Below are 57,671 nucleotides of genomic sequence, written 5' to 3'. Positions count from 1 at the left end.
TCACCTCTTTCCTTTTTATTTTTATATTTTTCTTAATGCTGGTTGGCTATGCATGTGGGCAATGGCAATGCGACCATGTTGAAACTGCGAACTTGTTATTCGTTTGACAGAGGTGGCTGGTTACTGATCCTGGCCCGCCCCGTTATGGCGGCAACTATGACATATTGCATTTTCCCGGTCTTTTTACTCTCCAATCTAATATGTCCGCCAACGACTGGCTTACCCTTGCCGGAGAATCTAATGTAATCGAGCGGGAAATTTGAAAAAGCCAGATCTATTCCGTCGGGCAATTGTACAGTTGTTGAATTACTATTGCCTGACGGAGCCACAATTATATATTTATCTTCTATTAAACGCAGCCGGATATAGAAACTGTCGGAATCCTTAACCAGCGCTTCCTGTGCTACTGAACGAATATGCTGTTGTAACTGCATACACTCGGTTTGCAGTTGATAATTTGCTATATAGTTATTCATAATGGGCACAACTATGGCCATGATTATGCTCATAATCAGGATAACGATGGTTAGCTCAATTAATGAATATCCCTTATTCCTGGCGGGAAATGCTTTATAGTAATTCATATCAAACGCATTCTTTGAACTTTATTTTATATCAATTAATAAGGTATTTATATGTTTTTGTGCTGCTGAAAAAAGTTACAAAATTATGTAACATTTTAGAAATTTTTTTCTATTGAGGCAGGAAATTTCTGATAATTGTATAAATTTTATCATATAGGCAGATTGGTGGGCAATAGAATCATTAGCATTCAAACGTGGTTTCTTATGCGTTATCCGTTATCATGGAGGGGATGCTTTTGCTTACTAATAAGCGGGGATTTATCCTCATGGAAGTGATAAGCTCTGTATTAATATTGAGCATATGCGCTGTTGCCATATTATTTGCTGTTACCACTTCAACGTATCGGCTGGCGGGAGCTATGCAGCGCCTTAAAGCAGTAGAACTGGCTCATGGCAAGCTGGAGGAAATAATGGGTTTGGAATTTGAAAACATTGCATCAGTACCCAAAACAGACTATCCTGAATTTTTTGGCGAATATCAATATGCAGTAGACGTCCAAAATGATGTCGAATACAGTAAATTTTTAAAGAATATCAACGTTACGGTATATTTCACTGAACCGGTATCCGGTCTGGAGAAATCTATAACTATTGCCGGGGCCAGAGCCAAAAGGTGAGCATTATGTTAAAGGTGTCCAAAATTGGTGGTTCTACTTTGATTGGTTTGTTAGTGGCTATGCTTTTAATGGTTATTGTGCTGGCTACTGCAAACTCTTTATTTTCTTTTTGTGTAAGAGCCTGCTATTTGAACCTGAGTAGGCTGGAAGTGCAAGAAAACTTGCGGGTAGGTATAAACAGAGTTTCCCGTGAAGTTCGCCAGGCGGCTGAAATTACGTCTATTGATAATAGTGGAAGTGGTCGGCTTATTTTTATAGATCCACATGATAATGTGATTTCTTATCGGATAAGTAAAAGCGGTGATAATGAGGCAGCATATCAATTAATTCGTTCTATAAACGGGTATGGCCATAATCCGGTGGCTAGATATGTCACAGGGCTTGCTGTAGAAATTGTTAATATAGGTACGGACACCTGTACAGTTCAGCTGAAATTAACCGGTGAAAAGGACGATAGCGGTAAAATGGATGTAAGCACATCTGTTATGCTGAAAAATTATAAGAATCAGGTGCATGGACTGTGAAAAAGACTCTAGGTGAGGAAGACGGACAAACTTTAGTATTGGTGATAATGATAACCGCTGTACTTTTTATATTATCCTCTGCTTTGTGTACCATGACTATAGGGTGTTATATGAATGTTATTAGGGAGGAAGAGTATATCAAGGCACATTGTGCTGCTGAGGCCGGTGTCGAAAAAACCATTGCCGCTATTAAAGAGGACGACGGTTGGTTGAATAACTTACCCGCAGCTAATAGTAATGATGTTTTTACCCGGGTTTTCTTGGAAACACCGGTTAGTGACGATGTCACAAATTCAGTCGAGGCTATAAAACAAAGGCAATTTATTGGCAACTCTTTATTGATTAATTCCTTTGGACGGTATGAAAACGATGCCGGTGAATTGCTGGCCCAAAAAACATTGAGGTATACAGTTGCTGTGTATGGTATGGAAGATTTTTTAAAGGGACTTGCTGTCTTGCCCGCCCAACCGGCTTCTTTTGATATGTACAATAATATAACAGTAGATGGTAGTATGATCATAAACGGCAGTATTAACATACCTGACAATATGCTGGTCAATGGTGACATTTACGCTAGCGGTAATGTTACGGGTAATTGTGTTGGACAAATACATAGCAATTACGATTACATACCATCTTTTCCGGAACTGGATGAGAATTATTACTTAGAGAAGGCAACGGAAGATGATCATGTGTTTTATAACGATGTGGAATTTGGTGGCTGCGGGGTTATAACAGACTATAACGGTTTTTATTATGTGGAGGGTAACGTCAATGTTTCCGGTGATTACCAGGGGATAGCATTGATCTTTTCCACCGGCAATATTAATGTGATGGGAAATATGGAAACCGGGGTTTCCGGGGGAGAAAATACCGGTATAGGTAATGGAAGCTTAACACTGGTTGCTCTTGGAGATATAAATATACATAGCTTTAATGTATATGCCAATGTTATAGCCGGTGGTTCTTTATACGCTCAAGAGGGCGCATCGCTTTATGGAGCGGCTTGCGTTGGTGACCTGATATATGAACCTGTGGGGGTTGGGCTATTAAAAATATGCCATGTTCTCGGCCCTGAGCCGTTAGACGGTGCTTTAACGGTTAATATTAAAACAAAACTATGGGAGGAATCACGTGCCGTATTTTAATCACATACACAATGCAGCTGATTTATCTATCATACCAATTATCTCCATGGTATAATACTATTCGTGAGCAAAGTATAATAAAAATAATGCCTTGGAAGTAAAATAGAGGTTGTTAATAAGTAGCTACTATAATTAGCTTGTTTTTAGTCATAGGTTATTTTAGCATTTATTGCTGTTTATATTAAATTTGAACTGGACGGTGAACGGTATGCTGGATAAGGATACTTTAAGTGAGGTACTGGCTGTCGCATTAGCCAACGGCGGCGATTTTGCCGATGTGTTTGTGGAGTATAAAAAATTGACCGGTATCGGCTGTGAGGACGGCAAAATTGAGCGCATCCACTCGGGTATTGATTCCGGGGCGGGAATCAGGGTTTTACTTGGCGACATAACTTCTTATGCCTATACCAATGATTTAAGCCGGGAGGGCTTGCTTAAGGCGGCCACCATTGTCAGTCATGCCGTAGCCGGCCAGGGCGGTGAGAAAAAAACTTTTGTGCTGCAGCGGGTAGAATCGCCGGTAAAATTCGAGGTGTTGCAGCGGCCCGACCAGGTGAGTACCGAGCAGAAGGTTCATGCGGTGCGGGCTGCTGATGAAGCTGCCCGCATCGTCGACCGGTCCAGAATCAAGCAGGTGATGGTTGGTTACAGCGATATCGTTCAGCGGGTGACCATAGCCAATAGCCGGGGGTATTTTGCGGAAGACGAGAGGATTCGCACCCGGTTGATGGTGAATGCAGTGGCGTCAGAAGGCGCGGTGATCCAAACGGGCTATGAGGCGGTGGGCAGTCATAGCGGTTTTGAACTGCTGGAGCGATATAAACCGGAGGAGGTCGGTGCCGCTGCAGCCCGGCGGGCTGTGCAGATGTTGACGGCCAAACCGGCGCCGGCCGGAAAGATGCCGGTAGTGTTGGCCGGGGAGGCGGGCGGCACTATGGTGCACGAGGCCTGCGGCCATGGGCTGGAGGCCGACCTGGTGCAAAAAGGGCTTTCCGTATATGCTGGGAAAATAGGCCGGCAGGTGGCGGCGTCGTGTGTCACGGTGGTGGATGATGCCACGTTGCCCGACCGCTACGGTTCCTACAGCTTTGATGATGAGGGTGTACCGGCTCGTAAAGTGGTGTTAATTGAGAACGGAATTTTGAAAGATTTTCTATACGACCGGCTGACCGCTCACCGGGACGGGGTTGAGTCCAACGGTCACGGCCGCCGGGAATCATACCAGCATAAGCCTATTCCCCGCATGGGCAATACTTTTATCACGCCAGGTCAGGATGATCCGGCCCAGATTATCCGTGATGCCGGAAACGGGTTGCTGGTGAAAAAAATGGGCGGGGGGCAGGTTAATACCACCACCGGTGATTTTGTGTTTGATGTTGCTGAGGGCTATTTAATTGAAAACGGCGCTGTTGGACCCCTGGTGCGCGGTGCTACTTTGACCGGCAATGGCCCCGCGGTGCTACGGCTTATCGAAGCGGTGGGCAGCGACCTGGGCTTTACTATCGGCACTTGCGGCAAAGATGGTCAGGGTGTGCCGGTTAGCGATGCTCAGCCCACCATAAGGATTAAGGAACTAGTGGTTGGCGGTACCGGCCACGGGGAGTAAGAGTGAGCCTGTCTTTAACTAAAGGATACACCTGGAGAATGCGATGTATTTTGTTCAAGTGCTAGTGTTTATTATAGGTGCCTGCATCGGCAGCTTTCTTAATGTGTGTATATACCGGTTGCCGCGGGGACAGTCGGTAGTGTCTAACCCGTCTCACTGTCCCGGCTGCGGCAGGCGGCTCGGAGTGCCGGATTTGGTACCCCTGCTTAGCTATGTGCTGCTTAAAGGGCGTTGCCGTTATTGCGGTGAAAGAATATCCGCCCGGTATCCTCTGGTGGAATTGCTTACGGCGTTGCTATTTCTGGTTGCTTATCATTTTTGGGGCTTGCAGTGGCAGACTGTAGCTATGTGGTTATTCTTTGCCGTGCTGGTAACAGCTGCGTTTATCGATTTCCAGCATAAAATTATTCCGGATGAGCTTATTTTAGCGGGTGGTGTGCTGGGACTGCCTTTGGTTTTTTTATCCGGCCCCGGTAAATTAGTTGACGGGTTAATTGGTTTTCTATTTGCCGGGCTGTTATTTTTGTTCATTGCTGTTGTATCAAATGGAGGTATGGGGGGCGGTGATATCAAACTATCTGCGCTCATGGGTTTGTATCTGGGCTTCCCAAATATTATTGTTGCGCTCTTCAGTTCATTTTTATTGGGTGGTTTGTCGGGTATTGCACTCATGGCGCTGAGGGCAAAAAACAGAAAGGATTCCGTGCCCTTTGGCCCTTTCCTGGCTTTTGGTAGTGTACTGGCGGCCTTTTACTCAGGCCAAATCATAAGATGGTATTTGCACATTTCCGGGTTGTAGCATGAGCATTTGTAATTAAAGAAAAAGTAAAGCACCCCACTGGAGCGCTTTACATAACCGATTCTGCACTGCTTTGTTAATTACCGTTGTCGCAAGTACTACTGGTTTACCAGCTTGGTCATTAAACGGGCCAGGACTTGCCGCTCGTTTTGGTCGGCTACCTGCCACAGCTCTTTGATGGTTTGCTGTTCGGGGTTGGCAGGAGGCACACTTTGGGCCAGCAGATCGCCCACTTGATATGCCAGGGAATTGATTTTATCCTTGGGGATACCAAGTTCTTCGGCAAATTCCATGGCGTTTTTTAAATAGTTCTTCCAGGTTGGCCAGTCGGTGTTAAAATTCTGTCTGAAGTTAAAATCCATTATATTGCACCACCTTTTTAGTTTGAATAATTTATGTAGTTTAAATGTTGTTTATATTTTCGCCAGGGTTGTTAAAAATTATGTACTAGACATAAGTTAATTTTTGCTAAAGCAACCAATGTTACGCAATACAAGTAAGATCTGTTTTAGCACAACTGAAAATAAAAAGGCATATGTTGTAGCACAAGAGCATAAAATTCATGTTTGATATTATGATGCCACGATGCCTGGAATCGTATCCTGCTGGTGGTACTTCCATTGGGAGGTATTTTTTCATGAAAATAGGCGATATTGTAACCCGGAAGGTAGCCGGAAAGGAAGCCCAGTTTTGTGTAATAGGTTTTTATACAGATCAGCAGACTGAGCAGAGGGTAGCCATAGTGGCTATGCTGGATCCCAATCTAGTGGTTCAAGTATCCGTCCAGGAACTGGCGCCGGTTACATTTAAAGATTTAATTGCTTTGACTGCCAATTCGTGTTTTATGCATTAACTGCCTTAACGGCAGTTTTTTTTGCCCTGATCTACGTTGGGGCGAAATTTTGCGGCATGTTTAATATTGGCACTAAAAGGAATAGTTTGTTTTTCATTGAATTATAATAACTTAATTGAAAGGAGCGAGAAAACCATATGGATGTCAAATGCCAATCCATTGCGGAAAACGCGGTACATAAGGCGCTGCAGACAGGCGCTGCTATGGCCGAGGCATATATCAGCAGCAGCAAGGATTTAGAAATTGAAGTGCGCAACGACAGGGTGGAGACTCTGAAATTAGCTGAAGACCGGGGCATGGGCATCAGGGTTTTCCAGGACGGTAAAACGGGTTTTGCTTTTACTACAGATTTGGGTGATACAGCTGTGTGGGATGCGGTAACGCAAGCCCTGGCTAATGCCCGTCTGGCTGAGCCCGACCCGCACCGGTTGCTGTCCTGCCCGGCCCCGAGCTACCCGGATCTGGACTTATATGATCCGTCTATCCGGGCTACTACTGTAGAAGATAAAATCAACATGGCCCGTACCATGGAAAGCGCAGCCCGAGCCGCCGATACCCGGGTTAGTATCATCGAGAGCTCGGCTTATCAAGACGGTAGGGCCGAAGTTACCCTGGTGAATTCACAGGGCCTGACATTGTATTACGGGGGCGCTTATTGCGGTATGTACATTACTTTGGTAGCGGGCGAGGGAGAGGACAGCCAGACCGGTTTTGCCATGAAATTCAGCCTGCGCTTTGCCGATCTTGATCCGGTCGCTCTGGGCAAACAGGCTGCAAACCGGGCTACGCGTATGCTGGGAGCTAAGCCCGGGGTGACGCAGCAGGCACCAGTGGTGCTGGAACCCTACGTAGCCACCGGTGTTTTAGGGCTGCTGGCACCGTCATTATCTGCAGAAGCGATGCAAAAGGGGCGTTCTCTGTTGGCCGGTAAGGTCGGTCAGCAAGTGGCCTCTGAGCAAATTAATATTATCGATGACGGTACACTGCCCGGCGGGATTGCCTCGGCACCTTTTGATGGTGAAGGGGTGCCTACCTCAAGGACGGTGCTGGTGCAAAACGGCCGGCTGCAGGGCTTCTTGCATAACATCTATACTTCCGCCAAGGACGGGGTGTTGTCCACCGGCAACGGGGTGCGGGGTTCTTTTAAAGGAACGCCTGAGGTAGGAACCACCAACTTTTTTATTGAACCTGGCCGGCAAACCGCCGAGCAGATCATTAGCGATATAGACAGCGGTCTTTATGTCACTGAAGTAATGGGCTTGCACACTGCCAACCCTATTTCGGGCGACTTTTCCCTGGGGGCAAGCGGTTTATGGATTGAAAAGGGTAAGCTGGCTTACCCGGTGCGAGGCCTGGCGATTGCCGGCAATATCATGGAAATGCTGGGACAGGTGGATGCCGTGGGCAATGACCTGGAGTTTTTCGGCGGCCGGGGCGCTCCGACCATTAGAGTATCCCATATGAGCATCAGCGGTTAAGAGGTCAAGCTTTGATATTGTACGGCTATGCAAGTTAGGCCATTTATGTTAAAATAATCCCATCTTTTTGAGGTGATGCGGGTGAAAATACTTGTCCTACACGGTCCGAACCTCAATCTGCTGGGCAAGCGTGAACCAGGTTTATATGGTACCGGCTCATTAGAGGAAATAAACGCTTCGCTGCAGGAACTGGCCTGTGAGCTGGGAGTAGAAATTGGTTTCATGCAGTCTAATCATGAGGGTGTGCTGGTCGACAAGCTGCATACCGCCTCGGCTGAGTACGATGCGGTGGTTTTTAACCCGGGCGCCTTTACCCATTACAGTTATGCCCTGCGTGACGCGGTTGCCGCCATTGCTTTGCCGGTGGTGGAAGTACATATTACCAACATCCATGCCCGGGAGGAATTTCGCTGTCTTTCAGTGATTGCCCCGGTGGCGGCAGGGCAGATCACCGGGTTTGGGGCGTTGGGTTACCAGCTGGCTCTGCGGGCGGCGGTGGGTTTGGTGACTGGCCAATAAGTACCAGTCACACGTGTTCCAGTAACTGACATCTTGGCCGGTCGGGTTTTACCGGTGTGACGGAGGAATTATATGCAAACGCGTGTAAACAAAGTGGTCGCGGCCCTCCGGGATAAGGCTGTAGATGGGCTGATTGTTGTGCAGCCTGAAAACCGTTTTTACTTAAGCGGGTTCACCGGTGATGCCGGAGCGTTGTTGATTACATCCGGGCAATCTTTTATCATTACCGATTTTCGTTTTATTGAACAAGCACGGGAGCAAAGCCCGCACCTGGAAATAGTCAAGATTGAAACAACCCTGGCTGATGCGCTGGTGGATTTGGCCGGCAGGTTAAAATTGCCTGTTCTGGGCTTCGAAGGAGATTACATAACTTATCAATTTTATGCTACACTACAAAATAAGCTGGATAAACCGGGAGCAATGTCCTTGCGTTCAGTGGAGGGTGTGGTTGAGCTATTCCGGCGGGTTAAGGAGCCGGATGAGCTGGCTGCCATCCAAAAAGCTATGTCCCTTTTGGATGAAGGTTTTCAGCACATCTGTGGTTATATCAAGCCCGGGGTTAGCGAAAGGGCAGTGGCACTGGAATTGGAAACCTTTATGCGCCTCCGTGGTGCGGAGAAAACTGCTTTCCCCTTTATTGTAGCCTCCGGATACCGGGCTGCGCTGCCGCACGGCGAGGCCTCGGCTAAATCAATCAGTCCGGGTGAGGTCATCACGCTGGATTTTGGTGTAATGGTTGAGCATTATAACTCGGATATGACCAGGACCGTGTCACTGGGAGTACCAACCGTACAAATGAGAGAAATATATAGCATTGTTTTAGAGGCCCAGCTGGCCGGATTGGCAGCGGTACGAGCAGGTGTGCCGGCCAGTGCGGTGGACAAGGCTGCCCGGGAAATCATAACTGCACATGGGTATGGAGAATATTTTGGTCACGGCACCGGGCACGGTGTCGGCCTGGCGGTACACGAGGGACCAAGCCTTTCTGCCAGAGATGATACGGTTTTACAGGCAGGTATGGTGGTAACTGTAGAGCCCGGTATTTATTTGCCCGGCAGGGGTGGAGTGCGTATTGAGGACAGTGTACTGGTAGAGCAAAACGGCTGCCGTCTGCTGACCGGCTCACCCAAGGACAGACTTATCGAACTTTAACTCACCATAACACCCTGGCTGGTGGTGGAAATATGGCCAGGTTTGCCGGGTGTTTAAAAAATAAAAACAGTATAATTCGAGGAGGCGGAGTAGTTTGGTTTCAACTAATGATTTCAGAACCGGCCTGACCATAGAAATGGATGGCGATGTTTATCAGGTAGTAGAATTTCAACATGTTAAACCGGGTAAAGGGGCAGCTTTTGTGCGGTCTAAGCTTAGAAATTTACGTACCGGTGCCGTAGTTGACAAAACCTTTAACGCTGGTGAAAAAATACCTAAGGCTAGAATTGAACACCGGGAAACCCAGTACCTTTACAACGACGGTGAAGAATATAATTTTATGGACATGGAAACTTATGACCAGTTCAGTATGACTAAAGAGCAGTTGGCCGATGCTATTAAATTCCTCAAGGAAAATATGACTATAACCATTATGTCCTACCAGGGACGCTCCATTGGTGTGGAATTACCCAATGTGGTGGAACTGGAAGTGGTGGACACGGCACCGGGTATCAAGGGTGATACTGCTTCCGGCGGTTCTAAACCGGCTACCTTGGAAACCGGCTATGTGGTGCAGGTACCGTTCTTCATTAATGTCGGCGATGTGCTGCAGGTAGACACTCGCACGGGCCATTATATCAAAAGAGCTTAAAAAATCTTGTAAAGAAATAATCTGTTACCGTATTCAGGAAATATATGTTTAAAAACCCCCGCTTTGAGAGATACTATTTTTGATAGTAACTACAAAGGGGGTATTTTTATGTCTGATCTTAAATCAAAAGTGGCTTACCTGCAGGGGCTGGCCAACGGTATGAATGTTGAGGACGATAGTAAGGAAGGTAAGCTGCTGGGTGGTATTATTGATGTTTTAGATCAGTTTGCCGATTCATTTTCAGAACTTGAAGAATCTCAAGAACAACTGGAAGAATATATTGAAACCCTGGATGAAGACTTATATACGCTGGAAAATGACCTGCATGACGAGGACTTGGAAGAATATATGGAAGCGGATTGCCCCGGCTGCGGGGAGACAGTGCTCTTTCACCCGAGCGTCATAGATGATGAGGACACTATTGAGGTTACTTGTCCCAATTGCGATGAGGTGGTTTTCGTTAACGATGATGTTCATTCATCTGCAGATGAGCCGGAGATATTGCACAGCCGGAACTCGGTTATTGAGGAAGATATATAAACTACCAAATTATTCTGTTAAACCAAGCTGCTCCTTGCTTTGGCAAGGAGGCTTTTTTTTATTTCAAAGGGCATATTTTACCAATCTAGTAAATAAAGTATAATAACAAAACCTTGTCTGGGCTGGAGGTAGGTAAATTGAGCAAATATCTGATCACTAAACCGGTGTTGTATGACTCGGCCGAACCTATTCAACGCCCTGCCGGTGGGTGGTGGCAGATTGCAGCTATGTTGCCGTCCAATTTGGCGGAGTTGATCGCCCGGGTGCCGCCCCGCTATCTTAATGAGTTAGAGGAAATTAGGCTGCGCCGGGACAGGCCTTTGATGCTTGGCCTGGGGGGCAGTGATTACTTCCTGCGACAGGATGGGACGCCGGTATCTGTGCCGGATGGAGCATATCTGATTGACGCTGCCGATCTGGTAAAGGTATTGCATAATATCAGCAATTCTTCATTGTATGCCCTGGAGGAAGAGTTTAAAAACGGCTATGTCACATTGCCAGGCGGGCACAGAGTCGGGCTTACCGGCAAGGCCGTGCTGGAAAATGGACGTGTGAAAACACTAAAGTACCTGTCTGGATTAAACATTCGTGTGTGCCGGGAGATTAAAGGTGCGGCTAATGGATTGATTAAGCATTTGATTGAACACCAAGCGCAGAATGTTTATCATACAGTAATTTTTTCGCCTCCCCGCTGCGGTAAAACCACGCTTCTGCGGGACCTGGTGCGCCAGGTGAGCAATGGATTGCCGGGTATGCAATTGGCCGGGCGGACGGTGGGTGTGGTGGACGAGCGTTCGGAAATTGCCGGGTGTTACCGAGGGGTGCCACAAATGGATGTGGGGGTGAGGACGGATGTGTTGGATGGTTGCCCCAAGGCGCAGGGTATGATGATGCTCCTGCGGGCTATGTCCCCGGATGTGATTGTTACCGATGAAATCGGCAGCATGGAGGATATTCATGCGCTGGAAGAGGTGTTCAATGCGGGAGTGCGCGTCATCGTCACTATACATGGTTCATCGCTCAGGGAATTAGCTAATCGCCCGGCTCTCAAATACTTGCTGCAGCTTAATGTGATTGAAAGGTTTGTACTTCTGGGCCGTTCTCGGGGGGTGGGCACGGTGGAAAAAATATTCAGTGGTGCGGATCTGCCAAACTTGGGGGTGAAAATGTGTTAAAGCTGATTGGCGGACTGCTGGTAGTGGTAGCCGGAGGGCTGGCCGGCTGGCAGGTTTCCAGGTCTTATGCCGGCAGACCGGTGGAACTGCGCCAGTTTATTTCAGCACTGCAATTGCTGGAAACTGAAATCACTTACGCAGCCACACCATTGCCCGAGGCGCTAAGTGGGGTAGCTGAACAAGTAGGTGTACCGGCAGCTTCTTTTTTCCGTCAAGTGGCCGCTGAGCTGGGTGCCCACCGGGGCTGTTCCGCCAGGGAAGCCTGGCATGGTGCCCTTGAGGTTTATAGCCGGCGCAGTGCACTGGGGCCAGGTGATTTGAGTATCTTGCGAGGGTTAGGCAACAATCTGGGTATGTCGGACCGGGAAGATCAAAACAAGCACCTGCGCCTGGCTGCAGAACAGTTAAAAACTGCTATGGCGATAGCCGAAGAGGCGGCAGCTAAAAACGTAAAAATGTGGAATTATATGGGGTTGTTAGGCGGGCTGGTTATTGTTCTGGCGCTTTATTGAAGCAAGTTCTTAATTCAGGGGGAGATTTAGCTCCCCATGAATTTTAGAACTGCAAATGCATGACTTAATTGGCGTTGTACTCTCACTTAAGCGGTCAGGGGACACACCTTGGCAAGGAATGTCCCCAATTAATGCGGGAGACTTATGACAAGTAAGTCAAGTAAAAAAGGAGGAATGTTCATAATGGGTGCCAACATTGATTTAATCTTTAAAATTGCAGGTATTGGCATTTTAGTTGCCGTAGCTACAATGGTGCTGAAAAATTCTGGCAAAGAAGACTATGGTTTTGCAGTGACTCTAACGGGTATTGCAGTGGTGTTGATCATGGTGATCCAAATGCTGGGCACCCTTTTCGACGAGGTCAAAACAGTTTTTAAATTATTCTAGGCGGTGGTGGTATGGATATTTTACAGATATCCGGTATCGCTCTAACCGGCGCGGTGCTGGCCGTGGTGCTGAAACAAAAATCGCCGCCCATGGCAGTGCTGCTTAGTATTGCAGTAGGCGTAATCATATTCCTGCTGGTCCTGGGTAAAATTGGGGCTATTGTGGACATCCTGCAGCAGCTATCGGAAAGAGCCGACATCAGCACTATTTACCTGGGCACATTGCTTAAAATCATCGGTATTGCTTATATCGCAGATTTTATTGCCCAGATCTGCCGGGATGCCGATCAAGGCGCCTTTGCCACCAAAATTGAACTGGCTGCCAAAATTATGGTACTGGTGCTGGCGGTGCCCATTGTGGTAGCGGTGCTTCAGGCACTGTTGCGGCTGGTGCCATAAGGGGGGAAAAAAGCATGAGCTATAAAGCAACCTATCATAGCCGCATTTGGGGCTCGCTGTTGTTTTTAACCCTTTATATAGGATTAACTCTTGCCATGCCCCTGGCAGCCTGGGCGGCTCCCGAGAGCGCCGGGGAAGTGGACGAGCAGGTGGGTAAGTTGGATATGGGCGAAGTCCAGCGGTTTGTCAACCGTATGGATCATGATCTGCAAAGTGCCCTGCCGGAAACCGATTTTAAGGCGTTGGTCACCGGCCTGGCCACCGGTCGAATATCCATGCAGCCTACCGAGATATTTAACCAGTGCATTAATTATTTATTCCGTGAAGTGGTGGCCAACTCAGCATTGCTGGGGAAACTGGTTGTACTGGCGGTGATTTGTGCGGTACTGACCAATATTACAGGTGCCTTTGAAAAGGGAACCACCGGGCAGCTTACTCATATGGTGGCTTACCTGGTGCTGATAACCATTGCTGTCGGTTCCTTTGGTATGGCCATCCAGCTGGGCAGGGAAGTAGTGGAGCATATGGTCACCTTTATGCAGGCCTTGCTGCCGCTCTTGTTGACCCTGCTGGTTGCGGTAGGTGGAATTGCCTCGGCGGCAATATTTCATCCGATTATTTTTATCACCATTGCTGCCTTTGGTACGATTATTAATAATGTTATCCTCCCGCTGATATTTTTTGCTGCGGTACTGGAAATAGTGAGCGGGTTGTCTGAGCATTTTCAGGTGTCCAAACTGGCCGGCTTATTAAAAACCGTGGCTATGAGCGTAATGGGCCTGATGAGCACCATATTTTTGGGAGTTATGGCCTTGCAGGGGGTAGCCGGAGCGGTGGCGGACAGCTTAACTTTTCGCACGGCCAAGTTTGCCACAAATACCTTTATTCCCGTAGTGGGCGGTGTGTTCAGCGATGCTTTGGAGGCGGTAATCAGGTCGTCGCTGCTGATGAAAAACGCGGTAGGTATTGCAGGAGTGCTCATTATCATCATGCTGCTGGTGGTCCCTCTGGTAAAAATAGTGACTATTGCTTTTATTTATAAACTGGCCGGAGCGGTGATCCAGCCTGTAGGTGAAGATAAGATCAGCAATTGTTTAAACACGCTGGGTGGTAGTTTGCTTACAGTTTTTGGCGCTGTGGCGATGGTTGGTCTGTTGTTCTTTTTTTCTCTGGCCATTGTGGTGGGGTTGGGAAATATCACGGTGATGCTACATTAAGTTTGGGGGCGGTGGTATGGATGTACTCCGTGAACTGATTCAAACGATAATTGTAATTGTAGTGCTGGCCGTGCTGGTGGAAATGCTGCTGCCCAACGGGGATATGCGCCGCTATGTCAAAATGGTGATAGGTCTGTTAATTATTATGGCGGTATTGCAAGCAGCAGCCGGGGTGGTGAACAGCCAGTTTATGCAGGAAGTGCCTGCGGTGACCGTGTCCGATACCGGGGCGCCGCCGCTTGAGGATATCATGGCTGCAGGTGAGGAACTGTCGGCTATCAATCGGGACAAGGCCGAGCAGCAATACTGCGAAGGGCTGTCCGGGCAGGTGCTGGCTCTGGTTAACATGAATTCGGAGGTGCAAGCGGTGGATGCCCGGGTAAATGTTGATAGAGAAAACAGTGACATTAAAGAAATCACCATTGTATTTCTGGCGGGAGATAAAGAACCGGCAGGCGGAGCTAAGGAGGGCCTTAATTTCACCGATAACGAGAGCGGAGCTTTGGATGTGCAGCCGGTGGTGGTTGAGCTGGGTGAAAAAACCGATGTGCATGAGTTTAGCCGGGTTAACGAGGCTACGCCGGAGCAAAAAAAAATAGCTGCTGAGCTGACCGGGGTGATAGCCGAATTCTATAATCTTAAGCCTGATCAAGTTAAATATGAGTTTCAGTAATAACGGAGGTGAGAACATGAACGGTACAGATTTATTTAATCCCAAGAATAAGAAGTTCTGGTCGATAGGATTGCTGCTGCTCCTGGGTGTTATGTTAATGTTGTTAGGCAGCTGTGATAGCAGCGTATTCAGTACAAAATCCGAAAAAGCCCCGCTGGATAGCGAAATGACCGGCGGAACCAGTAAGCCCAGTGTCGTTTCAAATTCATTGATGACCAGGGAGGAAGAGGAATTAGCAATGGAATTGCGCCACATGCTGGAACAGGTGGCCGGAGCAGGTAAGGTGGAAGTTACCGTACAGCTGGCTTCTTCTACCAATAATGATTATGCCATTAATACCACCACGGGTCTTAAAACTACCCAGGAGAAGGATCAGGGGGGTGGTTCACGGCAGATCACCGAAAACACCGATTCCAGCACGGTAGTAATTGCCCGGGGTGATCAGGGGCTGGAAAAGCCGGTGGTGCAAAAGGAAGTTGCGCCAGATGTAGCGGGTATCATGGTGGTAGCCCAGGGGGCAGGTACACCCCGGGTAAAGGCAGATTTATTCCGGGCGGTACAGGTTGCCCTGGGTGTGGAACCGCATAGGATTATCGTACTGCCAATGAAGGAGGGTTTCTAGGGTTGATTACAGTGATAAAATTAGACCGTAAAAAAATATTCTTAGTTTTTCTGATAGTGATGGGTATTGCTTTTTGTGCTGTTGGGTTCGGCGGTTTAGCTCAAAAGGTGATTGGTTTGCAGGAAAACGCTTCTGCTCCTACCACGGTAACCCTAAATCAGTCAGAAAATGGTGAGGTCGATGCAGCAGGTGATGCCGGACAAGCATCGCTCAATGCTCCGGAGAATACTGCCGACGGTTCTTATTTTGTTGAGGCTCGTTTGAGCCTGGAGCAGGCTAGAGGCAAGGAAATGGAAACTTTGCGTGAAGTGCTGAACTCCGAGACAGATGAAGATGTGCGTAAAACTGCCCAGGAAAGGATGATGCAATTAAGCGGTCAAGTATCCCAGGAAATGGAGCTGGAAAATTTAATTCGGGCCAAGGGTTATCAAGATGCCGCTGTGTTTTTAGATAGTGATACCGTTACCGTGATTCTGCGTCCCGGTAAAAATATGGCATCCGAGACAGATAATTCGGCAATTGCCGAGTTGGTGGCAAAGACTACCGGCGTAGCCGAAGACGGTGTAATTGTCATTACCAGAGAGAACTAGAAAACTATAAAAATGTATGTAGTGCATAACCGGGAACTGATACGTATGTATTTATTCCCGGTTTACTTATAACGTCATACTATGTATTAAACTGGTTACCCACCCTGGCTATGTCTGCCGTGTGTGAAGATTGTAAATGTGTAGCATTTATGGTACTGTATATGGCAGGTATTTTTTTAATATATTGTATACTTGCTGTAAATCTATTTAATTTTTTTAAGCACAGATATATAATAAATTTGTTAACCAGGTTGTTAACTTCTAGCAGCCTGACTTTTTTATTAAGTTGATTTACTGGGTAATTGAGTATCTTATAACGATAAAACCATGAACTTTACACAGGGAGCCAGCGCCTATTAAGGACATTATCCCTGAAAGTATAAATGTAAATGTAATTAGGGAGGGTAATATTTTGGCAGAAACCAGGAAAGTCATGATTACAGATACCACTTTGAGAGATGGTCATCAGTCCTTACTGGCCACACGTATGAGGACAGAACATATGCTGCCTATCTTGGAAAAGGTGGATCAGGTTGGGTACAACTCCATAGAGATGTGGGGAGGCGCTACCTTCGATACTTGTATGCGCTTCCTCAATGAGGATCCCTGGGAAAGACTGAGGGCTATCAGGCGCCGGATGAAAAACACCAAACTGCAGATGTTGCTGCGTGCCCAAAACGTGGTAGGTTACAAGCATTACGCAGATGACGTGCTGGAAGAGTTTGTTAAAAGGGCCGTAGAAAACGGGATGGATATCTTCAGAATCTTTGATGCTTTAAATGATATCCGCAACATGGAGAAATCTATTGAGTATGTTAAGCGGGAAGGAGCTCATGCTCAGGCTACAGTGGTTTATACCATTAGTCCGGTACATGATTACGATTTTTATATGCGTACCGGTAAAGAACTTGTTGAGCTGGGCGTTGATTCGATCTGCTTAAAAGACATGGCGGGTATTTTGGCTCCGAAGCCTGCTTATGAAATTGTCAAGGGCTGGAAAGAAAATCTAGGTGTCATGGTGCAGCTGCACTGCCATTACTCCAGCGGCATGGCTGCGATGTCTTATTTAAAGGCTGCAGAAGCCGGCGTTGATGTAATTGACTGTGCCATTTCCACCATGTCCTCACAAAGCTCACAGCCTTGCACCGAAAGCATGGTCTGTGCGCTTCAGGAAACCCCTTATGATACCGGGCTAAATATTGAGCTACTTTCCGAAATTGCCGAGTACTTCAAGGGTGTTCGGGCGAATTATACGGAATTCGATCACGCCAGCTGCAGCCCTGATACCAATGTTTTAATTTATCAAATTCCTGGCGGCATGATTTCTAACTTCATCAACCAGCTTAAAGAACAAAATGCTCTGGATAAATTGCCTGAGGTGCTGGCCGAAGTACCCCGGGTGCGTGAAGACTTTGGCTTCCCGCCGCTAGTCACTCCCACCAGTCAAATTGTGGGCTCTCAGGCGGCCTTCAACGTAATCTTCGGGCAGCGTTATTTAATGGCTACAAGCGAATCCAAACAGTACATGCGCGGTTATTATGGCCGGCCCCCGGCGCCGGTTAATGAAGATGTGCGCAAGATGATTATTGGCGACGAGGAGCCCATCGAATGCCGCCCGGCAGACTTAATCGAGCCGGAGCTGCCGGCTGCCAGAGAATTGGGCGGAGATTTAATTGAAAAACCCGAAGATGTGGTTTCGGTAGCTTTATTCCCCCAAGTGGCGCCGCAATTCTTACAGGAAAGAAAGGCTAGAAAACTTAAAGAGCTTGAGCCGGCGAACGATGACACCAATGTTAATCCCGTTTAATATTGTAAACTGATTAATTATTTATTCCTTGATTTAAGCTATCTTTATTAAAGCAGGCCTTATTTAGGAGGTCTGTTTTTTTTCGCACTTTCCGGTAAGCGAACCGGCAGTGAGGGAGGATATATATGGTGATTGCTCGGCAAATCAGAGGGGAGCTAAAGCGAAGTTGTAGTCTATTAATTAAGAAACTAGTCCAATTGCGGTAATTTGCCTCTTCTGGTATAATAACTTAAGTTATTTTGAGGGAGGATTACATCGTGGAACAGGAGGAATTAATCATGAGCGAAGAAAAAAATGGTTTGGGTTCCATACGTATCGCCGATGATGTTGTGCGCATTATTGCAGGGATGGCAGCTGCCGAAGTTCCTGGCGTGGTTGGTATGAGCAGTGGTGTAGTGGGCGGCATCGCCGAAAAATTAGGCCGGAAAAACCTCTCCAAAGGTGTTAAAGTGGAAGTAGGAGAGAAAGAAGCAGCGGTGGATATATTTATAGTTGTGGAGTACGGTTCCAGCATTCCCGAAGTAGCGGCTAAAATTCAGGATGCAGTGAAAGGCGCCGTGGAAAAAATGACCGGTCTAACGGTGGTGGAAATAAACGTTAATGTGCAAGGAGTAGCGTTTGCCAATGAATTAAATGAAGAAGATAACAGGGTAAAATAAAACTGGAGGATGTACATGGGACCCTTTGACCGTGGCATACTTGTATTGTATACTGTAACCCTAACTTTGTTCTTCCTGGCACTGGGTATTTTTCTGGCCGGCTGGCCGGAGCCGGCACTACTGCTTTGGCAGGAGGTCAATGCCCCTGCTTACCAGGAAATTTTATGGCTCTTACTGGTGGTGTACATTATTATGGGCTTGCGCCTGTTATGGAGGGCTTTAAAGCCTGAACGAAAAAGACAAGCTGTGGTGCATGAAGGCGGTCTGGGCCAGGTGCGGGTATCCTTGGCGGCTATAGAAGCACTGGCGGAAAAAGTGGCTGCTGCCAAACCGGAAATTAAAGAAGTTAAGGCCAAGGTGGCGTCATCATCTCAGGGCATTGCGCTGAACTTAAGATTATACACTGCACCGGAGATTAATATTCCTGCCGTTTCAGAAGATATTCAGCGTGAGGTGAAGGATCGTATCTATCAGGTAGTGGGAATAACTGTATCCGAGGTGCGGGTAGCGGTAGAAAGCTTTATAGCAGCTAAACCCAGGGTGGAATAATAGGGAGTGGCCTGTTAATGGATAATCTGGAATATATCCTGGAATGGATGCTTATGCATCGGGGTAAAATAATTGGTGTACTGGTAGGTTTATTGATCAGTTTATCTGTGATATTCTGGGGAGTTTTAAAGACCCTGTTGATTGTCGTGTGCGTTGTAATAGGCTATTTTGGCGGCAAACAATTAGACGACCAGGTTGATATAAAGGACCGGCTGTTACGCATGCTGGGTGAAAGGTGAAATCAAATAAATGAGTAGAAGACTTTCCAGGGAATCGGCGATGCAGGTAATGTACCAGGTGGATGTGGGTAAAATGGACGTAGATGAAGCGCTGCAAAATATTCAGGAACAGTTTAAACTAACCGGTCCTGATTTGGATTTTACCAGCCAGCTGGTGTATGGCACCCTGGATAAGCTTGCTGAGTTAGATCAAATTATTAGTGAGCACAGCCGGGAATGGCTGGTGGAGCGGATGGCGGCTGTGGACAGGAATATCCTGCGCCTGGCTTTGTTTGAGATGCTGTATATACAAGAAATCCCAACCAATGTATCCATCAATGAAGCTTTAGAAATGGCCAAGAGGTTTGGCGGTGCGGATTCAGCAAAATTCATCAACGGCATCTTAGGTGCGGTAGCACGTCAAACAAAAGTATAACTCAGAAGCTTGTGCAACAATTCTTTGGCTAATTAGATATATAAAAACAACAGGCCGGCTAAAATCTTTATATTAAATGAAATATTGTATATATTTTGAAAGGACTGCAGGAATTAATCAAATAATATAGAAATAATTTATCGTTTAGTTTGTTTATAAAAACATGAGGGAGGGGAATGGAGTTATATGTTCAAAATTTTAGAGAAACAAGTACATTCACCGGTAATCAAGCAATTTGTTGTCGAGGCGCCCAGGGTTGCTAAAAGCTGTAAGGCCGGTCAATTCATTATTTTACAGATCAATGAAGAGGGGGAAAGAATTCCCCTGACCATTGCCGATTTTGACCGGGAAAAGGGTACTATCACTATTGTATTCCAGGAAGTTGGAAAGAGTACCATCCAATTGGGCGAAATGGAAGCTGGAGACTATATTAAGGATTTCGTCGGCCCGCTTGGTGAACCAACTCACATTGAAAATGTAGGCACCGTAGTATGTGTGGCCGGTGGCGTTGGCATCGCACCGGTACATCCCATTGCTCGGGCTTTTAAAGAAGCCGGCAACCATGTAATCGGAATTATGGGCGCCAGGTCTAAGGATCTATTGTTCTGGGAAGATAAAATGGCTGCAGCCTGTTCCGAACTGCACGTTACCACTGATGACGGTTCCTATGTGCGCCAAGGTTTTGTTACCGATGTTTTAAAAGATATTATTGAAGAAAAGGGCAAAGAAAACATACCGCTAGTAGTTGCCATTGGACCGCAGCCGATGATGAGGGCTGCTGCCAATTTGACCAAGGAATACGACATTAAAACGATCGTCAGCTTGAACGCACTGATGGTGGACGGCACCGGTATGTGCGGCTGCTGCCGGATTTCCGTAGGTGGCGAAACCAAGTTTGTCTGTGTTGACGGTCCCGATTTCGACGGGCACCAGGTTAACTGGGCAGAATTGGCTTTGCGCCAGGTATACTTTAAATCCGAGGAGCAGTTAGCTCTGGAATATAGAGAATGCACATGCAGAAACGGAGGTGCTGAATAATGGCTGACGAAAAAGCTAAAAAAACAATTGACCCCAAAAAACACGAAATGCCGGTCCAGGACGCCAAGGAAAGAGCTCATAATTTTGAGGAAGTGGCTCTTGGTTACGATGAAGAAACGGCGGTGGCTGAGGCTCAGCGCTGCCTGCAGTGTAAAAATGAACCCTGCCGCAAGGGCTGCCCGGTGCAAGTATTTATTCCCCAATTTATTAAGATGGTGGCCGAAAGGGATTTTGACGGAGCCATTAAAAAAATCAAAGAAAAGAATGCTTTACCGGCGGTCTGCGGTCGTGTATGTCCCCAGGAAAACCAGTGCGAGAAATACTGCACATTGGGTAAAAAATTTGAACCCGTGGGCATTGGCCGCTTAGAACGCTTTTGCGCCGACCGGGAACTGAAAATGGGTGTAACAGTGCCTGAAGTAGCCCCGCCCACCGGTAAAAAGGTGGCCGTGGTAGGTTCCGGCCCCTCCGGTTTAACCTGTGCTTCCGATCTGGCCAAAAAAGGGCATGAAGTAACTATATTCGAGGCCCTGCACGTGGCGGGCGGTGTGTTGATGTACGGTATTCCTCAGTTCCGTCTGCCTAAAGAAGTGGTACAGGCTGAAGTGGAAAACCTGAAAAAACTTGGTGTTAAGATTGAAGTAAACTCGGTAGTGGGTAAATTCTCCACTGTCGATGAACTAATGGAAGAAGAAGGCTTTGACGCCGTTTATATCGGCACCGGTGCCGGCCTGCCCTACTTCATGGGCATTCCCGGGGAAAATGCCTGCGGAGTATACTCCGCCAACGAATTTTTAACCCGGACCAATTTAATGAAAGCCTACCTGTTCCCCAAATATGATACTCCCATTAAAGTTGGTAAGAAGGTAGCGGTGCTGGGCGGCGGCAACGTGGCTATGGACGGTGCTCGTACCGCGCTGCGTTTGGGTGCCGAAGAGTCCCATATCGTTTACCGGCGCTCTCATGAGGAACTTCCTGCCCGTAAGGAAGAAGCCGAGCATGCTGAGGAAGAGGGCGTAATTTTCGATCTTTTGACCAGCCCGGTGGAGATCCTCAGCAACGAAGATGGCTGGGTAACCGGTATGAAGTGCATTAAGTACGAGCTGGGCGAACCTGATGCTTCCGGCAGACGCAGCCCCATTCCCATTCCTGGCTCCGAGTTTATCATGGATGTCGATACCGTGGTAGTGGCTATCGGCCAGGGGCCTAACCCGCTGGTACCCAGAACCACTAAAGGTCTGGAATTAAATAAAAACGGCAACATAGTTGCCAACCTGGAAACCGGTGCTACCTCCAAGCAGGGCGTATATGCCGGCGGCGACGTTGTAACCGGTGCAGCAACCGTTATTCTGGCCATGGGTGCCGGACGTACCGCTGCTGACTCGATTCATGAGTACTTAACTAATAAATAACTTTATAAGCAACTATTAACCCGGCAACGGCGCAAGCTGGTGCCGGGTTTTTTATCAAATGCCGCAATTGGGGAAAATATATTAGAGGATTTGAATTTATGCAAATATTTACTGTTCAGCAATTAACCGGACACATAAAAGGGATCCTGGAAAATGACTTTAAATTGGCGGATCTCTGGGTCAAGGGGGAAATATCAAATTATAAAAAAGCTGTCTCCGGACATATTTACTTTACATTAAAAGATAATTTTTCTTGTATCAGAGTAGTGATGTTTCGTTCCCGGGCCAGGTTCTTAAAATGCTCTCCTGGCAATGGACTGGCCGTGCGGGTCAGAGGCTATGTTACCGTCTACGACCGGGACGGTCAGTACCAGTTATATGCCGAGCAAGTGGAACCGGATGGCACAGGGGCACTTTTTGCCGCCCTGGAGAAGCTTAAACAACAGCTGGCTGGTGAAGGGTTGTTTGAGCCAAACAAAAAAAAGGTGCTGCCACGTTATCCTCGCTGTATAGGTATCGTGACCTCGCCGACAGGTGCTGCGGTGCGGGATATTATACATATATTGCACCGTCGCTGGCCACAGGTCAATATTATCCTGGCTCCTGTAGCGGTGCAGGGAGAGTCTGCCCCCCGGGAGGTAGCTCAGGCTTTGGAGCGGCTGAACCGGCTTAATGATCTGGATTTAATTATCGTTGGCCGGGGAGGCGGTTCCTTGGAGGAACTATGGGCTTTTAATACTGAGCTGGTGGTAAGAAGCATTGCCGCTTCCACTGTTCCGGTTATATCGGCTGTTGGTCATGAAACGGATTTTACTCTGGCGGATTTGGCGGCCGATTTACGTGCGCCTACTCCCTCAGCGGCGGCGGAATTAGCCGTGCCGGATCGTGAGGATTTGATCAGACTGATGGCAATGCAAAAGTCACAGTTAACTCGCTGTCTGGTACAGCAAATTCGCGGTTATCAGCAGCGGCTAAACTATTGTGCCAGGAGCCGGGTAATGGCCAGGCCTGTGGATTGGCTGATTGAACAACGGCGGCAAACCGTGGACACGCTGGCCAGGCAGCTTGCCGGGGGTGTTCGGACGGTCACCAAAAGTTTTAACAATCGCCTTGCTTTGCTGGCAGGACGCCTTGATGCCCTTAGCCCGCTGGCCACAATGGCCAGGGGATATAGTTATGCTTTGGATCCAGCCGGCCTGGTACTGCGGGACGCTGGCCAGGTGCAGGTGGGCGATCAAGTGCAGTTGCACTTGCAGCGAGGTAAGTTAACTTGTATGGTTAAGGAAAAAAATTAAATAATAATTACCTTGGGGGGATAATGACTAATGGCTGCAACCCTGATTGACGGCAAAGCTATAGCGGAGGTTATCCGAGAAGAAGTTAAAACTGAAGTAATACAGATGAAAAAAAAAGGGATTACACCTAAATTGAATGTGCTGCTGGTAGGCGATGATCCGGCTTCAGTAGTTTATGCCCGCGCCAAGGAAAAGTCCTGCGGCAAAGTGGGTATAGAATTTGAATTAAAAACCATGTCTGCATTTTCCCCCATAGGGGAAGTGCTCGCCATTATTGATGCCTGGAATAAAGAGCCCGGGGTCCATGGCATTATGATTGAAATGCCACTGCCTGAGGGGATAGATAAAAACCTTGTACTGGAAGCGGTTGATCCCAAGAAGGATGTGGACGGCTCCCATCCCATCAATCGCGGCTATATTTTAAGCGGCGGGGAGGGCCTGTTCCCGACTACCCCCCAGAGCTGTATTGAGCTGCTCACCCGCACAGGTCTTGCCATTACGGGTAAAAACGCTGTGATCGTTGGCCGCGGTGAAACTGTTGGTAAGCCATTGTTGTTCATGCTGCTCAAGCATGATGCCACGGTTACCGTATGTCATTCTAAGACGGCTGATCTAGCCTATCATACCAAACAAGCCGATATCGTTATTGTGGCGGTAGGGCGGGCTAAAATGGTTACAGCCGACATGATCAAGCCGGGTGCCGTGGTAGTGGATGCCGGTATCAATTTTCCAGATGGCGGCGGTATCTGCGGTGACGTGGATTTTGACAGCGTCAAGGAAGTGGCCGGTGCCATTAGTCCCGTCCCGGGCGGCGTAGGTAGCCTGACTGCTGTACTGGTGCAGAAAAACCTGCTGAAGGCTATTAAACTGCAGGGACTGACCTAACTGACCGTAAACAGTAATATTGCTTTTACCACCCGTGTCAGGGTTTTTTATGAGAGGTGATTCCGTGAGTGAAATTTATGATTTTCCATTTCGCAAGGTAGTGGCGGCAGCGGCCTCCGATGCGCCTACGCCCGGCGGCGGCAGTGTATCTGCACTGGTAGGTACTTTAGGGGTGGCTATGACTGCCATGGTGGGCAACCTCACCGTGGGCAAGCCCCAGTACCTGGAGGTAGAACCTGAGGTTAAGCAGATTACCGGAGCTGCTTATTTTATTATTAATAAGCTGGAAAAACTAATGGCTGCGGACATAGCTGCTTTTGGTAAGTTTATTGAAGTTTTCAGGCTGCCTAAAAAAACTGACGATGAGAAGGTAAAACGGGAAGAAATGATGCAGAAAGCACTAAAGGCTGCTACTGATACTCCCATGGAAATAGCTCGTGTTCTGCTGGAAGCACTGAAAATTACCGGCCGTCTAGCTAAACTTGGCAACAAAATGGCCATCAGTGACGCCGGTGTGGCAGCCTACGTGTGTGAAGCAGCCTTGAATGCGGTATTGTTGAGTGCTGACATTAATCTTCCGCTGATCAAAGATGAACATTATGTGCAGAATATCATGGCGGAGAAAGAGCAGTTGATTAGTAAGGCTGCTGACTTCAAAGAACAGGCCGTCGCAGTAGTGCGGGAGAGGATGAAATAATATATTTAACTTGGAAGGGCATGTTAGCCCTTCTTTTGCTTTTTAGGGCGCTTTGACAATAAAGATCTACTTGCGGCATCGCCGTCTATACGGTGCTTAAAAGTATGGTGTCTGCCAGCTGATTAATATATAATTTAAAATATTAGTAATTATAGTAGTGGAGGCTAACAGGCAACAATGAATAATAATGATACTTTAACCTTTGAAGAAGCACTGTCACGCTTGGAAGTGCTGGTTAACCGGTTGGAAGAGGGCAACCTGCCCCTTGAGGAATCGCTGGATTTGTTTGCCGAAGGTATTAAGCTTACTAAACATTGCAGCAAGCATTTGGAACAGGCGGAAAAACAAATTTATGTACTGTTGGAGGATGATAATGGCCGGGTTGTTATTCGGGAAGAGGAACTGTAAACATGAGCTTTAAAGAGGAACTGGCCAGGCAGGCAGGTATAGTAGATGAGGCACTTAATGAGTACCTGCCGCAGAACAGCAATTACCCTGAAGTGATTCACGAAGCCATGCGTTACAGTGTTTTCGCCGGCGGTAAACGCCTTAGACCTGCCCTGGTGCTGGCCTCTGCCCGGGCTGTTGGTGGCGATGAAACAACTGTGCTGCCCGCTGCCTGCGCTATTGAACTGCTACACACTTACTCGCTGGTGCATGATGATTTACCGGCCATGGACAACGACGATTTACGCCGGGGCAGGCCGACCAATCACAAGGTGTATGGAGAAGCCATAGCTGTACTGGTGGGTGATGCACTTTTGACACTGGCCTTCAAGCTATTAGCCGGACTGCCCCAAAATAGCCCTGCAGATGCTGGCATGATAGTCCGGGTAATCGCTGAAGTAGCCCAGGCTGCCGGTACAGCCGGATTAATCGGCGGCCAGGTAGTGGATATACTATCGGCAGGTAAGTTAATCGATAAACATACCCTTGATTACATTCATACCCGTAAGACCGGTGCTTTGTACCGGGCATCGGTGCGGTCTGGAGCTATTTTATCCGGTGCAAACCCTGAACAGTTGAACAAGCTTACTATCTATGCCGAAAATCTGGGGTTGGCCTTTCAAATTATAGATGATATATTGGATATTGAAGGTGACGAGCAAAAGATAGGCAAGCCGGTGGGCAGTGACGTGAACAATGACAAAGCCACTTATCCAGCGCTGTATGGTTTAGCTGCGGCCAAAGCGATGGCCCGGCAATCGGCCGAGCGTGCTACCGGTGCTCTAGACTTCTTTGGCGCTGAAGCTGACTTTTTGCGCGAGCTGGTTTATTTTGTTCTGCATCGAGAGTATTAAAATGAGTAAAGACGAAATCGAACCAATGTATAGACTAAACTAGCTTAAACGTTGTTATTGATGAAAGCGGTTCAGCATAATGTAATAAACCGGGCTCACTTGACCTTAATTGACCACAGATGACGGGAATGAATGTTTGCTGTTTAATGAATAATTATGTTATAATTATGCAGCGAAATTGATTTATAGTTATTCTACGAACAAGTGACGCAGTATCCTAGTCGGGAACCCTTTTTTGAAGACGGGCCTAAAAATCCGTTAAGGGCACATCGATGAAGTTCCTGGTGCTGGCTGCCGACGCCCAGTTGGGGGTTGGTACTGGGAGTTAAGAGGGCGGGGCGATCCGCAATGGCATGCGGGCGTTGACCCTGCCCTCGTGGAGACCCCAGTGCGTGGTAACTTGCTAGCAGCGGTTGCTATGGCTGGGGGGTAAACCTGCATGTGGGGGAAGCTGCGTGCAGTGTAGCCTGCCTTGAGTGATGCCGGTGGAGGTCCTTTAACGGCATATTACGTATGGGCCCAAGCGTAATATGCCGTGGGTTTAAACCGTCATTGCAAAAGAGGCTAGGAAAAGGTACTCCCGTTGAGGAAAACTCCTAGGCTGTCCATGTACTGGGACGGTACGGGGATTACAGTGTGGACTAAGTGGTAATCCAGCCCCGGAACTTATACTTTCCGGAGTTTCGTTTAAAGGGAAACCGCCGGTATGGCGACAGCCGGTACGAAATTGGGAAAACCTGCTGGACCTAAGCCACAACATTTACCCGTATCGTTGTCACTTGTTCTTCTACATATACATTGGCATCCCGGGTGTAATCCTGGCAATGCCATATTACCTTCATAATTTATATGGAGTGAAATGGTTGAAAAATAATAAGTCCACGGTTTCCGGCAAGTTTGTTATATTTGTCGGTTTTCTTTCTTTTTCCTTTGCCGCGGTTTTCTTTCTACTATCCCAGTATTTAGCTATAACCATCAATAGCCTGATCTTTTCGTTTTTGTTACTGTTTTTTATTGTATTATTTGGTATCATAGCGGATATCATCGGCACTTCTGTGGCCGCGGCGGATGAGGCGCCATTTCATGCCAAGGCAGCTAAAAAAGTAACCGGTGCCAAAGAAAGCGTGTTATTAATTCGCAATGCCGACCGGGTAGCAAATATCACCAATGATGTAATTGGTGATATTGCCGGTACATTAAGTGGAGCGCTGGGCATAGCTCTTGGTTTGCAAATCATCAGCTTCATGCAGGATCTTAACCAGTTTTTTTTGAATATGCTGATTACGGCGCTGATTGCTGCATTAACAGTAGGGGGCAAGGCTTATGGTAAAAAAATTGCCCTCAGTAATGCTAATGGTGTAATTTTTATTGTGGGAAAAGTATTGGCAGCTTTCAGTGGTATAACGGGAAAAAATATCGTAAAAAAATAAATCTATTTATAGTCGTAACCTGACAACAAGATGAGGTGAAACCTTGGGCAGGTATCTGGATCAAATCAATTCCCCACGGGATGTTCGGGCGCTCACTCTTGCTCAGCTAGACCGGCTGGCCGGGGAAATCAGGGAAGAAATTATTGGTACTGTGGCAAAAAACGGCGGTCATCTGGCATCTAATTTAGGGGTCGTAGAGTTGACCCTGGCGCTGCACTGTGTGTTTGAAACACCTCAGGATAAAATAATCTGGGACGTGGGTCACCAGTGTTATGTACACAAATTAGTTACCGGCAGACGGGAGCAATTCAGTTCGCTGCGCTGTTACGGCGGGCTTAGTGGTTTTCCACGGCCAGATGAAAGCGAACACGATGCATTTGGTACTGGTCACAGCAGTACCTCTATATCGGTAGCCCTGGGTATGGTGCTTGCCAGAGATTTCAGAGGCGACCGGAATAATGTTGTGGCAGTTATCGGCGACGGCTCAATGACCGGAGGTATGGCTTTTGAGGCCTTAAACCATGCCGGGCAATTAAAGAAGGATTTAATTGTTGTGCTAAACGACAATAAAATGAGTATATCGGCTAATGTAGGTGCCATGTCGGGCTATTTGAACCGCATCCGCACGGACCCCAAATACTCGAGGGGCAAGGATGAAATAGAGCATATATTGCGCCGCATCCCCACCATCGGTTCCACTGTGGCTAAGGTTGCGGAACGTATTAAGGACAGCTTTAAGTATTTGGTAGTTCCGGGCATGATCTTTGAGGAACTAGGTTTTACTTACCTGGGACCTATTGACGGGCACAATATACCTTCTATGCTGGAAACCTTGGAGCAGGCCAAAGCATTGGGCGGCCCGGTACTGGTGCACGTGGTCACGGAAAAAGGGCGCGGATACGCGCCGGCGGTGCAAAAAGCGGACAAATTCCATGGTATCGGGCCGTTTGACATCAATTCCGGCAGCAGCCTTGAAAAAAACGATATCAGTACGTATACCGAAATTTTTGGGCGCACGCTGGTTAAGCTGGCTGAACAAGACCCTGCTATTGTCGCCATCACTGCCGCCATGTGCAGCGGTACCGGTCTTAGCGGGTTTGCCCAAAAATTCCCTGAACGTTTTTTTGATGTGGGAATTGCTGAACAACACGCGGTAACCCTGGCGGCCGGGCTGGCCAGCGAGGGTTTTAAACCTGTGGTAGCTATTTATTCTACGTTTTTACAGCGGGCTTATGATCAGATTATCCATGATGTGTGCTTGCCCAAATTACCTGTGGTCTTTGCGGTAGATCGCGCCGGTATCGTAGGTGATGACGGCCCAACGCACCATGGTTTATTCGATATATCCTATTTGCGCAGTGTTCCAAATATGTCGATTATGGCACCGGCGGATGAAAACGAGCTTCAGCATATGCTGCATACTGCTTTGCAGCTAAATAGCCCGTGCGCACTGCGTTTTCCCAGGGGAACCGGCCTGGGTGTTGCTCTGGACAGGCACAGCAGGGCGCTTTCAGTAGGTCAGGCCGAAGTGCTGGTGGAAGGAAAAGATATTACCCTGTTAGCCGTAGGCAATACGGTGCCGGCAGCCCGTCGTGCGGCGTCTGTTTTAAAGGAGCAAGGTGTGCTGGCTACTGTGATTAATGCCAGGTTTATTAAGCCTTTAGACGAGGAATGCATTACCCGTTGGGCTGCACGCACCGGCCGGTTAATTACAGTGGAAGAAAATATCTTAGCAGGAGGTTTTGGCGCATCAGTATTGGAGTTGCTTGCGGTTAAGGATATGACGGGAGTACAGGTTAAATGCCTGGGTATTGGGGACATTTTCCTGGAACATGGCAGCCAGTCGTTTTTACGTGACAAGTACGGGTTGCAGTCGGAAAATATTGTAAATATAGCCAGGCGAATGATTGATTCCGGCCAAACTAAAGGTACGAAAATTATTAGCCTGGGCGGAGGCGCGTAAGGAAAGTGCCGGACAAGAAAAGGATTGACGTATTGCTTGTGGAAATGGGCTTTTTTGATAGCCGGGAAAAGGCCAGGGCTGCTTTAATGGCCGGTGATGTAATGGTTGGCGGTATACTGGTGGACAAGCCGGGGCAAAGGGTAGATGTCCGAAAAGAGGATATTTCAATTAAACGGAAAATGCCCTTTGTTAGCCGGGGCGGGTACAAACTTGCCCGGGCAGTGCAGGTTTTTCCCATTGATATGCGCGGCAGAGTGGTTTTGGACATCGGTGCCTCCACCGGCGGTTTCACCGATTGCGCTTTACAGCATGGCGCTGCACTGGTTTATGCAGTAGACGTTGGTTATGGCCAGATGGCCTGGTCACTGCGCTCTGATCCTCGAGTACGGGTTCTGGAGCGTACCAATATCCGTTATATGAACAGAGATGTTTTTACAGCCGGCTTGCCGGACCTGGTTACCATTGATGTGTCTTTTATTTCACTGGGGCTGGTGTTGCCCCGGGTTGTATACTTGCTGGATAATTATGAAGGCGTAGCTTTGGTGAAACCGCAGTTTGAGGCCGGCCGCGAGGCGGTGGGTAAAAAAGGGGTAGTTAAAGACCCTGCGGTGCACCGGGAAGTGCTGCAAAAAGTTGTACATACAGCTTTAAGTTTAGGCATGGAGGTGTTGGGCGTTGATTACTCTCCGGTTAAAGGACCGGAGGGCAATATTGAGTACCTGATGTATTTTAAAAAACCTGCTCTTCGAGTAGACGGGTTATCTATGTTGATTGACCGTGCGGTGTCTGAGGCGCACCGTAATTTTTCTAAAGGAGCGGAATATTGAACACCATTGGTCTGCTGTCCAATTTGACAGGAGAAAGAATAACAAGTTTAGTTAATGACATTTCTGACTGGCTAAGTGACCGGGGGGTTACGTTAATGCTGGATGATGATACTGCCGGATTGGTTGGGCAACATGCCGCAGGCTGTACCAGACCGGATTTAGTACGTCAAATCCAGTGTCTGATGGTGCTGGGGGGAGACGGCACCCTGTTGCATGGTGCACGGTTAGCTGCGTCTCTAGGTGTGCCTATATTTGGTGTCAACCTGGGGCACCTGGGATTTCTTACCGAAGTAACCGTCCCGCATTTGTTCGAGGCTATAGATTGTCTGTTGACCGGAAAATATGCCATTGAGGAACGGATGATGCTGCAGGCAAGTGTTGTACGGGACGGACATGTTTATGAGCCGATAATAGGCTTAAATGATGCCGTGATTACTAAAGGGGCCTTTGCCCGGATGATTGTTTTTGATACGTTGGTGGATGGTCAACTGTTTAACACTTATCACGCAGATGGAATAATTATCTCCACTCCTACAGGTTCAACAGCTTATTCACTATCTGCCGGCGGCCCGCTGGTATTACCTAACTTGGAACTAATGGTGGTTACACCAATTTGCCCACATGCCTTATGGGCCAGACCGCTGGTTATAGCGGCGAACAGCGAGGTGCAAGTAGTTTTGCGTTCCAAACAAGGTGAAGTAATGCTCACTATGGACGGACAGCATGGTATGCGCCTGCAGTTTGGGGATTTGATAAAAGTACGTAAAGCCACGTGCGTGGCTAAATTTATTAGACTAAGTAATCAAACATTTTTTGATATATTGAAAGAAAAGTTAAAAGAGGGAGACGGGACCAATGTATAATAAGCGGCCCGTTAACTTTGCCAATGTACGGGGAAATGCGGTGCTTTTAGGACAGCAATTTGTTGGCGAGGTACTCCATAAAGGCTGTGTGGCAGTAGATGCTACCGCGGGTAATGGCTACGATACTCTTTATTTGGCTAATTTAGTGGGGATAAGCGGCAAGGTTTACGCATTTGATGTACAGCAGGCTGCCTTGGACGTAACAGCCAGGCGCTTAACTCAATTTGGTCTTGATAAAAATGTACAGCTGATTCATGACGGGCACGAAAAAATGGATATGTATATTAATACTCCTGTAGATGCCTTCATTTTTAATTTAGGATATTTACCAGGTGGCGATCATGATATAATAACTCGCTCGCAGACGACTACCAGGGCACTGCAAATTGCATTGGAACTGTTAAAGCCGGGCGGCAGAATCAGCCTGGTAGTGTATACAGGCCACTGCGGTGCCGGTGAAGAGAGCCGGGCTGTTGAGGAAATGGCAGCTGGGCTTAATCCACTTGTGTTTGGCGTACTTAAGGTAGCCTTTATTAATAAATCTGTTGCGGCTCCCTTTTTAATTTTTATAGAAAGGGTGAAAAAAGAAAATGAAAGCCTGGCGCCATAAAAAAATAGTAGAATTAATTAAAGAACATGAAATCAGTACCCAGGAAGAATTGGTTGAGGCGCTTCAGAAAGCCGGGTTTTCAGTTACCCAGGCAACCATATCCAGGGATATCAAAGAATTGGGATTGATCAAGGTACCCGGTAATTCAGGTATGTCCCGATACACATTACCGGGTGATTCAGTTAATCCAAGAAATGAAGACCGAATGAAAAGGCTTTTCAGGGATGCTGTAATTTCTATGGATAACAGTGAAAATCTGATTATAATCAAAACACAACCTGGTGAGGCCCAAGGGGTGGCCTCCACTATCGATAATGTGGGCTGGCCCGAAGTAATTGGTACGGTGGCCGGGGATGACACGATCCTAATTGTTATTAAGACAAAAAAATTCACTCATGCCACCATGAAGAAATTTGTTGCTCTTACCGGGGGGTGAATGGTTTGTTAATTTCATTATACATAAAAAATTTTGGATTAATTGACGAGGTGGAAATAGAGTTTGGCCCGAGTCTTAATGTGCTTACCGGTGAAACAGGTGCGGGCAAATCTATAGTACTCGAAGCATTGCGAGTTACACTGGGTGGACGGGCACAGACAGAATTGATTCGTACAGACCGAGACCGGGCCCTTGTCCAGGCCACCTTTGATATTACCCTGTTGCCTGGCGTTAGTGAACAACTGGACCAAAATGGTATCGAAATGGACGAGCAAGAGCCCGGTATGTTAATTTTAAGCCGGGAAATAAATCGCCAGGGACGCAATCCCTGCCGCATTAATGGTCGGATAGTTAATCTGGCTGTTTACCGGGAAGTTGCCGGTTTATTGGTAGATATGCACGGTCAACATGACCAGCAATCTTTGCAGCTGGCGGACAAACAGATGCAAGTGCTGGACAGGTATGGTGGCGCCGAGGTACTCAATTTATTGCAGGCATCTGAGAATGCCTTCAGGATGTGGCGGAAACACTGCCAGCTTAAGGAGAAAATTATCAGCCACAGCCGGGAAAGACAGCAACGCATGGATATGATTAAATTTCAAATGGAAGAAATTGATGCCGCGCGGCTGGCCGGTGAAGATGAAGAGGAACTAATTAAGCGGCGTGATTTACTTGCCAATGCTGAAAAAATAGCTCAGTTGTCCGGGCAGGCGTTGATACTTTTGCACAGCGGTGCCAACCGGTACCCCCCTGCCGTTGATCTTTTGGGTGAGGCTAAAAAAAACTTGGATGAATTATGCCAGTATTTACCCGGGTTAAAAAATGCCCAGGATAATGTTTACTCAGCTTTATGCCTGTTGGAAGAAGCCGCCCGTGATCTAGCCTCCTGCCAGGATAGTGTCGAGGCGGATCCGCGTGAGTTAAATTATATTGAGGAAAGACTGGTTGTAATTGACCGGCTAAAAAAGAAATACGGTCGGACAATTGCCGAAATACTTGCTCATCGTCAGCGAATTGCCGTGGAGTTAGAGGAATTACAGGCTCTGGAAACAGATGCGGCCGGGATCGAGGCTCAGGTCGAAAAAAGCTACCAGGAATATAAAGCTATGGCGCAGCAGCTGGAAGCAGGCAGACTGGAAGCAGCTAACCGTTTGAAGCAAGCCATTGAGCAAGAATTAACAGACCTGGCGATGAGCAGTGTACAGTTTGTAGTGCAGGTAATGTCGGCTGAGCCTTGCCCACAGGGTCAAAATACGGTGGAATTTCTTATCTCACCCAACCCGGGCGAACCGTTGCGCCCACTGGCTAAAACTGCCTCCGGTGGAGAGTTGTCACGGGTTATGCTGGCTCTTAAATCTATTCTAGCCTCTGCCGATGAGATAAACACACTGGTGTTTGACGAAGTTGATTCCGGTATTGGCGGCTATACATTGCAGGCGGTGGCGGAAAAACTGGAGCAATTAAGCCAAACCAAGCAAATTCTTTGTGTGACTCACGCTGCAGCTGTAGCAGCCTGTGCAGCCAAACATTATTTAGTTAAAAAATCAGTTGAGGGCCAAAGAACAATAACATCTGTAATCCCCTTAAATAATGAAGAACAGCGTATTGAAGAACTGAAACGTATGCTGGGCGGCGATCAAGAATCACATGCCCTCCTAGAACACGCGCGCGACCTGCTTCGCGACCGTTTGTCCTAATTAAAATATCTATCACTATGCAGGTGCTGTAAGATTTTGATATTGTGAATTTTTACTTATTTTATTTTGTTTTTTAAATTCATGCGGTTTTTTCAGTTCGTTTTTCAGAGACATAATGAAAGATAAGGTTGGAAACAGTATCTGATTAGTTTTATTACCATATATATCCGGATTAAAGTGGTTGCTGTCAACCATTTTTTTTTTTGCACGTTATCAATATGTTACAAAACAAAGCCAAGCCGCATCTTTAAAGGCGGTGGCAATGTGCGGCACTTCAGGGCGGAATAAATGAGCTTAAACAAGGCCAATTTAAAGACATATTAAAAACAGTTTTATATAAAGGCGGTGATTTTATTTTCCATTATGCGAAACTATGAAAGTCCCTCAAAAATTATTTTCAAGGGGGTATGATGTCTGAAACGCAGCAAGCATTGCAGATTATTGGGATCTACTTTTGTACTAGTATTTGCTCTGATGGCATCTTTTATAACTCTGAATGCTTATTGGCATTGTCTTCTTCCTGCCAAACTGAATATTAATGTAGGTGATAACCTTGTTTCCAGCCTTGATTTGCCGGGGCCTGTAAAGCAAAACATTATTTTCGACCTAAACTCGGTATCGGAGAGCCTTTCTATTAAAGGGAATCATCACCATAATTTTACCTGTAACCCCGCAACCTCCCTTCCTATAGCTTCAAAACCTGGACAGTTAGAAATGCAGCTGAGATTGTTCGGTCTTTTACCTATTCACCGGATGATGGTTAATGTAGTGGAACCACTTAATGTCATACCAGGCGGTCAATCTGTGGGTGTATTGCTGCATACTGAAGGCGTAATGGTAGTTGGCGAAGCAGCAGTGGAAAAAAACGGTCGTACATTTTTCCCCGCCAGGTCAGCAGGCATAGAAGTAGGTGATTTGATATTAAAAATTAACGGCTCTAAAATAACTAGTGAAAATCAATTACAGGAAATTGTTGATCAATGTGGCAGGCAGGGCAGAGATATCACCTTGCTGATAAAACATGGCAATAAAAAAAGATTAGCACAAATTACCCCGGTTCTGTGTGATAAAACTGACCGTTATCGTATTGGATTGTTCATAAAAAATAGTACTGCCGGTGTGGGGACATTAACTTTTTATGAACCGCGAACCAAAACCTATGGGGCACTGGGTCATGTAATTGCGGATTTTGATAGCGGTCACAAATTAAACCCGGTGGACGGTAAGATTGTAGAAGCAACTGTCAAAGGGATTCACCTAGGCAAAAAGGGTTCCCCCGGTGAAAAATTAGGTATATTCAAAGGTAATAGCGATATTATTGGAAATATTGAAAAAAATACTATTTGTGGAATATTTGGCAGGCTGCAAAGAGGGATCGACAATCCATATTACAATAAACCTATGCCGATCGCCATGAGATATCAAGTTAAAAAAGGCCAGGCAGAGATCTTAACTGTACTGGATGGTAATAAAATAGAAAAATTTAATATTAAAATTTTAGATATATTACCCGCCGGCAACAATAAAGATCTAATTATAAAAGTCACGGACCAGGAGTTGTTAAGGCGTACTGGAGGAATTATTCAAGGCATGAGCGGTAGTCCCATCATACAAAATGGCAGGCTGATAGGAGCTGTAACACATGTATTTATTAATGACCCGGCTAAAGGGTATGGTGTATTGGCGGAAAATATGTTAATCGAAGCAAATTTATTAAACGCGAAGCATATGAAAAAGAATGCGGCATAAACTGAAAATTCTTTATTATAAAATAGTAAAATTTTAACAATTTGTTAGGAAAAAATAAAGGTATTCTCCCTTCTGCGTCGAAAGTAAATACTAGATAAAAAAAGATGTTTGGCAGGAGGCGGGAAATTATGAGAAAGGTAATAAAAATCCTAATAGCTGATGATAACCGGGAATTTTGTGATTTATTAAAAGAATTCTTGCAACAGCAGGATGAGTTCAATTTAGTTGGTATAGCTCAAAATGGTATAGAAGCATTAGATTTAATTCAAACTGAAGCGCCTGATGTTGTGGTATTGGATGTAATTATGCCACATTTGGATGGGATCGGTGTACTGGAAAAGCTCAACGAAAATAAGTATCGACCCAGGGTAATAATGCTAACGGCTTTTGGTCAGGAAAGTATAACGCAAAGAGCGGTGGAACTAGGTGCAGATTACTATATTTTAAAACCCTTTGATTTCGAGGTTCTAGCAACCCGGATCAGACAGTTGGCCGGAGGCGGGCTTAACATTTCACCATATATTACGGTGGCCAAGCCGAAAAATTTAGATGTTGCTGTAACCAATATAATTCACGAAATGGGTGTGCCGGCTCATATTAAAGGTTATCATTACCTTAGAGATGCTATTTTACAAGTAATTGAAGATGTTGGCTTGCTGGGGGCGGTAACTAAAGAGCTTTATCCTATGATCGCTCATAAATACCAAACAACTCCCAGTCGGGTTGAAAGAGCCATCCGGCATGCAATTGAACTGGCTTGGGATAGGGGTAATATTGAAATGATGACCAAGTTTTTTGGTTACACCATTAATTTGCAGCGTGGCAAACCAACTAATTCAGAATTTATTGCTATGGTAGCCGATAAGTTACGTATTGAAGTCAAAGTAAGTTAGTAAACAAAAAAACATTATAATCGCAACAATATACACACATATTTTAGCAAGAACGCTATATATTAACAACATGAGGCTATGATTACACACCAATAATTTATTGTAATATTTAACACAATAAATTTGAGGTGTTTTTGTTTTGAGGTATAATATAGCTTAATAGTGACTCATTTGAAATATCATATTGACGCAAATGCAAAAACTGTAAAATGCAAAGTTAAAGGCGGTGATTCAAGTGGCCATCAAAGGCATAGCCCGTTTGGATAAAAAAACCAAACATCTGGTTAAGCGCTTGCAACCCGGCGATATTGCCATAATTGACCACAGTGATTTGGACGAGGTGGCCGCTAATGCTCTAGTTGAGGCTCATGTAAAAGCAGTAATAAATAATAGCCCATCTATGAGTGATGTCTACCCAAATTGCGGGCCTTTAACCATTGTGGAAGCGGGTATTAAATTGCTTGATTGCCCGGGCAGTGATTTATTTGCAATTTTAACAGAAGGCCAGGAAATTGAGATAAAAAACAACAAGGTCATGCTCTCTGATATTGTACTTGCAGTCGGGGAAGAATTGACCGTTGATAAAATAAAACAAAAAATGGATGCTACCAAAGATAATATAGAAGAAGTGTTATCCAGCTTTGTCCAAAACACTATGGATTACGCCCAAAATGAAATTGGTTTAATCTGCGGTGAATACAAAGTACCGGACGTCACTACAGTTTTTATGGAGAGACATGCCCTTATTGTAGTGCGCGGAAAAAATTACAAAGAAGATTTAAGAGCAATAAAATCTTACATCGATGAAATAAAACCTGTGTTAGTTGGAGTTGATGGTGGCGCAGATGCTTTGATGGAGTTTGGCCTGCGGCCTGATATAATCATAGGTGATATGGACAGTGTGAGTGATAAAACTTTGCTCTGCGGGGCAGAACTGGTAGTGCACGCTTATCCGGACGGGCGAGCGCCCGGTATGGCCCGACTGCAGGAAATGGGCTTATCTGCTATAACCTATGCTGCGCCGGGGACGAGCGAGGATATAGCAATGCTGATCGCCTATGACAAGGGTGCGGAGCTGATCGTGGCGGTGGGAACTCATTCCAATATGATTGATTTTCTTGAAAAAGGGCGCAAGGGCATGGCCAGCACTTTTTTGGTTAGAGCTAAGGTAGGTTCAATATTAATTGATGCCAAAGGAGTAAGTAAACTGTACAAAAGCAGACTGAAAGCCAAACATCTGGCCCCCCTTTTTTTTGCCGCTCTGCTGCCGGTAGCTGCAGTTGCGGTGATTTCTCCTGCTACCAGGGAATTGCTGCGTCTTTGGCTCATTCAATTTCGTTTACTGGTTGGAATTTAACGGGAAATATAGGTGATATTAAATGATTATTGATTATAAATACCACATTGCTTCGCTAGTAGCTGTTTTTTTAGCCTTGGGTATAGGTATTTTAATTGGCAGTACTTTATTGGGCAATGATGCACTGATTGATTACCAGAAACAAGTTACCAACGGGTTGGAAAACCAACTGCAAACTTTACGGGAAGCCAATGAAATTGTTCAAGCCCGGGCCAACACCCTGGAAACAGATGCTAACATACATAAAGAATTTGAAAAACAAGTGCTGCCTGTATTAACAGCCGGCAGGTTGGCCGGGAAAACTTTTGCCATTGTGGAACTGAATAATTTTGGTTTTCCACCGGAACTGACCGAAGTCATAAAAAATGCTGGGGGACGCGTGAGTTCCATAACTTCGGTTAACGCCATTGAAGATGAAAAGCAAGTTATTACCACATTACAGCAGGAACTAGTTTGGCCGGTTGCAACCGGCGACGAATTATATAAAAGGCTGGGAATTGAAATAGCCAACTGCCTAACTACCGGTGAAAATGAGGCGGTTACCGGTTATCTTGTGGAAAAAGGATTGCTTAAAACTAATGGGGAATATGGCATTCCTGTTGATGGGCTAATTATTGTCGGTGGTAGTTACAGCGAAGAAGACCGAAATATGCACGCCGATATCTCTTTAATAGATTACTATAAAGAATTAAACATCCCGGTGGTGGGAGTTGAGGAAACTGATGTTATTTCATCATCCATGAAAGAGTACCAGCACAAGCATATCAGTACGGTGGATAATATTGATACCATACCCGGTCAAATGGCCATGGTGCTGGCATTAAGTGGACAGCCGGGTCATTATGGAGTTAAGTCTACAGCTCAAAAACTAATGCCTGATTTACAAGGACAGGGAGCTTAATTCTTTATTGCCTTTGTGGGCTATTAACAAGGAGAGAAACAAAGTGGTTAATTCCGCTAAGCGGGTTGTGGCTTTGATACCGGCCTATAACGAAGCAAAGACCATTTCCGCAACTGTAGCGGCGCTGTCTGAGCTGTCTGAAGTGGATGAAATTGTAGTGGTAAACGATGCATCTACCGACCAAACAGCCAACTTGGCAGCAGCTGCCGGGGCCAGGGTGATCAGTTTAATCAGTAATCAAGGAAAAGGTGCTGCGCTCAATGAGGGCAGCAGGCAAATTAAGGCGGATATAGTTATGCTGCTGGATGGCGACCTGGGAGAATCAGCCGGAGAGGCGCGTTTGTTGTTAGCGCCTGTTCTAGAAGGCCGGGCTGATATGACTGTGGCTCAATTCCCGCCGCCGCGCCTGAAGGGCGGTTTTGGTCTGGTTAAGGGTTTAGCCAGGAAAGGCATTAGATTCTATACAGGCCTGGAAATGAAGTCACCGTTATCCGGTCAGCGTGTAATGACTCGCCCGGTAATGGATAAATTGCTGCCATTTGCTTCGGGTTACGGAGTTGAGGTAGGGCTTACAATAAAAGCTGTCCGGGCAGGCTTTACAGTTCTGGAAGTGCCGGTGCAGATGACTCATGCTGAGACTGGGCGCGATATAAAAGGCTTTTGTCACCGAGGCAGACAGTTTTGTCATGTCGCCCGAGTACTGGTTAAGGCTGCGGTATTGAAATAATTTTCGAGGTGAGAGCATTGAATTGGCAGCCAGAAATATTCTACCTGCCGGTGGGTTTTGTACTGGCTTTCTTAGTAGCTCTTATTATTAGGGAAAAGGTACTGGCTATGATAGTTGAGGCAGATTTTGTACGACCTAACTTTAAGGGGGAAAAAATTCCCCTGGCCGCAGGGGTTGTTTTTTTTATTGCAATAGTTTATGCGGTAATGCCGTTATTTTTTATATGGTCGTCAGACCTTCGTGAAAACGCTGTTCTTTATTTGTTGGCTATGGCCGGGGCGACTTTTTTGGGATTGATGGATGATTTTTGGGGCAGCCGGGAGGCGTCCGGACTATTGGGACACTTCAAGGCTTTGCTGCGGGGACGCCTAACCACCGGGGCCTTAAAAGCGCTTGGTGGTGGGATGTTAGCGCTAATTTTAGCCGTGCAGATGTATCCCGGAAATATCTGGCGTATAATAGACAGCGCTTTGATTATTGCTCTTTCAGTTAACCTGCTTAATTTATTTGACCTGCGTCCCGGCCGGGCCGGCAAAGTTTTTATATTACTTTATATCCTGTTGTTGCCCGCGGCGCTGGGCAGCTCTGAAGCGGTGATGGCGACCATGACATTGGGTGCTCTGCTGGCATTTTTACCGGCGGACTTTAAAGCTAGGGTGATGATGGGAGATGCGGGGTCTAACACACTGGGGATCGTTATTGGTTTGACAGCTGCCGCTTCTCTAGATGGATACTACCGTGCCGGTTATTTGGCCATGTTGGTGATTATGCACATCATAACCGAAAGATATTCCCTTACCCGGATTATATCCGGGAATGCTTTTTTAAATTATTTAGATATGTTGGGACGGGAAAAAAATCCTTAAAGCTCAGTTGTAATAAATAAATATATAACCCTATTATTTTGCCGCCAGAAACTCGTTATTTTACAGCCGGGCTTTTGGCGGTTATTATATTAGTAACATTAGTTTACAAAGGTGGGGTTCGATTGATTAACAGGGAACGGTTGGTCACTGAGTTTATGGAATTGGTGCGGGTGGACAGCGAAAGCAGGCGAGAGGCGCCTATGTCCGATCTGCTTAGGGATAAACTGCAGCAGCTTGGATTTATCGTTTATGTAGATGATGCCGGCTCTAAAACCGGCTCAAACACAGGAAATTTAATTGCCCGTTTGCCCGGAAGTGAGGATGTTGCGGCTGCAATTATGTTTTCAGCCCATATGGATACTGTATCCCCGGGGCGCAGCATAAATCCTGTGGAAGAAAATGGCATAATTCGCTCAGATGGGACCACCGTGCTGGGTGCCGACGATAAAGCCGGTATTGCGGCCATCTTGGAGGCAGTGCGGGTGGTGCGGGAACAAAAACTGCCCCACGGTGATTTGGAGCTGGTTTTTACTATTTGTGAAGAAATGGGGTTATTAGGGGTTAAGTATTTGGATTTTTCTCGCCTCACGGCCAGGATGGGGTACGTACTGGACAGCAACGGCCCTGCAGGCTCTATCATTAACCAGGGACCATCCCAGGATGAGATATACGCTGAAATGCTGGGTGTAGCAGCTCATGCCGGGATTAACCCAGAAGACGGGGTTAATGCCGTACAGGTGGCTTCCAGGGCTATTGCCGGTATGCAGCTTGGCCGAATTGACCACGAAACCACTGCTAATATTGGGATTATATCCGGTGGGGTGGCCATCAATATTGTACCGGATAAAGTAATGATCAAGGGTGAGACTAGAAGCTTGCAGGAACAAAAACGAATTGAGCAGACTCGGAAAATTTGTGAGGCCCTGGAAAAAGCTGCCCGGGAGGGTGGCGCGCAGGTTCAGGTAAGAGTAGAAACCATGTATCCTACCATGAACGTGCCCGCAGATGCTCCGGTAGTGCAACTGGCGCAAAAGGCGGCGTTGGATTTGGGTTTACAACCGGTTGTCATGAGCACGGGCGGTGGAAGCGATACACACATATTTAACCAACACGGTATATCGGCGGTAAACCTGGGTATTGCCATGCAAAAGGTGCATACTACCGATGAGTTTATCACAGTCAGTGACCTGGTGCTGGATGCTTCTTATGTGTTGGCCATAATTAACACTGCAGCCGGCTGGGGGACCGGGAAGGGAGCAAGTTCATTTTGATCCGAATACGGCAGGGCCGGGTGCTGTCAGTTAAAGCCCGGCGACCGAACTTTACGGAAATTATTGTGCAAATACCCGGGGAGCCTGAACAAAAAGCCTATAACTACGATTTACTTACCGGGCCGGTGGATACCGGAGATACAGTGGTGCTTAATACCACCGCAGTGGCTAGAAAATTAGGCACTGGGGGAGCTCATTTCGTGATGGCTAATGTATCAAGGACAGAGCATAATGCCGGCCAGGCCGGGCACATAATGAAACTGCGCTACAGCCCCTGTCAGGTCAAAGTCCTTGCAGCGGAAGAACCGGACAGTCCTTACGCGGAAGCAATAAAAAATACTACTTCACTGGACGGCCTGCCGGTGGTAGTGGGTACGCTGCACAGTATGCTGGCACCTGCTGCGGCAGGAATCAAGGCGACTGCGGGAGACCGGGTTAGGGTGGTGTATGTGATGACGGATGGTGCTGCCTTGCCGTTGCCTATGAGCAACCTGGTGCGTGATCTGAAAGCCACAGGTCTGGTGGATGCCACTATTACCTGCGGCCACGCCTTTGGTGGTGATTGGGAGTGTGTCAATATATATACTGCGCTGCTTACGGCAAAAACAATAGCCAGGGCGGATGTAGTTATTGTGGCTATGGGTCCGGGTATTGTAGGCACTGCTTCCCCGTTGGGTTTTACCGGTGTCGAGCAGGGTGAAATAATAAACGCCGTGAATATACTGGGCGGCCGGCCAGTGGCCATTCCCCGCATAAGCTTTGCTGATCTCCGGGAAAGACACTACGGTATCAGCCATCATACGGTGACTGCATTGGGGAAAATTGCCTTAACTTCCTGCGTTGTAGTGCTGCCTGAACTGGCTGATTACAGGCAATACGCCTTAGTACGGGACCAGCTCAGCCAAGCCTGGCCGGAAGGTAAGCACAGCTTGGTCTGGGAAGATGGCCGGCCGGCGCTGGCTGAACTGGCAGGTCGGGGTATAGAGGTTACCTCCATGGGGCGCTCACCGGCAGATGACCCGGTCTTTTTCCTGGCTGCTGGTGCTGCGGGCAGCTATGCCGCCAGGTTAACTGCAAATCTAAACGAAGCACAGAGCTAATCAGGTATGCACGTATATGGTGGTTGTTAGTGCAGAGCCTGATTAATATATTCCTGCAGTGTAACGTTTGATTGAGACCAGGGGCGGATTACCTGCCTGAATTCGCTAATCTTGCCGCTAAAGCAAAATCCACCTTTGGTTACTAATAAACGCATGATAAATCCTCCTATAACCAAAATATACCACTATTTTATGCGGTTAAAATTTATATATGCCGGAGGAAACACCTTGAAAATTCCTGTTGTTAAAATGACCGTTAATGCCAGTGGGGCAGCTGAAGCTGCCCGCCAGGGAGATGTGGTGGTGATTGTGGATGTTATTGATATGTCCACGACACTGGAAGCTGCCCTTGATGCCGGTGCTTGCGCTGTATTCGGGGCGGCGCCTGATGGAGCTGCGCCTCCTGTAACTGTAGATCCGGGCGCCGTTGGCTTTTTAGCCGGGCACGCAGCACGGGAGCATGGCGTCGGAGTTGTTTTAGTGACTGAGCCACGGGTAGGCACTGATGCCGAACGGCTCAGCCAGGTTAGCAAAGTGGCCGGTGGTTTGACCAGGGCCGGTGCGGAAATAGCAGCTGTAATACCCAATATTGGTGCTGAAACACCTAAGTTGTTTGATATGCAAAATCTAGTAGTGATAGCTGCTACAGCCACCGGAGGGGTGGCTTATGATGCCGCGGTTCAGGCCGGGGCGCCGGCGGTACTCACCGGCACAATAGCCAGAACCATGGTGCAAAAGGGAGCGGCCCCTGCTCGTACCGCAGCAACCAGGGCTATAAACAAGGCTCAGGCATTGGGCACCGGCATCACTGTAGTGGCCGCCAGCGGCAATTCACTGGAGGATGTGCTGGCGGCAGAATATATTACCCGAACAATCATCGAAGAATATTTACGTTGAGGTCATAATTAGCGTTCGGCCGCTCATATATATAGCAATGGACAGGTTATATAAAGGGAGCGGTTTTATGGGTTACATGCGCGGTTTTATGACTGCTTATTTCCAGCAAAGCTGGCCGCTTTATCTTATTGTAATAGTTTTTTTTGGTACAGGTATATTAATGGGTTCGCTAGGGGCTAATACATTGCCACCAGAGCAAATCAAAGATTTACAGAGTTATCTGCAATCTTTTTTTGCTCAGGCGGCGGAAATAGAAGTGGACCGATCAAAAATGTTTAAGGGTATATTATCTGACAACCTGCTGATAGGTCTGGTTATCTATATACTGGGTTTAACAATTATCTGCCTGCCCCTGGTGCTGGCACTGATTTTTTTTCGTGGGTTTGTGCTGGGGTTCACCATCGGCTTTTTGACGGCTAATTCTGATTGGCGGGAGTTTATGATTGTTTTCATCTCCATGCTACCGCAAAACCTGCTTTTTATTCCAGCGTTAATTATCGGTGGAGCAGCCGCACTTTCTTTTTCTATGCGATTAGTTAGAAGACTCTTTAATTCGCAAACTCAAATTGCGCCCCAGTTTGCCGGTTATACATTAATCATGTCCGGCTGCGTGCTTGCATTTGCTTTGGCCGCTTTAGCGGAGGGTTATATTACACCGGAATTGACCAGGTTATTGGCTTCATTGTTAGCGAATGGGTAAACACCGGTGTCTGATTTTGTAACATACCTTTTAATGCATTAATATACATGATATGGTATATGTTTAGCACTGCAAGTAACAGCAAAAATCAGTAAGATTGGTTATCAGCAAGAACAAAGGGGGCACAATATTATGTTTATTGTGGTCATTTCCCGGATTAAAGACAAGTTTTTATTATTTGCCCGCCTGGTGCTGGTGATGTGCATATTGTGTCTGCTGGTGGCGCAGTTGTACGGGATAGTAAAGATTAACTTGTTTGAACACAATAAAACGACCAACGAGCCACTGAGGGTCGAACAACCAGGCAATGAGAGTCACCGGCCATAATTAATCATTAAATTGTGTCCAACCTGTGTTTTTATTTGCTGCAACAGGAATAAGTGGACGGAATGTGGAATAGCTCAAAAGTGATGGTGGTGTTAAAAAATGGAGGATAAGATACAACAGTTTTTGACTTACCTGACGGTAGAAAGAGGCTTAGCACAAAACACTATTATTTCCTATGCCCTGGATTTAAAGCAGTTTAAAGCCTTTTGTTGCCGGAGACAGGTGGTGCAGGTTAACCGAGTTGAGCGCAATTTAGTGCTAAACTACCTCTTGGAGTTGAAAAAAACTGGTCGGTCTTCAGCTACCATATCCAGGCATATGGCTGCATTGAAGGCTTATTGCCGTTTCCTGGTGGACGAGCAGGTGCTGGACAGCGACCCAATGGCCAACTTGGAATCACCTGGCCTGCAAAAAAAATTGCCCGGCGTGCTGGCTCAGGATGAAGTAGAGAAATTGTTGGACCAACCTCGGATTGGCAACACGGGCGGCCTCAGAGATAAAGCTATGCTGGAGTTGATGTATGCTACGGGGATGAGGGTTTCTGAGTTGCTGACGCTGGATTTGCACCATGTGGATTGCGAGCATGGCTATGTCCGTTGCACAGGCAAAGGATCTAAGGAACGTATAATTCCGGTGGGTACGATAGCTAGGAACTTTTTATTGGAATACCTGGGTCGGGGAAGACCTAAAATATTGGGCGGCAAAGTGGAAAATGCTCTTTTCTTAAATATGCGGGGTCAGCGACTCACCAGGCAGGGGTTCTGGAAAATTATTAAAAAATATGCCTTAGAGGCAGGTATAACAAAAATTATTACGCCGCATACCTTACGCCACTCTTTTGCTACCCACTTGCTGGAAAACGGTGCTGACCTGCGAGCTCTACAGGAAATGCTGGGTCATGCTGATATCACTACAACTCAGATATACACCCATTTAACCCAATCTAAATTACGAGAGGTTTATAATAAACACCATCCCCGGGCTTAATTCAGGGTTGTAACACGAATATCGGGTTAACCTATGTTAAGTTGTATTGCGCTGTTTTAAGCCCTATTGAAAAAAGCTAAAATACATGTTTGTAAATATGAACAATACACCAACACCTGTTATTTAGCATTGTTATAAGGGGGAATGAGATTAATGCCTTTGAATAGAAAAGTAGTCATTATTGTGCTGGACAGTGCCGGAATTGGTGAGTTGCCGGATGCCCACCTTTACGGTGACTGCGGCAGTAATACACTGGGCAATTGTTCCCGGGTTGTAGGTGGTCTGAATTTGCCTCATTTGGAAAAGATGGGACTGGGTAATTTGACTGAAATAGTGGGCGTACCCCCCGTAGACACCCCTAACGCCTGTTTTGGTAAAATGGCCGAGCTTTCTGCGGGTAAGGATACCACTACCGGCCATTGGGAAATTGCCGGCTTGGTGTTGGACAAGCCTTTTCCGGTATTCCCCGCCGGTTTTCCGACTGAAATCATTGAACCTTTCAAACAAAGTATTGGCAGGGATATACTGGGCAATAAGGTGGCCTCAGGAACGGCAATTATTGAAGAGCTGGGTGTGGAGCATATGCGAACCGGCCGCCCCATTGTATACACTTCAGCAGACAGTGTATTTCAAATTGCCGCCCATGAAGAGGTGGTGCCTCTGGATGAGCTGTACCGAATGTGCCGGATAGCCCGGGAAATGCTTATCGGCGACTATGCGGTAGGACGGGTAATTGCCCGTCCGTTTGTTGGTTCGCCGGGTTCTTTTAAGCGCACTGCTAACCGCCATGACTATTCTGTCCTGCCTCCCCGGCCTACAGTATTGGATTTACTCCATGACCATGGTTTGACGGTAGCCGCGGTGGGTAAGATTAATGATATTTTTGCAGGCCAAGGTATCTCCAGTTCGGTACATATTAACGATAACATGGATGGTGTAGACAAAACTCTTTCTTTAATACGAGAAGACTTTAACGGACTAATATTTGCCAACTTGGTGGATTTTGACCAGCAATACGGGCACCGCAACGATCCCGCCGGTTATGCCAGTGCGCTGGAGGAATTTGACTGCCGGGTGCCGGAAATAATCAATGCGCTGCGTCCGGAGGATGTATTGATCCTAACGGCTGATCACGGGTGTGATCCCACCACCGCCAGTACCGACCACTCCAGGGAATACGTGCCGCTTCTGGTAACCGGTCAGGCTATAAGAAGCGGGGTGGACCTGGGGACACGTGCCAGTTTTAGCGATATAGCGGCCACATTAGCCCGGTTTTTTGAGTTGGATTTTACTGTTGGTGAGGAGTTTGCAGGTTTAATTACTCAATAAACAGACATTGACGTATGAGTTGGACCATAAATGTTTGTCCGTCCGCCGGGACATTGAGCCGCAGGCGGGCTTATTGACCTATTTAACCTACTAACTTACGCCAATTATATCATGCATTTTGTAGTTTTGAAATTCACAGGGGAGTTGAGTCTCCCCTGTGAAATAAGAACATGCTTAAAGGAGATACTCGTATGAGAATGGTGGATATTATCCAAAAAAAACGTGATGGATACTCTCTGACCACTGAAGAAATAAATTATATGATCAGCGGTTTTACCAGCGATGCAATTCCTGATTATCAAATGTCGGCCTTTTTAATGGCGGTATATTTTAAGGGTATGGATATCCAAGAAACCACTGAATTAACCATGGCTATGGTTAATTCGGGTGAAGTTATGGATTTGTCCGGCATTAACGGTATCAAGGTGGATAAGCATTCTACCGGCGGAGTAGGCGATAAAACTAGTTTAATCGTAGGTCCGCTGGTGGCTGCGTCGGGTGTTCCGGTAGCTAAAATGTCCGGCCGGGGGCTGGGGCATACTGGTGGTACTATAGACAAGCTGGAAGCAATTGCAGGCTTTCATGTGGAGCTTTCCCAGCCGCAGTTTGTTGAGCAGGTAAATAAACATAAAATAGCCATTGTCAGCCAAACCGGTAATTTAACTCCAGCCGACAAAAAGCTTTATGCGCTGCGGGATGTAACTGCCACGGTTAACTCTATCCCTTTAATTGCCAGTTCCGTGATGAGTAAAAAAATAGCCTCCGGGGCCGATGCTATTGTGTTGGACGTCAAGGTGGGGTCCGGAGCATTTATGAAGACTCACGCCGAGGCTCGAGAATTGGCCAAAATAATGGTGCAGATAGGTAAAGGTTTAAATAAAAAAACAGTTGCAATTATCACGGACATGAACCAACCGCTGGGCTATGAAGTAGGCAACGCCAATGAAGTAAAAGAAGCCATCGAAGTGCTCAGCGGTAAGGGGGAAGCAGGCCTTGTTCAAGTATGCTTAACCATAGCTGCCTATATGACGATAGCAGGTGGTATTTATGCAGATTTTAACCAGGCCTATTTAGCCATGTCGGGGATACTGCAAAATGGTGAAGCCCTGGGAAAATTTAAAGAATTTATTAAAACGCAGGGCGGCCGGGTGGTAGTGGTCGAGCACCCGGACCTGTTGCCCCAGGCCAAAAATCATGTAGAATTAAAAGCTGAGCTAGCCGGTTACCTGCAAAGTATGGCTGCCGAGTCAGTGGGAACTGCGGCGATGCTGCTTGGTGCCGGAAGACAAACGAAAGATGAGCCGATTGATTATGCTGCAGGGATAACCTTAAAGAAGAAAGTTGGTGATGAGGTGCAAAAAGGAGATGTGCTGGCTGTTTTGCATAGTAACCGGGACATCAACTTGGAGATCTGCCAAATTTTACGCAATGCATTGGTCATCGGACCGGACAAGCCTGAGATATTGCCGGTTATTTACGATGTAATTGAGTAAAGCTTTATTTGAAAAGCATGTTTTATATTGATATGATGACACACTTTCACCCGCATAACTTTCACTCAGCTCGACATAATATTTTAAGCTGATAAAAACAGGGGGGAAGCGTGATGAACAGCAAACATGTTTGTGCGATCATCTTAGGGATAATGTTTGTTATAGTCGTTACCGCCACCGGAACCGGTTTAGCGCTGGCAGCAAATGATACAGGCGCAACCGGTACGGTGCCGGGTGTGACGCAGCAAACTGCTGCGGAGGCGACGGCTGCGGCATTGGAAACTACCGCTGAATCAGCCGTGCTGATGGATGCTGCTACGGGCAAGATACTGTGGAGCAAGGAGCAGGATAAAGAACTGCCCATGGCCAGTGTGACAAAAATTATGACGTTGCTACTGGCCTGTGAAGCCCTGGACCAGGGTAAAATCAGCCTTAACGACCGGGTTACGGTTTCGGAAAATGCCTGGAGTATGGGTGGTTCGCAAATTTACCTGGAGCCCGGCGAGGAAATGAGTATGGAAGATATGCTGATTTCCATAGCCGTGGGTTCAGCTAACGATGCCAGCGTAGCTGTGGCAGAACACATTGCCGGTTCGGAGGAAGCGTTCGTGGAATTGATGAATAACCGGGCTAAGGAGATGGGGTGCCGGCATACCAGGTTTGCCAATCCCACCGGACTACCGGCTGAAAATCATTATACCTCTGCTTACGATATGGCGGTGATGTTACGCCAGGCATTGGCATACCAGCAATTTTGTAAGGTTTCTTCCATTTACAGGTACGATATCCGGGGCGGTGACTTTGTTTTATGGAATACCAATAAGCTGCTCAAGTGGTACGATGGAGTAGATGCAGGCAAAACGGGGTGGACCAATGAAGCCAAGTATTGCCTGGCAGCTACGGCTAAACGGGACGGGTTGCGGTTGATTTCAGTTGTTCTGGGCACTCCCGAACCGCGCAGCCATTTTCGGGAGACCATGAAAATTTTCAATTACGGTTTTGCCCGCTATGAGGCCGTGCAATTTGCTCAGCGGGGAGAAAGGGTAAAAACTGTTAAAGTAAGCAAGGGTACCATAGACCAGGTAAGCGTGATAGCTGGAGCTGATATTGCCATGGCGGTACCTAAAGGGCAAAAACAGAATTACCGGGGCCGGGCGCTTTTACCTGAATATATTGAAGCTCCGTTAAGCAAAGGACAGGTGGTAGGCGAGTTCGTCTTATTGGAAGGGGAAAAAGAGGTGCAGCGCGTACCACTGCTGGCTCAAAACCAGGTTAGCCGGGCTTCGGTGTTCCGGCAAATGTATAAAGCCCTGGATCAGGTTTTCTAAACCCATTGGTTCCTTCTGCGCGCGCTTTTCAGTACTTTAACTTCCAAAAGCATGAATATAAGCTTCCGGTCATGTGCCGGAAGCTTTTTGTTAACTATTATCATAGTTGAAATTATTCGCCATGTATGGTAAAATGTAACAGTACTATAATTTTTGCTGGCTAGTTGAGGTGTCAGTTATGAACTATACAATTAAAAGGAAAAACAATTATTTAATAGTTTCAGTGATAGGTGATGTGGATATCAATTTAACCGATTCGCTGCGAAAAGATGTGGACCTGGCACTGGCGCATTATGGTGTGAACAATCTTGTTTTCGATTTGACGGATGTTGATTTCGTTGACAGCTCCGGTTTGGGAGTAATTTTAGGCCGCTATAAAAGAGTTAGTGCCAACGGAGGAAAAGTTTATTTGGCAGGTGCCAAACCTCAGGTAAAAAAAGTACTGGACCTGTCAGGGCTGCCACGTTTGATGGAAATGTATCCTTCGGTTAACTTGTTGCTGGACAAGATTGGATAAGATAAACAAAACTGAGGATATTTGAATATTTAACCAATACATTAGCTGGTTTTATGATATACTAGTAACCTGAAAAGGAGGTTGCAGAGATTGAATAAAGCTGCACTTGAATTTTCCAGCCGCCCGGAAAATGTAGCTTTCGCCCGGGTAGCAGTAGCTGCTTTGGCCAGTCAATTGGATTTTACACTATCTGATTTAGAAGAAATAAAGGTAGCGGTCTCCGAAGCAGTAACTAACGCTATTATTCATGGTTATGATAATAATCCAGAATGCATGGTCCGGTTGGAAATAAAAATTGTTGAGGAATTTATAGAAATTGAAATTATAGACACGGGTAAGGGTATTAAAGATATTACCAAAGCATTGGAGCCAGCCTACTCCACTGATCCTGAACGTATGGGCCTGGGCTTTTCCTTTATGCAGTCATTCATGGAAAACTTTAGTGTGTCTTCTTCTCCGGGTAAAGGCACTCGGGTGAAAATGAGCAGAAGGGCAGGGACACCAGGCCGTAAAGCAGTGTCTGAACAATAGGGGGAAAAACCATGAGTAACAGGTTAATGGAAATGAACTTGCCCCGCTTTCCCCTACTCAAGGATGAGGAAATGAAAGAATTGTTGTCCCGGGCTCAGGCAGGGGACGAGCAGGCTAGGGAGCGCCTGGTTAATTGTAATTTAAAACTGGTATTCAACCTGGTCAAGCGGTTTCAAAACCGGGGGTATGAGCTGGAAGACCTTTTTCAAATTGGTTGCATTGGCTTAATGAAGGCTATCGACAAGTTTGATATGAGCTTTAATGTGCGCTTTTCCACTTATGCAGTGCCCATGATTGTGGGTGAAATCAGGCGTTTTTTGCGGGATGATAATCTGATCAAAGTAAGCCGGTCGATAAAAGAAACTGCATATAAAGTGCAGCAGACCAGGGATGTACTGGTGGCCAAAATGGGTCGCGAACCCACGGTTAACGAAATTGCCGTTGAGTTGGGTATTCCCAATGAAGAAGTAGTAACGGCATTGGATGCATCTATTTCACCTGCCTCAATTTACGAAACACTGCACCAGGATGATGGTGATCCTATTTATTTGCTTGACCAGTTAAGCGAGGGTGGCGGTGAAGAAATGCCCTGGCTGGACAATATTGCCATCAAGGAAGTGCTGAAAAGATTACCGGACAGGGACCGGCTCATCTTGCTGTGGCGATTCTTTGGCGATAAAACTCAGGGGGAAATTGCGAGCAGGCTGGGGCTTTCTCAGGTGCAGGTATCGCGCTTGGAACGCCAGGCTTTGCAAAAATTACGGGACATGATGGAAAACGCCCGGTAAGCCCTCGCGGGAGAGTGCAGCTTTTGCGCTCTCTTTTAATTTTACTTTAGGGTATTATGCTTGCCATATTTATGGCAAGCGCTGAGGATAAAGTACTGAAAAGCGCGTAAAGAGAACCGGATGGGCGCGCTTTTCTTGTGTTGTTTTAACTTCAAGTATACCTGTGCGCTGGTGTTGTATAAAAAACGATATAGATCAAATAATACAATTGCCAATAGAATTTAGATACAGCAAAGGAGGATTGTATTATGCATATTAAGGTTATGGAAATGGTAGGGGAATCAACTGAAGGTTGGCGCAGTGCAGTACAGTCAGCGATCACCGAAGCATCTAAAACAACCAGTAATATTGTTGGTGTGGAAGTGGTTAACTTTACTGCCAATGTAGAGAACGGCCGGGTAGTTGAGTATAAGGCCAACCTGAAAGTGGCTCATACCAGTTAAAAAGCAAGGGACACCATAAAAGGTGTCCTTTACTTTTAATGACTAATGATAATAAAAAAGATATTTTCGGGACAGACAATTATTATGAACCAATAAGGGGAGCAGAATCGGTGGGCAAACCAATTAGTATTATTGTAGTGACAGATGGGGATAAAATGGCTAAAAAAACGGTGGAAACAGCGGCGCACAATATTGGTGCCCGCACTATTTCCGCCTCAGCCGGCAATCCTACCCCTTTGACCGGAGAGGAGTTGGTATGCTTAATCAAACAAGCTGCCCATGAGCCGGTGGTGGTGATGCTGGATGACAAGGGCGAGCATGGCCTCGGGCGTGGTGAATCGATACTGGCTTATCTGGCTTCTCATCCGGATATACGTATTTTAGGTGCACTTGCGGTGGCCTCTAATACCGAGTTTACGAATGGAGCGCATGTGGATTTATCGGTAGATTGTCACGGGGAGTTAGTGGCCGGGCCGGTAGATAAACTCGGACAGGTAAGCGGGAGCACCGGTGAGGTTATCTATGGCGATACTGTAGAGGTTTTGGATGAACTAAACATCCCGGTGGTTATTGGCATCGGTGATGTAGGAAAAATGAATTACGCTGATTGCTATGCCTTTGGTGCACCCCTGACTACCAAAGCATTAAGAGAAATAATCAAGAGGAGTGGATACGATGGCGCCGGCTGCCATTGAAGAAAAGACCAGGCTAAGTAAGAATTTAGATATTAATCAAGATCTATTGGCCGAGAAGCTGGCCTTTGATAAAAATTTTGATATTGTTCGACGGGAAATGATTATCGGCGGTCGCAAGACGTTGATGGTGTTTGTCGATGCCTTTGCCAACGCCGAACTGATGACGGATATTTTATATAATCTGCATAAATTGGACCGGGAAGACCTGTCCGTAGATGCCTTTCAAAGACTTTTTTTAAAACATATCAATTATGTTGAGGTCCAGCCTACAGAATATCTTGAAGACTTAATTGAAAAGATGTTATCCGGTCCCCTTGCCCTGCTTGTTGATGGTATGGATAAAGCGATTATGCTGGATGTGCGCACCTATCCAGCTCGCAGCCCCGAAGAGCCTGACCTGGAAAAAGTGGTACGAGGTTCACGGGATGGTTTTACAGAAACGCTGGTTTTTAATACCGCGTTAATCAGGCGGCGTATCCGTGATCCCAAACTGCGCATGGAATATACCCAGGCGGGTAATCGCTCAAAAACCGATATCGTTATTTGTTATATCGAGGATATTGCCAATAAGGATTTGGTGGATAGCATTCGGGAGAAAATTGGAGCCATCAATATTGACGGTCTGCCAATGGCCGAAAAGGCCGTAGAAGAACTCATCACTCCGGGCAATTATTGGAACCCGCTGCCCAGAGTGCGCTACACGGAAAGGCCGGATGTGGCCGCTGTTCACTTGCTTGAAGGGCATGTGCTGGTGCTGGTGGATACTTCACCCAGTGTAATTATTACTCCCGCTACTTATTTTCACCACCTGCAGCACGCCGAGGAATACCGGCAGAATCCTACAGCGGGTGTATACATGCGTTTAATCAGGTTTCTAGGGGTAGCTATTTCCGTTTTCCTGCTGCCCTTGTGGCTGCTGGCAGTACTACAGCCCAGCATATTACCAGAGGCTTTGAAATTTATTGGTCCAGACAAAATAGGTAAGATACCTATCTTTATTCAGTTCTTGCTCGCCGAGGCAGCGGTGGATATGGTGCGCATGGCCACCATACATACTCCTACAGCATTGGCCACTGCAGTAGGTTTGATTGCCGCTTTGTTGATCGGAGATCTAGCGGTGGGCGTGGGGCTGTTTAATGCTGAAGTGATAATGTATACTGCGGCGGCAGTGGTGGGCAACTACCTTACTCCCAGTTACGAATTGGGTTTTGCCAATCGCCTGATCCGTTTATTCCTGATAGTAATGGTTGGTTTCTTCCGCCTGCCCGGGCTGCTGGTGGGAATGGTGCTGGTGCTGTTACTGCTGATCTTCACCCGCTCTTTCGGTGTCCCGTACTTGTGGCCGCTGATACCCTTTAATGCTAAAGCACTGTACAATATTATTGTGCGCCGCCCTGTACCGGTGAACAATGCTCGACCAAGTATTCTAAACACCCGGGATAGTGACCGGCAGGCTTTGCCGGTGCCGGCCCGCAAGCCGGGCAAAAATAGGAAAAAGCAGCCGAAATGAAATAACCGCACTTAATCTTCTCGTATATATTTGCATATTCCATATGTTCAAAGAAACCTGGCAGACAACAGGTTTCTTTTTCTTTTCGCGAGTTTCAACGAAGCATTTAAGTATACCTATTTATTTTTTAGTTCATAATACCTTAATGTGAGTTAAATACCGAGCGGAGGTTTAAGCATGTCCGTTACAGTGGGTATACCAAGAGCGTTGCTTTATTATTACTACTATCCCCAGTGGAAGACCTTTTTTGCACATCTTGGTGTAAAAACTCTGGTTTCCCGGGAAACTACCCGGGGCATATTGGAAAAAGGCATTAAATCTACTGTTGATGAGGCCTGTCTGCCAATCAAGGTGGCGGTTGGTCACGTAATGGATCTTTGCGACAGGGTGGACTATATATTCTTACCCCGCGTTGTCAGCACCGCCCGGAGGGAATATATTTGCCCCAAGTTCCTGGGCTTTCCCGATATAGTTCGCAACAATATTGAACATCTGCCGCCTTTAATGGATAACAGTATAGATCTATACCGCAAAGGCAGCAGTTTGTACAATTTATTTTATTCAGTGGGCAAGGAGTTTACCCACAACCCTGTCCGAATTATGAGAGCTTACCAGGCCTCTATGGCTGCGCTGAACAATCACTGCCGGGACATGGAATCCGGCCGGCTGCCGTTTGAAACCTGTGACAGTAACCGCCATAACCGGCAAGACCAGGATGTTGGCGTAAGGGACGTGACCATTGCCGTTATCGGTCACCCCTACAATATTTACGATCATTATATCAGCATGAATATGCTCAAGCGGCTCAGGGATTACGGGGCTAATGTAGTAACTGCGGATCAACTACCCGAGCATGTTTTTCGTCGCGAAGCTGAGAAGCTGCCCAAGCAGCTCTTCTGGACTTTAAACCAGCGTATGGTTGGTGCTGCCTTTTATTATTTTGACCGGCCGGAAGTGGACGGGATAATTCACGTAGCCTCTTTTGGCTGTGGGCCGGATTCTATGACCGGAGAATTAATTGAACGGTTTGCCCGCCGGGAGTCGCGCAAGCCATTGCTTAATTTAACCATTGATGAACATACCGGAGAGGCGGGTATGGTTACCCGCTTAGAAGCATTTATGGATATGGTTAGATGGCGCCGTCAACTGGATTACGTGGCAGCCACATATTATTAAAGCAATTGGAAAGGTGTAGATAACAGTGAAGGTAGTTTATCCCCATATGGGTCTAATGTGGATATGCATCAAAGCCATGCTGGAATATCTAAACGTGGATGTAATAGTGCCGCCGCCTTCCAGTAAAAAAACATTGCTGTTGGGGGTTAAGCATGCCCCTGAATTTGCTTGTATGCCATTAAAACTAAATTTAGGTAACTTTATGGAGGCCGCCGAATTAGGTGCGGACACCATCGTTATGGCCGGCGGGTGCGGTCCCTGCCGGTTTGGTTACTATGCCCATGTTGAACATGCCATCTTGCGGGACTTGGGCTATCAGTATGAATTGGTGGTGCTGGAACCACCGCAAAAACACATTGGCGATCTACTGGATAAGATCAAGCAGATTACCGGACAGCAGTCCTGGCGGCGGGTGATTAACGGTATTCGTTTTGGATATCACAAGGCTGAGGCTGTAGATAAGCTAGAAAGAATGGCCAACTATTGCCGGCCACGGGAAACCACAGCGGGTGCTACCGACCGGGCGTTACAGCATGCGCTGCAAGAGATAATTAATGTAGCTGCGCCTGAAGGACTACCGGCAGCCCTGCAAAGAGCTGTTGAGATAATGGATGCCATACCGGTGGATATACACAGGCCGGTGCTGCGCATTGGCCTGGTAGGGGAAATTTACACCCTGCTGGAGCCTTTTGCTAACCAGGATATTGAACGCAAGCTGGGCAGCATGGGGGTGGAAGTAGACCGCTCCATCTATCTTAGCGAATGGGTTAACGAGCACCTGTTTTTGGGGCTGGCTAAAAACACGCGCAGCAGCAAATTAGTCAAGCAAAAAGCAATTAAATACCTGAGGCATTTTGTTGGTGGTCATGGCCTGGAAACTGTGGGCAGCACTGTATTTTATGCAGAGCAGGGCTATGATGGAGTGATTCAACTGCTTCCTTTTACCTGTATGCCGGAAATTGTAGCCCAGAGCATCTTGCCCCGCGTAAGCGCTGAATTGGGTATTCCGGCCATGACGTTAATAGTTGACGAGCAGTCAGGGGAAGCCGGACTGGTTACCAGGCTGGAGGCATTTGTGGATTTATTGGCCAGAAGAAAGCAAACCGAGGAGGCGTTGGCGTAATGTACGGTTACCTGGGAATAGATGTAGGCTCAGTGAGCACAAATATGGTATTAACAGGTGAAGATGGCACAATAAAACATAGTATTTACCTGCGCACTCAAGGTAAACCAATTGAAATGGTGCAGCAGGGTTTGAAACATATGCAGGCGGCTCTGCCGGGCAAATTAAAGGTGATTGGTGTGGGAACTACGGGTAGCGGCAGACATCTGGCCGGGGTAATCACGGGTGCGGATATTATTAAAAATGAAATTACCACCCACGCCATCGCCGCCTCCAACGTAATGCCCGGCGTACAAACTATACTGGAAATAGGCGGCCAGGACTCCAAGATAATTATCCTGCGTAACGGTGTAGTGTCTGACTTTGCCATGAATACGGTTTGCGCTGCTGGTACCGGCTCGTTTTTAGACCAGCAGGCTGCCCGGCTGAATATTAAAATTGAGGAATTTGGCCCATTGGCTTTACAGGCCACCGTACCGGTGCGCATTGCCGGGCGCTGCGCTGTATTTGCGGAGAGCGATATGATTCACAAACAGCAAATGGGCTATAACATACCCGATATTTTAGCCGGTCTGTGCGAGGCGCTTGTACGCAACTATTTGAACAACGTGGGCAAAGGTAAAGAAATACTCCAACCGGTTGTATTCCAGGGCGGGGTAGCAGCCAATGCCGGTATGAAAGCCGCCTTTGAAAAGGCTTTAGGCCACCCGGTGCATGTACCTTCTCATTATGACGTTATGGGAGCCCTGGGTGCGGCAATGCTGGCCAGGGAAGCCACCAATCGGAAAAGCACC

General features: G+C 46.9%; 65 protein-coding genes (1 of these 65 cut by a window edge). 62 read left to right on the top strand and 3 right to left on the bottom strand.

Translation table 11 applies throughout. The annotated features are described in order from the left end of the window. Positions 1-95: 95 nt before the first annotated feature. Positions 96-584: a type II secretion system protein gene (locus SPSYN_RS01355; RefSeq protein WP_161820705.1), complete on the bottom strand. Its 489-nt coding sequence runs from the start codon at positions 582-584 to the stop codon at positions 96-98. A gap of 236 nt (positions 585-820) precedes the next feature. Here SPSYN_RS01355 and SPSYN_RS01350 point away from each other — a divergent pair, with 236 nt between their 5' ends. The 5 genes from SPSYN_RS01350 to SPSYN_RS01330 all read left to right on the top strand — a co-directional run bounded on the left by SPSYN_RS01350 (position 821) and on the right by SPSYN_RS01330 (position 5,278). Beyond that, positions 821-1,201, top strand: coding sequence for a type IV pilus modification PilV family protein (locus SPSYN_RS01350; protein WP_161820704.1), 381 nt, complete (start codon positions 821-823; stop codon positions 1,199-1,201). A gap of 38 nt (positions 1,202-1,239) precedes the next feature. Then, positions 1,240-1,725 (top strand): PilW family protein, encoded by a 486-nt coding sequence (locus tag SPSYN_RS01345; protein WP_207708543.1) that lies wholly within the window; start codon positions 1,240-1,242, stop codon positions 1,723-1,725. Continuing rightward, positions 1,722-2,873, top strand: a complete 1,152-nt coding sequence (locus tag SPSYN_RS01340; protein ID WP_161820702.1) for a DUF342 domain-containing protein — start codon at positions 1,722-1,724, stop codon at positions 2,871-2,873. The genes SPSYN_RS01345 and SPSYN_RS01340 overlap by 4 nt, the downstream gene beginning before the upstream one ends. Before the next feature lie 208 nt (positions 2,874-3,081). Then, positions 3,082-4,479: a TldD/PmbA family protein gene (locus SPSYN_RS01335; RefSeq protein WP_161820701.1), complete on the top strand. Its 1,398-nt coding sequence runs from the start codon at positions 3,082-3,084 to the stop codon at positions 4,477-4,479. Between the two features lie 43 nt (positions 4,480-4,522). Continuing rightward, a complete protein-coding gene (locus SPSYN_RS01330) occupies positions 4,523-5,278 on the top strand; it encodes a prepilin peptidase (RefSeq protein WP_202623698.1) in 756 nt (251 codons plus the stop codon). 98 nt (positions 5,279-5,376) lie between these two features. On the opposite strand, the gene SPSYN_RS01325 is transcribed toward SPSYN_RS01330, so the two are convergent. Next, positions 5,377-5,640, bottom strand: coding sequence for a DUF3243 domain-containing protein (locus tag SPSYN_RS01325; protein ID WP_161820700.1), 264 nt, complete (start codon positions 5,638-5,640; stop codon positions 5,377-5,379). Positions 5,641-5,915: 275 nt separating this feature from the next. Here SPSYN_RS01325 and SPSYN_RS01320 point away from each other — a divergent pair, with 275 nt between their 5' ends. The 41 genes from SPSYN_RS01320 to SPSYN_RS01120 all read left to right on the top strand — a co-directional run bounded on the left by SPSYN_RS01320 (position 5,916) and on the right by SPSYN_RS01120 (position 43,033). Then, positions 5,916-6,131, top strand: a complete 216-nt coding sequence (locus SPSYN_RS01320; protein WP_161820699.1) for a hypothetical protein — start codon at positions 5,916-5,918, stop codon at positions 6,129-6,131. 137 nt (positions 6,132-6,268) lie between these two features. Beyond that, the gene (locus SPSYN_RS01315; protein ID WP_161820698.1) at positions 6,269-7,609 is read left to right on the top strand and encodes a TldD/PmbA family protein; all 1,341 of its coding nucleotides are present in this window, start codon (positions 6,269-6,271) and stop codon (positions 7,607-7,609) included. 81 nt (positions 7,610-7,690) lie between these two features. Then, complete coding sequence (gene aroQ, locus SPSYN_RS01310; protein ID WP_161820697.1) at positions 7,691-8,128, top strand: type II 3-dehydroquinate dehydratase; 438 nt, start codon at positions 7,691-7,693, stop codon at positions 8,126-8,128. A 72-nt stretch (positions 8,129-8,200) separates the two neighbouring features. Next, on the top strand, positions 8,201-9,280 hold the full coding sequence (locus SPSYN_RS01305) for a M24 family metallopeptidase (RefSeq protein ID WP_161820696.1): 1,080 nt from the start codon (positions 8,201-8,203) through the stop codon (positions 9,278-9,280). Between the two features lie 94 nt (positions 9,281-9,374). Continuing rightward, on the top strand, positions 9,375-9,932 hold the full coding sequence (efp, locus tag SPSYN_RS01300; protein ID WP_161820695.1) for an elongation factor P: 558 nt from the start codon (positions 9,375-9,377) through the stop codon (positions 9,930-9,932). A gap of 108 nt (positions 9,933-10,040) precedes the next feature. After that, on the top strand, positions 10,041-10,472 hold the full coding sequence (locus tag SPSYN_RS01295; protein ID WP_161820694.1) for a CD1247 N-terminal domain-containing protein: 432 nt from the start codon (positions 10,041-10,043) through the stop codon (positions 10,470-10,472). A gap of 227 nt (positions 10,473-10,699) precedes the next feature. After that, positions 10,700-11,647: a stage III sporulation protein AA gene (gene spoIIIAA, locus SPSYN_RS01290; protein ID WP_161820927.1), complete on the top strand. Its 948-nt coding sequence runs from the start codon at positions 10,700-10,702 to the stop codon at positions 11,645-11,647. Then, positions 11,641-12,159, top strand: a complete 519-nt coding sequence (gene spoIIIAB, locus SPSYN_RS01285) for a stage III sporulation protein SpoIIIAB (protein ID WP_161820693.1) — start codon at positions 11,641-11,643, stop codon at positions 12,157-12,159. The genes spoIIIAA and spoIIIAB overlap by 7 nt, the downstream gene beginning before the upstream one ends. Positions 12,160-12,342: 183 nt before the next feature. Further along, entirely contained in the window at positions 12,343-12,546 is a 204-nt protein-coding gene (spoIIIAC, locus tag SPSYN_RS01280; RefSeq protein ID WP_161820692.1) for a stage III sporulation protein AC, read from the top strand. 11 nt (positions 12,547-12,557) lie between these two features. Then, on the top strand, positions 12,558-12,944 hold the full coding sequence (gene spoIIIAD, locus SPSYN_RS01275; protein ID WP_161820691.1) for a stage III sporulation protein AD: 387 nt from the start codon (positions 12,558-12,560) through the stop codon (positions 12,942-12,944). Positions 12,945-12,958: 14 nt separating this feature from the next. Then, complete coding sequence (gene spoIIIAE, locus SPSYN_RS01270; protein WP_161820690.1) at positions 12,959-14,161, top strand: stage III sporulation protein AE; 1,203 nt, start codon at positions 12,959-12,961, stop codon at positions 14,159-14,161. Positions 14,162-14,177: 16 nt separating this feature from the next. Further along, the gene (spoIIIAF, locus tag SPSYN_RS01265; protein ID WP_161820689.1) at positions 14,178-14,834 is read left to right on the top strand and encodes a stage III sporulation protein AF; all 657 of its coding nucleotides are present in this window, start codon (positions 14,178-14,180) and stop codon (positions 14,832-14,834) included. A gap of 16 nt (positions 14,835-14,850) precedes the next feature. Beyond that, complete coding sequence (gene spoIIIAG, locus SPSYN_RS01260) at positions 14,851-15,456, top strand: stage III sporulation protein AG (protein WP_161820688.1); 606 nt, start codon at positions 14,851-14,853, stop codon at positions 15,454-15,456. 11 nt (positions 15,457-15,467) lie between these two features. Then, positions 15,468-16,046 carry a SpoIIIAH-like family protein gene (locus SPSYN_RS01255; RefSeq protein WP_243152879.1) on the top strand — a complete coding sequence of 193 codons (579 nt, stop codon included), beginning with the start codon at positions 15,468-15,470 and terminating at the stop codon, positions 16,044-16,046. Between the two features lie 412 nt (positions 16,047-16,458). Beyond that, entirely contained in the window at positions 16,459-17,853 is a 1,395-nt protein-coding gene (locus SPSYN_RS01250) for a pyruvate carboxylase subunit B (RefSeq protein WP_480935851.1), read from the top strand. 278 nt (positions 17,854-18,131) lie between these two features. Beyond that, positions 18,132-18,512 (top strand): Asp23/Gls24 family envelope stress response protein, encoded by a 381-nt coding sequence (locus SPSYN_RS01245; RefSeq protein ID WP_161820925.1) that lies wholly within the window; start codon positions 18,132-18,134, stop codon positions 18,510-18,512. A gap of 15 nt (positions 18,513-18,527) precedes the next feature. Further along, the gene (gene amaP, locus SPSYN_RS01240) at positions 18,528-19,061 is read left to right on the top strand and encodes an alkaline shock response membrane anchor protein AmaP (protein WP_161820686.1); all 534 of its coding nucleotides are present in this window, start codon (positions 18,528-18,530) and stop codon (positions 19,059-19,061) included. A 17-nt stretch (positions 19,062-19,078) separates the two neighbouring features. Further along, positions 19,079-19,300 carry a DUF2273 domain-containing protein gene (locus tag SPSYN_RS01235; RefSeq protein WP_161820685.1) on the top strand — a complete coding sequence of 74 codons (222 nt, stop codon included), beginning with the start codon at positions 19,079-19,081 and terminating at the stop codon, positions 19,298-19,300. A 10-nt stretch (positions 19,301-19,310) separates the two neighbouring features. Then, the gene (nusB, locus tag SPSYN_RS01230; RefSeq protein ID WP_161820684.1) at positions 19,311-19,715 is read left to right on the top strand and encodes a transcription antitermination factor NusB; all 405 of its coding nucleotides are present in this window, start codon (positions 19,311-19,313) and stop codon (positions 19,713-19,715) included. Positions 19,716-19,901: 186 nt separating this feature from the next. Further along, on the top strand, positions 19,902-20,753 hold the full coding sequence (locus SPSYN_RS01225) for a sulfide/dihydroorotate dehydrogenase-like FAD/NAD-binding protein (RefSeq protein ID WP_161820683.1): 852 nt from the start codon (positions 19,902-19,904) through the stop codon (positions 20,751-20,753). Continuing rightward, positions 20,753-22,165 carry an NADPH-dependent glutamate synthase gene (gltA, locus tag SPSYN_RS01220; protein ID WP_161820682.1) on the top strand — a complete coding sequence of 471 codons (1,413 nt, stop codon included), beginning with the start codon at positions 20,753-20,755 and terminating at the stop codon, positions 22,163-22,165. The genes SPSYN_RS01225 and gltA overlap by 1 nt, the downstream gene beginning before the upstream one ends. Before the next feature lie 98 nt (positions 22,166-22,263). Continuing rightward, the gene (gene xseA, locus SPSYN_RS01215; RefSeq protein ID WP_161820681.1) at positions 22,264-23,460 is read left to right on the top strand and encodes an exodeoxyribonuclease VII large subunit; all 1,197 of its coding nucleotides are present in this window, start codon (positions 22,264-22,266) and stop codon (positions 23,458-23,460) included. Between the two features lie 30 nt (positions 23,461-23,490). Continuing rightward, positions 23,491-24,345, top strand: coding sequence for a bifunctional 5,10-methylenetetrahydrofolate dehydrogenase/5,10-methenyltetrahydrofolate cyclohydrolase (locus tag SPSYN_RS01210; protein WP_161820680.1), 855 nt, complete (start codon positions 23,491-23,493; stop codon positions 24,343-24,345). 64 nt (positions 24,346-24,409) lie between these two features. Then, positions 24,410-25,042, top strand: coding sequence for a cyclodeaminase/cyclohydrolase family protein (locus SPSYN_RS01205; RefSeq protein ID WP_161820679.1), 633 nt, complete (start codon positions 24,410-24,412; stop codon positions 25,040-25,042). A 177-nt stretch (positions 25,043-25,219) separates the two neighbouring features. Then, positions 25,220-25,450, top strand: a complete 231-nt coding sequence (xseB, locus tag SPSYN_RS01200) for an exodeoxyribonuclease VII small subunit (RefSeq protein ID WP_161820678.1) — start codon at positions 25,220-25,222, stop codon at positions 25,448-25,450. Positions 25,451-25,452: 2 nt separating this feature from the next. Then, positions 25,453-26,343, top strand: a complete 891-nt coding sequence (locus SPSYN_RS01195) for a polyprenyl synthetase family protein (RefSeq protein WP_161820677.1) — start codon at positions 25,453-25,455, stop codon at positions 26,341-26,343. An 854-nt stretch (positions 26,344-27,197) separates the two neighbouring features. Further along, entirely contained in the window at positions 27,198-27,773 is a 576-nt protein-coding gene (locus tag SPSYN_RS01190; RefSeq protein ID WP_341478845.1) for a hypothetical protein, read from the top strand. Positions 27,774-27,816: 43 nt separating this feature from the next. Continuing rightward, positions 27,817-29,736, top strand: coding sequence for a 1-deoxy-D-xylulose-5-phosphate synthase (gene dxs, locus SPSYN_RS01185; RefSeq protein WP_161820675.1), 1,920 nt, complete (start codon positions 27,817-27,819; stop codon positions 29,734-29,736). A 5-nt stretch (positions 29,737-29,741) separates the two neighbouring features. Beyond that, positions 29,742-30,563 carry a TlyA family RNA methyltransferase gene (locus tag SPSYN_RS01180; protein WP_161820674.1) on the top strand — a complete coding sequence of 274 codons (822 nt, stop codon included), beginning with the start codon at positions 29,742-29,744 and terminating at the stop codon, positions 30,561-30,563. Then, on the top strand, positions 30,560-31,426 hold the full coding sequence (locus tag SPSYN_RS01175) for an NAD(+)/NADH kinase (RefSeq protein WP_161820673.1): 867 nt from the start codon (positions 30,560-30,562) through the stop codon (positions 31,424-31,426). The genes SPSYN_RS01180 and SPSYN_RS01175 overlap by 4 nt, the downstream gene beginning before the upstream one ends. Next, a complete protein-coding gene (mnmM, locus tag SPSYN_RS01170) occupies positions 31,419-32,036 on the top strand; it encodes a tRNA 5-(aminomethyl)-2-thiouridylate-methyltransferase MnmM (protein ID WP_161820672.1) in 618 nt (205 codons plus the stop codon). The genes SPSYN_RS01175 and mnmM overlap by 8 nt, the downstream gene beginning before the upstream one ends. Beyond that, a complete protein-coding gene (argR, locus tag SPSYN_RS01165) occupies positions 32,017-32,472 on the top strand; it encodes an arginine repressor (RefSeq protein ID WP_161820671.1) in 456 nt (151 codons plus the stop codon). The genes mnmM and argR overlap by 20 nt, the downstream gene beginning before the upstream one ends. A gap of 5 nt (positions 32,473-32,477) precedes the next feature. Continuing rightward, entirely contained in the window at positions 32,478-34,169 is a 1,692-nt protein-coding gene (gene recN, locus SPSYN_RS01160) for a DNA repair protein RecN (protein ID WP_161820670.1), read from the top strand. A gap of 474 nt (positions 34,170-34,643) precedes the next feature. After that, positions 34,644-35,918 carry a SpoIVB peptidase gene (gene spoIVB, locus SPSYN_RS01155; RefSeq protein ID WP_161820924.1) on the top strand — a complete coding sequence of 425 codons (1,275 nt, stop codon included), beginning with the start codon at positions 34,644-34,646 and terminating at the stop codon, positions 35,916-35,918. A gap of 128 nt (positions 35,919-36,046) precedes the next feature. Next, the gene (gene spo0A, locus SPSYN_RS01150; RefSeq protein WP_423828264.1) at positions 36,047-36,811 is read left to right on the top strand and encodes a sporulation transcription factor Spo0A; all 765 of its coding nucleotides are present in this window, start codon (positions 36,047-36,049) and stop codon (positions 36,809-36,811) included. Positions 36,812-37,046: 235 nt separating this feature from the next. Then, on the top strand, positions 37,047-38,168 hold the full coding sequence (gene steA / locus SPSYN_RS01145; RefSeq protein WP_161820669.1) for a putative cytokinetic ring protein SteA: 1,122 nt from the start codon (positions 37,047-37,049) through the stop codon (positions 38,166-38,168). A 22-nt stretch (positions 38,169-38,190) separates the two neighbouring features. Beyond that, positions 38,191-39,069, top strand: coding sequence for a copper transporter (locus SPSYN_RS01140; protein WP_161820668.1), 879 nt, complete (start codon positions 38,191-38,193; stop codon positions 39,067-39,069). A gap of 43 nt (positions 39,070-39,112) precedes the next feature. Then, the gene (locus SPSYN_RS01135) at positions 39,113-39,796 is read left to right on the top strand and encodes a glycosyltransferase family 2 protein (RefSeq protein WP_161820667.1); all 684 of its coding nucleotides are present in this window, start codon (positions 39,113-39,115) and stop codon (positions 39,794-39,796) included. A gap of 17 nt (positions 39,797-39,813) precedes the next feature. Then, positions 39,814-40,662 (top strand): MraY family glycosyltransferase, encoded by an 849-nt coding sequence (locus tag SPSYN_RS01130; protein ID WP_161820666.1) that lies wholly within the window; start codon positions 39,814-39,816, stop codon positions 40,660-40,662. Between the two features lie 122 nt (positions 40,663-40,784). Next, complete coding sequence (locus SPSYN_RS01125; RefSeq protein WP_161820665.1) at positions 40,785-41,933, top strand: M20/M25/M40 family metallo-hydrolase; 1,149 nt, start codon at positions 40,785-40,787, stop codon at positions 41,931-41,933. Next, a complete protein-coding gene (locus SPSYN_RS01120; protein ID WP_161820664.1) occupies positions 41,930-43,033 on the top strand; it encodes a DUF3866 family protein in 1,104 nt (367 codons plus the stop codon). The genes SPSYN_RS01125 and SPSYN_RS01120 overlap by 4 nt, the downstream gene beginning before the upstream one ends. 26 nt (positions 43,034-43,059) lie before the next feature. Here the strand turns inward: SPSYN_RS01120 and SPSYN_RS16135 are convergent, their stop codons facing one another. After that, on the bottom strand, positions 43,060-43,188 hold the full coding sequence (locus tag SPSYN_RS16135) for a hypothetical protein (RefSeq protein ID WP_279279222.1): 129 nt from the start codon (positions 43,186-43,188) through the stop codon (positions 43,060-43,062). 73 nt (positions 43,189-43,261) lie between these two features. Between SPSYN_RS16135 and SPSYN_RS01115 the strand changes: the two genes are divergently transcribed. The 16 genes from SPSYN_RS01115 to SPSYN_RS01040 form a co-directional block, all read left to right on the top strand. Then, positions 43,262-43,930, top strand: coding sequence for a hypothetical protein (locus tag SPSYN_RS01115; protein ID WP_161820663.1), 669 nt, complete (start codon positions 43,262-43,264; stop codon positions 43,928-43,930). Between the two features lie 67 nt (positions 43,931-43,997). Further along, positions 43,998-44,630 carry a stage II sporulation protein M gene (spoIIM, locus tag SPSYN_RS01110; RefSeq protein ID WP_161820662.1) on the top strand — a complete coding sequence of 211 codons (633 nt, stop codon included), beginning with the start codon at positions 43,998-44,000 and terminating at the stop codon, positions 44,628-44,630. Between the two features lie 132 nt (positions 44,631-44,762). Then, positions 44,763-44,957, top strand: coding sequence for a hypothetical protein (locus tag SPSYN_RS01105; RefSeq protein ID WP_161820661.1), 195 nt, complete (start codon positions 44,763-44,765; stop codon positions 44,955-44,957). A 99-nt stretch (positions 44,958-45,056) separates the two neighbouring features. Then, positions 45,057-45,944: a site-specific tyrosine recombinase XerD gene (xerD, locus tag SPSYN_RS01100; protein WP_161820660.1), complete on the top strand. Its 888-nt coding sequence runs from the start codon at positions 45,057-45,059 to the stop codon at positions 45,942-45,944. A 153-nt stretch (positions 45,945-46,097) separates the two neighbouring features. After that, entirely contained in the window at positions 46,098-47,273 is a 1,176-nt protein-coding gene (locus SPSYN_RS01095) for a phosphopentomutase (RefSeq protein ID WP_161820659.1), read from the top strand. Positions 47,274-47,464: 191 nt separating this feature from the next. After that, positions 47,465-48,766: a pyrimidine-nucleoside phosphorylase gene (locus SPSYN_RS01090; RefSeq protein ID WP_161820658.1), complete on the top strand. Its 1,302-nt coding sequence runs from the start codon at positions 47,465-47,467 to the stop codon at positions 48,764-48,766. A gap of 113 nt (positions 48,767-48,879) precedes the next feature. Beyond that, a complete protein-coding gene (locus SPSYN_RS01085) occupies positions 48,880-50,094 on the top strand; it encodes a D-alanyl-D-alanine carboxypeptidase family protein (RefSeq protein ID WP_161820657.1) in 1,215 nt (404 codons plus the stop codon). Between the two features lie 178 nt (positions 50,095-50,272). Further along, positions 50,273-50,611 (top strand): STAS domain-containing protein, encoded by a 339-nt coding sequence (locus tag SPSYN_RS01080; protein ID WP_161820656.1) that lies wholly within the window; start codon positions 50,273-50,275, stop codon positions 50,609-50,611. Positions 50,612-50,692: 81 nt separating this feature from the next. Then, positions 50,693-51,142, top strand: coding sequence for an anti-sigma F factor (gene spoIIAB, locus SPSYN_RS01075; protein ID WP_161820655.1), 450 nt, complete (start codon positions 50,693-50,695; stop codon positions 51,140-51,142). 11 nt (positions 51,143-51,153) lie between these two features. Then, positions 51,154-51,930 (top strand): RNA polymerase sporulation sigma factor SigF, encoded by a 777-nt coding sequence (gene sigF / locus SPSYN_RS01070; RefSeq protein WP_161820654.1) that lies wholly within the window; start codon positions 51,154-51,156, stop codon positions 51,928-51,930. A gap of 248 nt (positions 51,931-52,178) precedes the next feature. Further along, positions 52,179-52,373, top strand: a complete 195-nt coding sequence (locus SPSYN_RS01065; RefSeq protein WP_161820653.1) for a dodecin family protein — start codon at positions 52,179-52,181, stop codon at positions 52,371-52,373. A 38-nt stretch (positions 52,374-52,411) separates the two neighbouring features. After that, positions 52,412-53,068 (top strand): stage V sporulation protein SpoVABEA, encoded by a 657-nt coding sequence (gene spoVAEA, locus SPSYN_RS01060; protein ID WP_341478841.1) that lies wholly within the window; start codon positions 52,412-52,414, stop codon positions 53,066-53,068. Then, positions 53,049-54,578, top strand: coding sequence for a spore germination protein (locus tag SPSYN_RS01055; protein WP_161820652.1), 1,530 nt, complete (start codon positions 53,049-53,051; stop codon positions 54,576-54,578). The genes spoVAEA and SPSYN_RS01055 overlap by 20 nt, the downstream gene beginning before the upstream one ends. A 177-nt stretch (positions 54,579-54,755) precedes the next feature. Then, positions 54,756-55,754, top strand: a complete 999-nt coding sequence (locus SPSYN_RS01050) for an acyl-CoA dehydratase activase-related protein (protein WP_161820651.1) — start codon at positions 54,756-54,758, stop codon at positions 55,752-55,754. Positions 55,755-55,779: 25 nt separating this feature from the next. Then, on the top strand, positions 55,780-56,877 hold the full coding sequence (locus SPSYN_RS01045) for a CoA protein activase (RefSeq protein WP_161820650.1): 1,098 nt from the start codon (positions 55,780-55,782) through the stop codon (positions 56,875-56,877). After that, on the top strand, positions 56,877-57,671 hold the 5' portion of the coding sequence (locus SPSYN_RS01040) for an acyl-CoA dehydratase activase (RefSeq protein WP_161820649.1). Its footprint extends 180 nt past the window's final position; the window shows 795 of its 975 coding nt (coding positions 1-795); the start codon lies at positions 56,877-56,879; the stop codon falls past the right edge of the window. The genes SPSYN_RS01045 and SPSYN_RS01040 overlap by 1 nt, the downstream gene beginning before the upstream one ends.

Source organism: Sporotomaculum syntrophicum (genome assembly GCF_009932395.1).
In the GTDB taxonomy this organism is placed as follows: domain Bacteria; phylum Bacillota; class Desulfotomaculia; order Desulfotomaculales; family Desulfallaceae; genus Sporotomaculum; species Sporotomaculum syntrophicum.
Note: the sequence above shows the minus strand (reverse complement) of the source record. Positions and strands in the feature narration are given on the sequence as shown.

Bases quoted from the DNA above. Each gene is read 5' to 3' on its own strand.
- spoIIIAG (WP_161820688.1), top strand. From the start codon at position 14,851: ATGAACGGTACAGATTTATTTAATCCCAAGAATAAGAAGTTCTGGTCG.
- SPSYN_RS01355 (WP_161820705.1), bottom strand. From the start codon at position 584: ATGAATTACTATAAAGCATTTCCCGCCAGGAATAAGGGATATTCATTA.
- SPSYN_RS01085 (WP_161820657.1), top strand. From the start codon at position 48,880: ATGAACAGCAAACATGTTTGTGCGATCATCTTAGGGATAATGTTTGTT.
- spoIIM (WP_161820662.1), top strand. From the start codon at position 43,998: ATGGGTTACATGCGCGGTTTTATGACTGCTTATTTCCAGCAAAGCTGG.
- SPSYN_RS01235 (WP_161820685.1), top strand. From the start codon at position 19,079: ATGGATAATCTGGAATATATCCTGGAATGGATGCTTATGCATCGGGGT.
- spoVAEA (WP_341478841.1), top strand. From the start codon at position 52,412: ATGACTAATGATAATAAAAAAGATATTTTCGGGACAGACAATTATTAT.
- SPSYN_RS01095 (WP_161820659.1), top strand. From the start codon at position 46,098: ATGCCTTTGAATAGAAAAGTAGTCATTATTGTGCTGGACAGTGCCGGA.
- SPSYN_RS01210 (WP_161820680.1), top strand. From the start codon at position 23,491: ATGGCTGCAACCCTGATTGACGGCAAAGCTATAGCGGAGGTTATCCGA.
- SPSYN_RS01090 (WP_161820658.1), top strand. From the start codon at position 47,465: ATGAGAATGGTGGATATTATCCAAAAAAAACGTGATGGATACTCTCTG.
- mnmM (WP_161820672.1), top strand. From the start codon at position 31,419: ATGTATAATAAGCGGCCCGTTAACTTTGCCAATGTACGGGGAAATGCG.
- nusB (WP_161820684.1), top strand. From the start codon at position 19,311: ATGAGTAGAAGACTTTCCAGGGAATCGGCGATGCAGGTAATGTACCAG.
- spoIVB (WP_161820924.1), top strand. From the start codon at position 34,644: ATGGCATCTTTTATAACTCTGAATGCTTATTGGCATTGTCTTCTTCCT.
- spoIIIAC (WP_161820692.1), top strand. From the start codon at position 12,343: ATGGGTGCCAACATTGATTTAATCTTTAAAATTGCAGGTATTGGCATT.
- sigF (WP_161820654.1), top strand. From the start codon at position 51,154: ATGAGTAACAGGTTAATGGAAATGAACTTGCCCCGCTTTCCCCTACTC.
- SPSYN_RS01295 (WP_161820694.1), top strand. From the start codon at position 10,041: ATGTCTGATCTTAAATCAAAAGTGGCTTACCTGCAGGGGCTGGCCAAC.
- spoIIIAD (WP_161820691.1), top strand. From the start codon at position 12,558: ATGGATATTTTACAGATATCCGGTATCGCTCTAACCGGCGCGGTGCTG.
- SPSYN_RS01225 (WP_161820683.1), top strand. From the start codon at position 19,902: ATGTTCAAAATTTTAGAGAAACAAGTACATTCACCGGTAATCAAGCAA.
- SPSYN_RS01325 (WP_161820700.1), bottom strand. From the start codon at position 5,640: ATGGATTTTAACTTCAGACAGAATTTTAACACCGACTGGCCAACCTGG.
- xerD (WP_161820660.1), top strand. From the start codon at position 45,057: ATGGAGGATAAGATACAACAGTTTTTGACTTACCTGACGGTAGAAAGA.
- SPSYN_RS01245 (WP_161820925.1), top strand. From the start codon at position 18,132: ATGAGCGAAGAAAAAAATGGTTTGGGTTCCATACGTATCGCCGATGAT.
- spoIIIAF (WP_161820689.1), top strand. From the start codon at position 14,178: ATGGATGTACTCCGTGAACTGATTCAAACGATAATTGTAATTGTAGTG.
- SPSYN_RS01195 (WP_161820677.1), top strand. From the start codon at position 25,453: ATGAGCTTTAAAGAGGAACTGGCCAGGCAGGCAGGTATAGTAGATGAG.
- SPSYN_RS01305 (WP_161820696.1), top strand. From the start codon at position 8,201: ATGCAAACGCGTGTAAACAAAGTGGTCGCGGCCCTCCGGGATAAGGCT.
- SPSYN_RS01335 (WP_161820701.1), top strand. From the start codon at position 3,082: ATGCTGGATAAGGATACTTTAAGTGAGGTACTGGCTGTCGCATTAGCC.
- SPSYN_RS01330 (WP_202623698.1), top strand. From the start codon at position 4,523: ATGTATTTTGTTCAAGTGCTAGTGTTTATTATAGGTGCCTGCATCGGC.
- spo0A (WP_423828264.1), top strand. From the start codon at position 36,047: ATGAGAAAGGTAATAAAAATCCTAATAGCTGATGATAACCGGGAATTT.
- argR (WP_161820671.1), top strand. From the start codon at position 32,017: ATGAAAGCCTGGCGCCATAAAAAAATAGTAGAATTAATTAAAGAACAT.
- SPSYN_RS01140 (WP_161820668.1), top strand. From the start codon at position 38,191: ATGATTATTGATTATAAATACCACATTGCTTCGCTAGTAGCTGTTTTT.
- SPSYN_RS01320 (WP_161820699.1), top strand. From the start codon at position 5,916: ATGAAAATAGGCGATATTGTAACCCGGAAGGTAGCCGGAAAGGAAGCC.
- SPSYN_RS01050 (WP_161820651.1), top strand. From the start codon at position 54,756: ATGTCCGTTACAGTGGGTATACCAAGAGCGTTGCTTTATTATTACTAC.
- SPSYN_RS01055 (WP_161820652.1), top strand. From the start codon at position 53,049: ATGGCGCCGGCTGCCATTGAAGAAAAGACCAGGCTAAGTAAGAATTTA.
- SPSYN_RS16135 (WP_279279222.1), bottom strand. From the start codon at position 43,188: ATGCGTTTATTAGTAACCAAAGGTGGATTTTGCTTTAGCGGCAAGATT.
- SPSYN_RS01315 (WP_161820698.1), top strand. From the start codon at position 6,269: ATGGATGTCAAATGCCAATCCATTGCGGAAAACGCGGTACATAAGGCG.
- amaP (WP_161820686.1), top strand. From the start codon at position 18,528: ATGGGACCCTTTGACCGTGGCATACTTGTATTGTATACTGTAACCCTA.
- SPSYN_RS01065 (WP_161820653.1), top strand. From the start codon at position 52,179: ATGCATATTAAGGTTATGGAAATGGTAGGGGAATCAACTGAAGGTTGG.
- spoIIIAA (WP_161820927.1), top strand. From the start codon at position 10,700: ATGTTGCCGTCCAATTTGGCGGAGTTGATCGCCCGGGTGCCGCCCCGC.
- gltA (WP_161820682.1), top strand. From the start codon at position 20,753: ATGGCTGACGAAAAAGCTAAAAAAACAATTGACCCCAAAAAACACGAA.
- SPSYN_RS01080 (WP_161820656.1), top strand. From the start codon at position 50,273: ATGAACTATACAATTAAAAGGAAAAACAATTATTTAATAGTTTCAGTG.
- SPSYN_RS01105 (WP_161820661.1), top strand. From the start codon at position 44,763: ATGTTTATTGTGGTCATTTCCCGGATTAAAGACAAGTTTTTATTATTT.
- xseB (WP_161820678.1), top strand. From the start codon at position 25,220: ATGAATAATAATGATACTTTAACCTTTGAAGAAGCACTGTCACGCTTG.
- xseA (WP_161820681.1), top strand. From the start codon at position 22,264: ATGCAAATATTTACTGTTCAGCAATTAACCGGACACATAAAAGGGATC.
- spoIIIAE (WP_161820690.1), top strand. From the start codon at position 12,959: ATGAGCTATAAAGCAACCTATCATAGCCGCATTTGGGGCTCGCTGTTG.